Annotated in this window: 49 protein-coding genes, 1 other RNA gene and 1 pseudogene (2 of these 51 running past the window's edge); 19 read left to right on the top strand and 32 right to left on the bottom strand. The window is 63.1% G+C overall.

What is annotated here, in order from left to right; genetic code table 11:
• From OJ996_RS13600 to OJ996_RS13525, 16 genes are all read right to left on the bottom strand, one after another.
• Positions 1 to 150: the beginning of a cytochrome c3 family protein gene (locus OJ996_RS13600; protein ID WP_264514153.1), read on the bottom strand. The gene continues 564 nt to the left of window position 1, outside the view; the window shows 150 of its 714 coding nt (coding positions 1–150); its start codon is at positions 148 to 150; its stop codon lies beyond the left edge, outside the window.
• Between the two features lie 267 nt (positions 151 to 417).
• Entirely contained in the window at positions 418 to 732 is a 315-nt protein-coding gene (locus tag OJ996_RS13595) for a hypothetical protein (protein ID WP_264514152.1), read from the bottom strand.
• 5 nt (positions 733 to 737) lie between these two features.
• The gene (locus OJ996_RS13590) at positions 738 to 3,077 is read right to left on the bottom strand and encodes a S1 family serine peptidase (protein ID WP_264514151.1); all 2,340 of its coding nucleotides are present in this window, start codon (positions 3,075 to 3,077) and stop codon (positions 738 to 740) included.
• Between the two features lie 73 nt (positions 3,078 to 3,150).
• On the bottom strand, positions 3,151 to 4,488 hold the full coding sequence (locus OJ996_RS13585; protein WP_264514150.1) for a cytochrome P450: 1,338 nt from the start codon (positions 4,486 to 4,488) through the stop codon (positions 3,151 to 3,153).
• Between the two features lie 56 nt (positions 4,489 to 4,544).
• The gene (locus tag OJ996_RS13580; protein ID WP_264514149.1) at positions 4,545 to 5,762 is read right to left on the bottom strand and encodes an SGNH/GDSL hydrolase family protein; all 1,218 of its coding nucleotides are present in this window, start codon (positions 5,760 to 5,762) and stop codon (positions 4,545 to 4,547) included.
• Complete coding sequence (locus tag OJ996_RS13575; protein WP_264514148.1) at positions 5,759 to 6,460, bottom strand: TetR/AcrR family transcriptional regulator; 702 nt, start codon at positions 6,458 to 6,460, stop codon at positions 5,759 to 5,761. The genes OJ996_RS13580 and OJ996_RS13575 overlap by 4 nt, the downstream gene beginning before the upstream one ends.
• Before the next feature lie 125 nt (positions 6,461 to 6,585).
• Entirely contained in the window at positions 6,586 to 7,590 is a 1,005-nt protein-coding gene (locus OJ996_RS13570) for a metallophosphoesterase (RefSeq protein WP_264514147.1), read from the bottom strand.
• Positions 7,591 to 7,674: 84 nt separating this feature from the next.
• Positions 7,675 to 8,604, bottom strand: coding sequence for an MBL fold metallo-hydrolase (locus tag OJ996_RS13565; protein ID WP_264514146.1), 930 nt, complete (start codon positions 8,602 to 8,604; stop codon positions 7,675 to 7,677).
• 29 nt (positions 8,605 to 8,633) lie between these two features.
• On the bottom strand, positions 8,634 to 9,413 hold the full coding sequence (pyrF, locus tag OJ996_RS13560) for an orotidine-5'-phosphate decarboxylase (protein WP_264514145.1): 780 nt from the start codon (positions 9,411 to 9,413) through the stop codon (positions 8,634 to 8,636).
• Positions 9,414 to 9,450: 37 nt separating this feature from the next.
• Complete coding sequence (locus OJ996_RS13555; protein WP_264514144.1) at positions 9,451 to 9,897, bottom strand: GNAT family N-acetyltransferase; 447 nt, start codon at positions 9,895 to 9,897, stop codon at positions 9,451 to 9,453.
• An 11-nt stretch (positions 9,898 to 9,908) separates the two neighbouring features.
• A complete protein-coding gene (locus tag OJ996_RS13550; RefSeq protein WP_264514143.1) occupies positions 9,909 to 11,657 on the bottom strand; it encodes a heparinase II/III domain-containing protein in 1,749 nt (582 codons plus the stop codon).
• Positions 11,658 to 11,687: 30 nt separating this feature from the next.
• Positions 11,688 to 15,044 (bottom strand): transglutaminase family protein, encoded by a 3,357-nt coding sequence (locus OJ996_RS13545; protein WP_264514142.1) that lies wholly within the window; start codon positions 15,042 to 15,044, stop codon positions 11,688 to 11,690.
• 117 nt (positions 15,045 to 15,161) lie between these two features.
• A complete protein-coding gene (locus tag OJ996_RS13540) occupies positions 15,162 to 17,108 on the bottom strand; it encodes a sialate O-acetylesterase (RefSeq protein ID WP_264514141.1) in 1,947 nt (648 codons plus the stop codon).
• Positions 17,109 to 17,225: 117 nt separating this feature from the next.
• The gene (locus tag OJ996_RS13535; protein ID WP_264514140.1) at positions 17,226 to 20,279 is read right to left on the bottom strand and encodes a beta strand repeat-containing protein; all 3,054 of its coding nucleotides are present in this window, start codon (positions 20,277 to 20,279) and stop codon (positions 17,226 to 17,228) included.
• A gap of 135 nt (positions 20,280 to 20,414) precedes the next feature.
• A complete protein-coding gene (locus tag OJ996_RS13530; protein ID WP_264514139.1) occupies positions 20,415 to 21,641 on the bottom strand; it encodes a hypothetical protein in 1,227 nt (408 codons plus the stop codon).
• Positions 21,642 to 21,719: 78 nt separating this feature from the next.
• On the bottom strand, positions 21,720 to 22,100 hold the full coding sequence (locus tag OJ996_RS13525; RefSeq protein ID WP_264514138.1) for a hypothetical protein: 381 nt from the start codon (positions 22,098 to 22,100) through the stop codon (positions 21,720 to 21,722).
• Between the two features lie 57 nt (positions 22,101 to 22,157).
• Between OJ996_RS13525 and OJ996_RS13520 the strand changes: the two genes are divergently transcribed.
• Together OJ996_RS13520 and OJ996_RS13515 are read left to right on the top strand one after the other, a co-directional pair.
• Positions 22,158 to 23,033 (top strand): wax synthase family protein, encoded by an 876-nt coding sequence (locus tag OJ996_RS13520; protein ID WP_264514137.1) that lies wholly within the window; start codon positions 22,158 to 22,160, stop codon positions 23,031 to 23,033.
• Complete coding sequence (locus tag OJ996_RS13515) at positions 23,017 to 23,436, top strand: hypothetical protein (protein ID WP_264514136.1); 420 nt, start codon at positions 23,017 to 23,019, stop codon at positions 23,434 to 23,436. The genes OJ996_RS13520 and OJ996_RS13515 overlap by 17 nt, the downstream gene beginning before the upstream one ends.
• 13 nt (positions 23,437 to 23,449) lie before the next feature.
• Here OJ996_RS13515 and OJ996_RS13510 read toward each other — a convergent pair.
• Positions 23,450 to 24,430, bottom strand: a pseudogene (locus OJ996_RS13510) (thiamine pyrophosphate-dependent dehydrogenase E1 component subunit alpha).
• A 121-nt stretch (positions 24,431 to 24,551) separates the two neighbouring features.
• On the opposite strand from OJ996_RS13510, the gene OJ996_RS13505 reads away from it, so the two are divergent.
• From OJ996_RS13505 to modB, 5 genes are all read left to right on the top strand, one after another.
• Positions 24,552 to 24,914, top strand: a complete 363-nt coding sequence (locus OJ996_RS13505; protein ID WP_264514134.1) for a winged helix-turn-helix domain-containing protein — start codon at positions 24,552 to 24,554, stop codon at positions 24,912 to 24,914.
• A 62-nt stretch (positions 24,915 to 24,976) separates the two neighbouring features.
• Positions 24,977 to 26,917: a TonB-dependent receptor plug domain-containing protein gene (locus OJ996_RS13500; RefSeq protein ID WP_264514133.1), complete on the top strand. Its 1,941-nt coding sequence runs from the start codon at positions 24,977 to 24,979 to the stop codon at positions 26,915 to 26,917.
• A complete protein-coding gene (locus tag OJ996_RS13495; RefSeq protein ID WP_264514132.1) occupies positions 26,907 to 27,398 on the top strand; it encodes a molybdopterin-dependent oxidoreductase in 492 nt (163 codons plus the stop codon). The genes OJ996_RS13500 and OJ996_RS13495 overlap by 11 nt, the downstream gene beginning before the upstream one ends.
• A 4-nt stretch (positions 27,399 to 27,402) precedes the next feature.
• The gene (modA, locus tag OJ996_RS13490; protein WP_264514131.1) at positions 27,403 to 28,143 is read left to right on the top strand and encodes a molybdate ABC transporter substrate-binding protein; all 741 of its coding nucleotides are present in this window, start codon (positions 27,403 to 27,405) and stop codon (positions 28,141 to 28,143) included.
• A 59-nt stretch (positions 28,144 to 28,202) separates the two neighbouring features.
• Entirely contained in the window at positions 28,203 to 28,871 is a 669-nt protein-coding gene (modB, locus tag OJ996_RS13485) for a molybdate ABC transporter permease subunit (RefSeq protein WP_264514130.1), read from the top strand.
• 16 nt (positions 28,872 to 28,887) lie between these two features.
• Here modB and OJ996_RS13480 read toward each other — a convergent pair whose 3' ends face one another.
• The 9 genes from OJ996_RS13480 to OJ996_RS13440 form a co-directional block, all read right to left on the bottom strand.
• Positions 28,888 to 29,172, bottom strand: a complete 285-nt coding sequence (locus tag OJ996_RS13480; protein ID WP_264514129.1) for a ribonuclease III domain-containing protein — start codon at positions 29,170 to 29,172, stop codon at positions 28,888 to 28,890.
• A 19-nt stretch (positions 29,173 to 29,191) separates the two neighbouring features.
• A complete protein-coding gene (locus OJ996_RS13475; protein WP_264514128.1) occupies positions 29,192 to 29,770 on the bottom strand; it encodes an RbsD/FucU domain-containing protein in 579 nt (192 codons plus the stop codon).
• 78 nt (positions 29,771 to 29,848) lie between these two features.
• Positions 29,849 to 31,387, bottom strand: coding sequence for a PhoH family protein (locus OJ996_RS13470; protein ID WP_264514127.1), 1,539 nt, complete (start codon positions 31,385 to 31,387; stop codon positions 29,849 to 29,851).
• 153 nt (positions 31,388 to 31,540) lie between these two features.
• On the bottom strand, positions 31,541 to 32,650 hold the full coding sequence (locus tag OJ996_RS13465; RefSeq protein WP_264514126.1) for an AMP-binding protein: 1,110 nt from the start codon (positions 32,648 to 32,650) through the stop codon (positions 31,541 to 31,543).
• Entirely contained in the window at positions 32,632 to 33,621 is a 990-nt protein-coding gene (locus OJ996_RS13460) for an enolase-like domain-containing protein (protein WP_264514125.1), read from the bottom strand. The genes OJ996_RS13465 and OJ996_RS13460 overlap by 19 nt, the downstream gene beginning before the upstream one ends.
• A 55-nt stretch (positions 33,622 to 33,676) precedes the next feature.
• The gene (menA, locus tag OJ996_RS13455) at positions 33,677 to 34,549 is read right to left on the bottom strand and encodes a 1,4-dihydroxy-2-naphthoate octaprenyltransferase (RefSeq protein WP_264514124.1); all 873 of its coding nucleotides are present in this window, start codon (positions 34,547 to 34,549) and stop codon (positions 33,677 to 33,679) included.
• Between the two features lie 104 nt (positions 34,550 to 34,653).
• A complete protein-coding gene (locus OJ996_RS13450) occupies positions 34,654 to 35,808 on the bottom strand; it encodes an autotransporter outer membrane beta-barrel domain-containing protein (RefSeq protein ID WP_264514123.1) in 1,155 nt (384 codons plus the stop codon).
• 89 nt (positions 35,809 to 35,897) lie between these two features.
• Positions 35,898 to 36,713 carry a 1,4-dihydroxy-2-naphthoyl-CoA synthase gene (gene menB / locus OJ996_RS13445; protein ID WP_264514122.1) on the bottom strand — a complete coding sequence of 272 codons (816 nt, stop codon included), beginning with the start codon at positions 36,711 to 36,713 and terminating at the stop codon, positions 35,898 to 35,900.
• An 18-nt stretch (positions 36,714 to 36,731) separates the two neighbouring features.
• Complete coding sequence (locus OJ996_RS13440) at positions 36,732 to 37,445, bottom strand: alpha/beta fold hydrolase (protein WP_264514121.1); 714 nt, start codon at positions 37,443 to 37,445, stop codon at positions 36,732 to 36,734.
• 98 nt (positions 37,446 to 37,543) lie between these two features.
• On the opposite strand from OJ996_RS13440, the gene OJ996_RS13435 reads away from it, so the two are divergent.
• Positions 37,544 to 37,936 carry a hypothetical protein gene (locus OJ996_RS13435; protein ID WP_264514120.1) on the top strand — a complete coding sequence of 131 codons (393 nt, stop codon included), beginning with the start codon at positions 37,544 to 37,546 and terminating at the stop codon, positions 37,934 to 37,936.
• Here OJ996_RS13435 and OJ996_RS13430 read toward each other — a convergent pair.
• Positions 37,930 to 38,865 (bottom strand): MBL fold metallo-hydrolase, encoded by a 936-nt coding sequence (locus tag OJ996_RS13430; RefSeq protein WP_264514119.1) that lies wholly within the window; start codon positions 38,863 to 38,865, stop codon positions 37,930 to 37,932. The genes OJ996_RS13435 and OJ996_RS13430 overlap by 7 nt on opposite strands.
• Positions 38,862 to 40,421 (bottom strand): thiamine pyrophosphate-binding protein, encoded by a 1,560-nt coding sequence (locus OJ996_RS13425; RefSeq protein ID WP_264514118.1) that lies wholly within the window; start codon positions 40,419 to 40,421, stop codon positions 38,862 to 38,864. Before OJ996_RS13425 ends, OJ996_RS13430 begins: the two co-directional genes overlap by 4 nt.
• A 442-nt stretch (positions 40,422 to 40,863) precedes the next feature.
• Here OJ996_RS13425 and OJ996_RS13420 point away from each other — a divergent pair, with 442 nt between their 5' ends.
• The 3 genes from OJ996_RS13420 to OJ996_RS13410 all read left to right on the top strand — a co-directional run bounded on the left by OJ996_RS13420 (position 40,864) and on the right by OJ996_RS13410 (position 43,032).
• On the top strand, positions 40,864 to 41,307 hold the full coding sequence (locus tag OJ996_RS13420; RefSeq protein ID WP_264514117.1) for an NfeD family protein: 444 nt from the start codon (positions 40,864 to 40,866) through the stop codon (positions 41,305 to 41,307).
• A 31-nt stretch (positions 41,308 to 41,338) separates the two neighbouring features.
• Complete coding sequence (locus OJ996_RS13415) at positions 41,339 to 42,343, top strand: SPFH domain-containing protein (protein ID WP_264514116.1); 1,005 nt, start codon at positions 41,339 to 41,341, stop codon at positions 42,341 to 42,343.
• Positions 42,344 to 42,459: 116 nt separating this feature from the next.
• Entirely contained in the window at positions 42,460 to 43,032 is a 573-nt protein-coding gene (locus OJ996_RS13410; RefSeq protein WP_264514115.1) for a hypothetical protein, read from the top strand.
• A 246-nt stretch (positions 43,033 to 43,278) separates the two neighbouring features.
• Here the strand turns inward: OJ996_RS13410 and rnpB are convergent.
• Positions 43,279 to 43,667: RNase P RNA component class A (gene rnpB / locus OJ996_RS13405), an RNA gene on the bottom strand.
• A 73-nt stretch (positions 43,668 to 43,740) separates the two neighbouring features.
• A complete protein-coding gene (locus OJ996_RS13400) occupies positions 43,741 to 44,289 on the bottom strand; it encodes a DUF456 domain-containing protein (RefSeq protein ID WP_264514114.1) in 549 nt (182 codons plus the stop codon).
• 291 nt (positions 44,290 to 44,580) lie between these two features.
• Between OJ996_RS13400 and OJ996_RS13395 the strand changes: the two genes are divergently transcribed.
• From OJ996_RS13395 to OJ996_RS13385, 3 genes are all read left to right on the top strand, one after another.
• Positions 44,581 to 46,872, top strand: coding sequence for a DUF6797 domain-containing protein (locus OJ996_RS13395; RefSeq protein WP_264514113.1), 2,292 nt, complete (start codon positions 44,581 to 44,583; stop codon positions 46,870 to 46,872).
• A gap of 72 nt (positions 46,873 to 46,944) precedes the next feature.
• Positions 46,945 to 48,939: a c-type cytochrome gene (locus tag OJ996_RS13390; protein WP_264514112.1), complete on the top strand. Its 1,995-nt coding sequence runs from the start codon at positions 46,945 to 46,947 to the stop codon at positions 48,937 to 48,939.
• Positions 48,940 to 49,038: 99 nt separating this feature from the next.
• The gene (locus OJ996_RS13385; RefSeq protein ID WP_264514111.1) at positions 49,039 to 49,443 is read left to right on the top strand and encodes a hypothetical protein; all 405 of its coding nucleotides are present in this window, start codon (positions 49,039 to 49,041) and stop codon (positions 49,441 to 49,443) included.
• Between the two features lie 13 nt (positions 49,444 to 49,456).
• Here the strand turns inward: OJ996_RS13385 and OJ996_RS13380 are convergent, their stop codons facing one another.
• Complete coding sequence (locus OJ996_RS13380) at positions 49,457 to 50,761, bottom strand: NAD(P)/FAD-dependent oxidoreductase (protein WP_264514109.1); 1,305 nt, start codon at positions 50,759 to 50,761, stop codon at positions 49,457 to 49,459.
• Between the two features lie 97 nt (positions 50,762 to 50,858).
• On the opposite strand from OJ996_RS13380, the gene murI reads away from it, so the two are divergent.
• The 5 genes from murI to OJ996_RS13355 all read left to right on the top strand — a co-directional run bounded on the left by murI (position 50,859) and on the right by OJ996_RS13355 (position 55,594).
• Positions 50,859 to 51,653 (top strand): glutamate racemase, encoded by a 795-nt coding sequence (gene murI / locus OJ996_RS13375; RefSeq protein ID WP_264514108.1) that lies wholly within the window; start codon positions 50,859 to 50,861, stop codon positions 51,651 to 51,653.
• 66 nt (positions 51,654 to 51,719) lie between these two features.
• Positions 51,720 to 52,643, top strand: a complete 924-nt coding sequence (deoC, locus tag OJ996_RS13370) for a deoxyribose-phosphate aldolase (protein ID WP_264514107.1) — start codon at positions 51,720 to 51,722, stop codon at positions 52,641 to 52,643.
• 47 nt (positions 52,644 to 52,690) lie between these two features.
• A complete protein-coding gene (locus OJ996_RS13365) occupies positions 52,691 to 54,178 on the top strand; it encodes an aldehyde dehydrogenase family protein (protein WP_264514106.1) in 1,488 nt (495 codons plus the stop codon).
• 63 nt (positions 54,179 to 54,241) lie between these two features.
• Positions 54,242 to 54,700: a hypothetical protein gene (locus OJ996_RS13360; RefSeq protein WP_264514105.1), complete on the top strand. Its 459-nt coding sequence runs from the start codon at positions 54,242 to 54,244 to the stop codon at positions 54,698 to 54,700.
• A gap of 36 nt (positions 54,701 to 54,736) precedes the next feature.
• Positions 54,737 to 55,594 carry an aldehyde dehydrogenase family protein gene (locus OJ996_RS13355; protein ID WP_264514104.1) on the top strand — a complete coding sequence of 286 codons (858 nt, stop codon included), beginning with the start codon at positions 54,737 to 54,739 and terminating at the stop codon, positions 55,592 to 55,594.
• A 232-nt stretch (positions 55,595 to 55,826) separates the two neighbouring features.
• On the opposite strand, the gene OJ996_RS13350 is transcribed toward OJ996_RS13355, so the two are convergent.
• On the bottom strand, positions 55,827 to 57,671 hold the 3' portion of the coding sequence (locus tag OJ996_RS13350; protein ID WP_264514103.1) for a discoidin domain-containing protein. The gene runs 594 nt beyond the window's last position; 1,845 of the gene's 2,439 nt are visible here — the last part of the coding sequence; the start codon falls outside the window, past its right edge — the gene reads right to left on this strand; the stop codon is at positions 55,827 to 55,829.

Below are 57,671 nucleotides of genomic sequence, written 5' to 3'. Positions count from 1 at the left end.
GATCGGCTGAGAGGGCTGATAACCGACCGCAAGAGTCTTCGGGGTGGCGTAGTAAGTGAACGCCAGCACCGCGCCGCCTGCCACAGCACCTGCACAAATGGCGATTTTCAGGGGCAGAAAGTTGGTCCAGCGCGGAAAGAAGTTGGCCATAACGGTGCTGCGACGGAGTGCTCGGCGGAGAAATTTTGGTAGCTTGTGAAATTTTTCACAAGCTCTTTCGTGGTCGAACCGGAGTGTAAAATCCGGCGCGGGCGCGGAGTCTGCAAACCGGCCTAGCGGGTGGCAACCGGAAAAAGGGGCCACTAACCAAATTTCCCCGGGGTACCCCTTGCGTTGCAGGGATTCCGTGTGGGGAAGGGCGTTTTGCGCCAAGCGAGCCAGCAGAGGCGGACTCCGCTCGGCTTCGCCGGATCAGGCTCAGGCCTTCCAGTTCATCCCCCGCTCCTCCCGCCACTGGCGAAATGCCGCAAACTGCTCTTTCTTAGGCAATTCCCGGCGCTGCGGATCTTCGTTAAGGAAGACCTCGAACCAATTCTTCTGATCGGAAACCGCCTCCTTTCTCCCCGCCAGATCCGCATCAGCGCCGTGGACAGGGAACGATTCCCGCGAAGCAAGCTGCCGCATCAGACGTCCGACCTTTCCAGAAAGCCGGGCGACCTGAAGGAGGAGCAGGAGCTGAAAGACCAGAATCGAGCCAACGAGGGCGGGAATGAAGTAAGGATTCTCAAGCATCAGAGTCAGGGAGCAGTTTCCGCGGAAAGGACATAGGCTCCCGACTGGGTGTCAAGGTAGGTCGTAGCGCGCACCAGGTAGCGGCGGTCGGCCTTGGCGGTGAAGGTCAGGGCGGCATCATCAAGCCCGCCGGTTGAAGCCCCTTGGTCCGCTTCCGCCACGATGCTCAGGTCGGTCGCGTCCAGAACGACCAGATAGGCATCGAAGGCAAAGGAACTGAGGTTCAAGCTGACAGCCGTATCCGCCGAGACTTGATCCAATAGGAAGTCCCGTTTCGCCGTGAAGGAGCGTTCGTCCCGCTCGCCGCCCTTGGCCAGTTTGCCCTTCACGCTGGAACCGAGCGCCAGAGGCGCGACCGGGGTCTTCGGGGCGATCTTCGGGAGCAAACCGGTTACCGAATAGTTGCCCGTATCATTCTCGAGCGCCGAAGAGGCTCGCAGCACGTAGGATTTGCCGGGAACGGGCGCGAAGCGGAGGAGGGAATTGTTGTTCCGGAGCGCACGGTCATCGTTGGAGCCGATCAGACGTCCGCTTTCCGCGTCGATCAGGCCGAGGAAATCGTTGATGCCGCTGGCGCCCATGCCCTTGGAGTTCATTTGCAACTCCACGAGACCCAGCGTCGGAACGGCGGTGGGATCGAGGAGGAAATCGTCCTTCAAGTATTCACCGCCGGGCTGGAAGAAGGGATCGTAGACATCGGTGGCGGCCAGAGAACCCTTGAGGGTGGCCTTGCGAGTCTGGGGGATCACCAAGGCGGGCTGGGCGGCAAATTCGACGGGCGACCATAGATTCAGCTCAAAGTCCCCTGCCCCGCCAGAAGCCCGGACGATATAGGTGGTATCCGCCAGCGGGGTGAAGGTGAGGCGCTCATCGGTACCGGAGAGACCTTCCGCATTGTCCGAAGCGGAAGTGCCGACATTCGCGCCGGTCGCAGCCACCTCAACCGAGAGGACCGCATCGAAATCCGTCGAGCGGAGACTCACTGAAACCGGTTGATTTACGGGTAGGCCTTCAAGCCGGTAGGCGCGGGAGAAGCCCGCGTCGGTGGAATCCAAGGTTCCGCGGGTGCCACTGGTGAAGGTGAACGGCCGCGGCCCAGTGGCGTGGCCGGAAGAAATCGCCGCCCGGACCCGGAACACGCCGATGTTCTCGATGAGGGGCAATTCCACCGTCCAAAGCACCAAGCCAGCGCCGGCCACCGTGGAGGAAACGAAGCTCGGGGACTTCACCGTCCACGGACCCGCGGCGGTCGGAGCATTCTCGATGATGTAGTCCACCTCGGAGGCACTGGCTGGCCGGGTGTAGCTCAAACGCACCGAGTCCAAGGTGGTGGTGCGGTTCAGGGTATGGTCCGGCAGGGCGAAGTCCTCGAAGTTGGTGAAGCCGTTAGTGTCCGGATCGCGGGACTCGCCGGTGCGGTTGTTGGCGATTTCCCATGCCGTGTAGTTCGGCAGGACGTGGCCGAGGATGTAGCGGCGGAATTGGGAGACCCGGGCATTAATTCCGTAGACTCCCGGCTCCGCGCAGCCGGCTCCGAAGCTGACGATGCCGGCCTGCATCCATCCGGGGCCGACCGGCGACGGCACGATCATGGGACCGCCGCTGTCTCCGTAGCAGGAATCCTTCCCCCCTTCCGGATACCCGGCGGGGAGCATGTTCGCGGTGAGCGAGCCGAGGTAGGAGGGAGTGGCATTCGCAACCGCGAGATCCACCACCGGGACTTCCACCTCCTGAAGCAAGGCCGGGTAGTCGCGCTCGCCGTTGCTCATGTCGCCCCAACCAGTGATGACGGCCTCGATACCCGGTGCCGCCAAAGCAAGGTCATCGATCAGAGGAATGGTCGGAATCGAAGCCGAGGCGGGCTCGGCCAAGCGCAGGAGGGCGAAATCCGAATCAAGGGTGAAATCGTTGTACTTCGGAGCCATCACGATCTCCGCCACGGCGATCCGCTGGAACCCGGAGTTGCTATCGAGATCGTTGGTTCCGAGCACCACCTCGATGTCGGATGCCTTTGAACCGCTGACGCAATGGGAAGCGGTGAGAATCCAGCGGGGATGAATCAGGGAGCCACCGCAGAATTGGCCTTGGAAGTTGTCTGGCTCATCCGCAATCACGAGGGCAGCCATCCATGGATACTCGCCGGGCGAGGCATTGCCGCCACCGATGATCTTGGGCGCACGAGGGAGAGGGCCAAAGCCATCCTTCGCGGCGGTTTCAGCAGCCTTGTCATGCTTGCGACGGATCTCCAGCGGGGTGATGCGGCTGCTCCGGATCAGATCCTTATCGGCCCGGGCGGGCGCTACCAGCAAGAGGGCCAAAGACGAGAGGGCGATTCGGCGGATCATTGGACGGAGAATCCACAATCCGGCCAAAGCGTCGAGATAACATTCCCTGCCCGGGAAGTTGCGCAGTCCGCGGCTAGCGACCCTCCACGGCAAGCTTCATGCCGTGCTTGGGACGCAGGGTGATGAGGGCATCCGGCTCGACCGGGAAACCCGCAACCGGCTGGAATCGCATGCGCCGGAGGAAGACCACGATCATGATCACCAGTTCCTGCAGGGCGAACTGATTCCCGATGCAGGTACGCGGACCGGCACCGAAGGGGAAATAGATCTCGGGAGAAGGACGGCGATCCGGAAGGAAGCGATCGGGATCGAACTTCCGCGGCTCATCCCACCAGCGCTCGCCCCAGTGGAAATGGAAGATAGGGATCAGGAGCGTGGTGCCGGGGCGAATATGGAAGCCGCCGAGTTCGTCCTCCTTGGTGCAACGCCGGCCGACGGACCAGATTGTGGGGTAGAGGCGGAGGGATTCTTCCACCACCCGCCGGGTATAGGGGTAGGCGGCCAGGCTGCCGGTATCGAGGGCATCCCCGGCGGCAGTGATTTCGTCCAAGAGCTTTGCCTCGATCTCCGGATGGGTGGCGATGAGGTGGAGCAGCCAGCACATGGCATTCGCCGTGGTTTCGTGACCGGCGACGAACATGGTCATGACTTCGTCTCGAAGCTGCTCATTGGTCATGCCGCGACCGGTCTCCTCATCGCAGGCGGAGAGGAACATGGAGAGCAGGTCATCGTGATCTTCCCCACCCTGCCTGCGGCGGTCGATGATGCCGTGAACTATGGCATCAAGGGTGGCGCGGGCGTGGAATTCGGTCTTGGTGAAAGGCGTGGGGAAGGTGCGGGGCAGAAAGAAGCGCCAAGGCTGCCGCAGCATGCGCAGGGCGGTTTCATTCAAGGTCGCGACGTGCCGGCCCACGGAACCGGCGGAGGCATCGACATCCGTGCTGAACATCGCCCGGGAGATGATCTCCAGGGTGAGCTGTGAGAAAAGAGGCGAGATGTCCACCGGCTCGCGAGCCTCAACCAGCTCCTCCGCGAAGTGGCGGGAGCGCTCGACCATCATCGCGAAGATGGCATCGAGACGGCGGCGGTGGAACGCGGGCTGAGTGAGCTTGCGCTGGCCGCGCCAGAACTCGCCGGAACTGGTGACCAGGCCGTTCCCCATGAGGATACGGAGCACCGCGTAAGAGCGGCCCTTCTCAATGTAGTGCGAGTAGCGGTCGGCAAGAACCTGGCGGGCTAGCTCCGGGCTGGCGACCACCGTGGCACTGCCGATGGGCGAACCGATGGTGAAGACGTCCCCGTATTTCTCCGCCCAACGGGGGATCCATGTCAGCGGGTCACGCTGCGCGTAGTAGGCGGGCCCCATCAACCAGTGACGGGGTGCATCGGCGGCTGGAGCAAGCTGGATCATAAGGAGAAATCATCAAGGACTAGTCTGCCAATCACCAAGGGATGCCGCGGCGCGATTCACTTCGGAGCACGGGTGATGGTGAACTCGTAAGGACGGGGCTTCGCCGCGACCCTCTGGAGATCGACGAGCGCGTTATCCTGACGCTCGACTGAATCCGTAATCGGAGACGGCCCCGGAAAGTGGCGCTGCTGGAGGACGCCCGCCATCCAGAGCTTGTCGCGGGCATCGACGAGCTCCTTCACAATGCAGGACTGGACATCCCAGGTGCCGCCCGGCTCCCAGCCGTTCGTGGTCATCGAGCCGATGTTCACGCCGCGGGCTAGTGAAGAGGCGCTCTCCTTGCCGAGTAGCTTGCCATCGGCACGGATCTCATAGTCTCCATCAGGCAGCCCGCTGATGGTGGTCATGTAGCGATTGAGCCCATCGGCAAGAGGCACCCAGCGAAACTGGAAATGCGTGAAGGGGCCGAGATTGAGCGGCAGGGCCTGATCGAGACGGGTGAACTTGATGCCGCCATCGACCGCGCCGACATCGCTGACCTGACAGTTCTGGCTAGAGCCGCCTTGCAGAGCCTTCGCATCGATCACGGCGGAAGAAACGTCCTCCGGAGCGCCGAGCCCCTTGAGCATGGCATAGGCCATCGCGGTCTGGCCGAGGTCATCGAGGTGGATGCCATCGCTGGTGTGCATGCGGATGTCGGAATCCTCCGGCTTCTTGTTCTTGTTCGACTCCACGATCTTGCGCTGGATGGCACGCATGCCGCGCTGGAGGTCGATGGTTTCGGCACCGAGGGACTTCGCCAGAGCCATGCCTTCATCGGTCATCTTCTGGAGATAACCGGTCTCGCCTTCATCCGGGTCCTGATGGAGAATCGCGGGGGAGCAAATGATCGCGCGGACCTTCTTCTCCTTGCAGCGGGTGACAATGGTGCGGATGCCATCGAGGTAGCGCTGCTTGTGCTCGTCGTCGGCCTTGGTGCCCCAGCCGATATCATTGATGCCAAAGGCGACGGTGACGACGGTGGCCCCCTTCGAGAACACATCGCGATCAAGTCGTTCCAGACAGCCGAAGGCAGTATCGCCGCCTTGGCCCGCATTCACGAAGCGGACCTTGCGATCCGGGAAGCGCATGAGTGTATAATGCTCGACGATCTTGGTGTAACCGCGGGCAGCGGTGATGCTATCGCCGATGAAGGCGAGGGTATCGCCATCGCGGAGTTCATACTCGGCGCGAGCTCCGGTGACGAGAGCGAGGAAGAGGAGAAGTTTCTTCATGGGATGAGTGAGTGAACGAGGACTTCCAGGGTGGAGGTTTCGACCGTCGCTTCATCGAGCGTGGCGAGTCCGGGATCGAGCGGGCGCTGGAGATTCGCCCAGGTGATCGCTTGGACCATCACGGCGGCAGTGGCGCGGAGATCCGAGGGAAGGCGGAACTGGCCGGACTTCGCACGAAGCGTGATGTAGCGGACGAGGTGTTCGAGGAGCTTCTCGCGGAGGCCGAGGACGAAGATCTCCGCGAGACCGGGAAACTCCAAGGCGGAGCGCATGAGCAAGAGGAGGCCGCGGCGATGGCGACGGATCAGGTGATACTGCTCGCGTAGTACTTCCCCGAGTTCCGCGGCGGGGTCCTTGGCCTTCTTGCGGGCGAGGGCGGCGACAAGAACGGGCCATTCGGTGCGCTCGAAGACCTCGCGCAGATAGGCCATGGTGCTGCCGGGGGCCGGGGTGGCGAGCGGAATCTCGAGAGCATCCAGCCACGCGTGGTCTTCATGGGATCCGTAGCGGATGACGAGGTCGAAGAGGGCCTCCTTGCTCTCGACGTAGAGGTAGACGGTGCCAACGGCGACGCCCATGGCCTTCGCGACGTCCGCCATCTGGGAACGTTCGAAGCCTTGGCGGCAGAAGACGGCGAGACCGGCCTCGGCGAGTTCACGGAGACGTTTGCCGGAGATGTCGGCCTTGAGGACGGGCATGGAGGAAATTTGACTGAATGATTCATTCAGTCAAGATTTCCGTCGTTGATCCGCGAAGAGCTTGGAAGGCGAATCGTTTCTTTTCCAAACGGGCCGACTGAGGTCGGCGTACCCAGGAGAAGGGATCAGGCCTTGCGGACCTTCACTCTGCCGGCACGGCTACGCTCGAAGGCGTGCATGCAGTTGCCATCCATGTCGAGGAGCTGGACGGTGATGCGCTCGTCATCGACGTGGATGTGATTGAAGCCGAAAACCTCCTTCGAGAAGCCGCGTTCGGATTTCTCGGTTTCATAGGTGGAGGCACCTCCGCCGCCGGAGACGAGGAAGCAGGGCTTGTAATCCTTGATCTGGAGATGCTGGAGGTTGTGATCGTGACCAGCGAGGTAGAGGGACACGTCGTTGCCCTTGAGATGTTCCCCCCAGTCCTTGATCAGGCCTTGGTTGTCCTTGCGTTTCTTGTCGTCGGTGAAGAGCGGGAAGTGGCTGATGACCCAAGTCCAGCGGGCGCGGGTGGGCTTCTTCATCTCGGCCTTCAGCCAGCGGTTCTGATCGAGCCGTTCCTGCGGGGTGAGGGCACCGAGGGCGTAGTTCCCATCGAGGTAGATGATTTTGACGAGAGGAGCGGCGGGACTCGGGAACTCAACGGCGTACCACTTGGCCGGCATTTTCCAGCGTGAGGTCGGGTTGTTCCTGGCGTAATCGAGCTGCATGTCCGCCTTCACGCGGCCCTGCTTGGAATCGTAGTCCGGGCCGTAGTCGTGATTGCCGAGGCAGGCGTAGAAGGGGCAATCGAGATGCTCCTTGGAATACATCCGCTCGAAGTGGCGGTCGAAGCGCGCAGGCTCGAGCATGTTGTAGAAGTTATCACCCAAGGCGAGGACGGCGGTGAGCGGGGCGTCAAGCTTGCCGGCGAATTCATTCATGCGCTGGGCCACCTTCACCTGACCGCCCTTGCCGGTGCCGTAGTCGCCGACGGCGAGGAAGTGCATGCCCTTCTTGCCGAAATCCGTGCGGGGACCGGCGGCATGGAGGCGGGATTGCCAGCCGGCGGTGAGGAAGGCGCTGCTAAAGATGAGGCCGGTTTTAAGGGCGGACCGGCGGGTCACGGGATTTGAGGAGAAGGCTTCCATGGGCCGGAAGGATACGGGCAACATGGAAGAGGGCTTACACGGGCCTGCCCGTTCAAGCGAAGCGGTGGGCGCGCACCCGGGGGATCACCACTCGATGCCGACGCCTTCCTCCGGGATGAGGATGCGCTCGGAGATGCCGAGGCGGTCGGCTTCCATGAGAAGGCGCTCGACCGGTTCGCCGATCGGCTCATTCCCGAGGGGGAAGGTGCCGTAGTGCATGGGGATCATGACCTTGGCCCCGAGCTCGGCGAAGGCGCGGACGGCTTCTTCCGGATTCATGTGGACGTCGCGACCGCTGGGGGCCTCGTAGGCACCGATGGGCATGAGGGCGACATCGATATTCTGGTGGCGGCGGCCGATCTCGGCGAAGCCATCGAACCACGCGCTATCGCCGCAGTGGAAGACGCTCTTGCCACCGGACTCGATGATGTAGCCGCCGTAGTCACGATGGGTATCATGAAGGTAACGCGCTCCCCAGTGATGGCTGGGGGTGTGGACCACGTTCATGCTATTGTACTCGATGTTCTCCCAGATCCGCATCTCGTGGACGGCGGGAAAGCCGAGGCGGCGGACGAGATTCGCGCTACCGCGGGGAACGACAATGCCGCCGCGGGACTGGAGCACCTTCAGGCTCGGCTTGTGGAGGTGATCGAAGTGGGCGTGGCTCACGAGAACGAGGTCGAGCTCCGGGATCGACTTGAGCGGCAGGCCGGGCTCGCGGAGGCGCTTCACGAAGCCGTGCCAGCGGGCCCAATTCGGATCGACGATGACCGAGTGATCCGAGAACTGGAGAAGGAAGGAGGCATGGCCGATCCACGTGACGCGGACGAGACCGGAATCCGGAACGGTGAGGACCGGATCCTGCGCGAGGCCGCCACGCTTCTGGAACATGCCCGGTACGATCCGGTGGCGGAAGAATTTGTAGTTCCGCCCCGGCCAGCCCTTTTGCGGGAGAAGGCCCGAGTAGTGGGCATTCACTTGGCCGGTCTTGGGATAGTCTTCTTTCTCCAACATGAACGGGCCAAAGTAACGTGGTTACGCGGTCACGCGACCGGTTCTTGATAGGATTTCGAGATCCGCTCCGCCCAAAGCCGGGCGCGCTCGCCGAAGGAGAGGCCATCATCGGCGTAAAGCACTCCGCGTGAGACATTGATGACATCCGGCGCGGTGCGGGCGGCGGCGGCCAACTCGGCCAAATCCCCCCCTTGGGCCCCGAGACCGGGGATCAGGAGCGGGGCATCCGGGATGCGTTGCAGAACGCCTGAGGTATTGGTGAGGCCGACGACGTAGCCGACATCGGTGGGCAGGCCGGCGGCGCGTTCGCCGAGGGCGGTGACGAGCTCGAAGACCGAGCGGCCATCGGCGAGGGTCTGGCGCTGGAAATCGGCGGAGCCGGGATTCGAGGTGACGGCGAGGAGGTAGATCCCCTTCCCTTCCCAGTTCAGGAAGGGCTCGATGGAATCGTAGCCGAGGAAGGGATTGAGGGTGACGGCATCCACCTTCCAGTGGGCAAAGTAACTATGCGCGTAGTACTTCTGCGTTTCGCCGATGTCGCTGCGCTTGGCATCTAGGATCACGGGGACTTCCTTCGGCATGTCCGCGAGGAGATCCTCCATGATGTGGAGGCCGCGAAGGCCCATGGCCTCGAAGTAGGCGATGTTCGGCTTGAAGGCGGCGGCGTGTTCCCAGGTTTCGTCGACCACCTGCTTCAGAAAATCCGGGACGGCCTCGATGCCGCCATCGCCGGGCCGGGGGTCGAGCCCGACGCAGAGACGGGAACCGGTGGCTTCGATACGGGCTTGGAGGCGTTCGCGGTAGCGCATGGGCCGGTTTTAGCAGGGCGGAGCCGGGGGGCAATTCCTAGTTGGCCGTCCACTCCAAGCGGTGGAACTCGGGGGTTTCCGTGGTGGTCTGGAAGCCCAGTGATTCGTAGAATTCGAGAGCCCGGGAATTGGTGCGGAAGACGGAGAGGCGGAGGGGCATACCGCGCGAGGCTGCTGCCTGCATGAGATCGGCGACGATCCGGCGGCCGATCCCCTGCCCTTGGCTCTCCGGGAGAATGCCGAGCGACAGGATGTAGTCGTGATCCGGCTCGGACTTCACCTGAAGGTAGCCGGAAAGACCATGGGGAATGAGGATCAGGTCCGTGCGGGTGGTCTGCCATTCCTTGATGAAGTTGGCGGTCTGCCAAGCCGGGTCCCAACCCCAGATCCGCTCGACGTGGTGGCGGAAGAGATTTTCGTAGAGGGCGAAGACTGCATTGTGGTCGTCGGGGGTCGCGGCGCGGAGTTCAAAGGAGGAGCTCACGTCGTGATGGACTACTCAAGCTGCCAGCCGACTTCAAGGGCGAGGCGATCCGCAACAGGCGCGGTGAAGCCGAACAAGTGGTAGCCCTGATTCTGGTTCTCGCGCCCGGTGGGAGGCTTGAGGGAGTAGCTTTCCCACTGGCCGCCGGACTGGTCCCTGCGGGTGAGGACGAGGCGCTTGCCTGATTCCTCAATCGTCACCCGCGGCCCATCGAACTTCGGCGGAACCTTGGTGATGACGGCCCAGCGGACGGGACCGGACGGCTTACCGATGCGGTCCGAGAGAGATACGGCACCCGTGGTGGGATCGAAGGTCGCGGTGCGGATGACCGACTCCGCTTGAGAGGCGTAGGCGCTGGTGAGATCAATGCGGGCTTGGTTCCCGGCTTCGGACATTTCAACCGGGCAGCCGACGCGGGGAGCCGCCTGAAGCTTGCCGCCGATCACGAGGGTATTGTGCGAGAGATTGGTGAGACGGAAGTAGTCCCAGCGCTGTTTCCCGAAGTAGCCGGGCATGTTGTAGTCGTCCTTCCCCATGTCGTGGAACCAGCGGATGCCCGCGGCCTCGTAGACAAAGACGCCGGCATCGAGATGGCCATGGCTGGCGGCACCGGTACCGCCCTTGATCGCAAGCCATGCGGCGTCCGGACTCCATGCGGTGCGGAAGAACGCGAAGGCTTGTTCGCCCTTGAAGGCGGCGGAGGTGGCGGCCGGTGCAGCCTTGTCTTCCCCGGGCTCTTCCGGAAGCCACAGCAAGAGCAGAGGGAAGAAGCGGAGATTCCCGGTCGAGCCGGTGCCGAGGTCTTTCTGAAGGGCCTTCTCCAAGAGGCTTCTCACATGCCGGGCCTGTGCGGGATCCTTGAAGCGGGTGGCGATCCAGTTCTGGGCCGGGGTCGGGATCTCAGTGTAGGGGTCGCCATCGGCGAAGCTGAAGGAAACACGCGTGGGACCGGTGATGTGGCGCATGAAGTCGCCGCTGCGATGGAGCAACGCGGGAACCTCCACCGGCTGGCCCAGGGCTTCGCGCGCGGCAAGGAGGAGGGTATGATAATTGGTGCCGTAGTGCCAATAGGAGGGTCCCTCCGGGTAGGCACCGTCCGGAGCGTAGAAAGAGCGGCAGCTTTCGATCAACTCCCTGCCGTGGCGGATGATCGCCTCGCAGCGGGCGGGATCACGCTCGCGGATGGCTTCCGCAGCGAGGGCCATGCCGGTGCCGCAGACCTGGGACCAGTTGTTAGACGGGCCGGTCCACCAACCGGCTTTCGCGTGGCGGTTTTCCACCTCCGGAAGGGCGAGGCGCAGGAGGGTATCCTCATACCGGCGTCGCTGCTCCGGGGTGAGCGAGGGATGGAGCCAATCGTAACCGATCGCAACGGCGGTGGCCATCTCGGCGGTGTCGAGGAAGTGGGATGGATTCCAGTCCTTCAGCGCGCAGGCGGCATCCAGCTCGCGGATCGCCCGCTCGCGGAAGCGTTCTTCCCAGGTGGTCCGCCATGCCCAGCCACAGAAGAGGAGGTGGTGAAGTGCCATGCGCGATTCGGAGAGCAGGCGCTTGCCATCCGGGATGCGATGCTCGCAGGTGCGCTCGGTGAGCACCTTTTCCGCGCGCTTCAGGATGTGGGCCTGGAGCTTGGCGGCAAGCGGATCCGCGGCAATGCGCTGCTTTACTTTCTCCTCGGCGGAGGCGGGGAAAAGCAGGCGCGGATGCGGGTCGGCCTTCGCCATCGCCAAGAGGACCAACAGCAGGGAAAGGATTCTCACATGCTGCGATACGGACCGCTTGCCAGCGACCTAGCGACGGAGGTCCAAGGTAACGGGGAAATCCATCGAAGGGTCTTCCATGGGGACTTCGGTATACGCAACGAGCGGGCCGCCGGCACGATCCACCACGCGATGGTAGCCGAAGCCGCCGGTGGAGGCGGGTTCCATGACGCCGGGGGTGTGCCCATGCTGCCAGAAGCGGTTCACGCGGCGCGACTCGGCCTCGTAGGCATTCACCGGGAAGCTCTCGTAACTGCGACCGCCCGGGTGGACGACGTGATAGACGCAACCACCGAGCGAGCGGCGGTTCCAGGTATCGACAACATCGAAGGTGAGCGGGGTGTGGACGCCGATGGTCGGGTGCATGGCCGACCACGGGTCCCAAGCCTTGTAGCGGACACCGGCAACGTATTCGCCACGACGACCGGTAGGCTGGAGCGGAATGCGACGGCCATTGCAGACGAGCACGTGGCGGCCCTCGACCATGTTGCGGATCTTCACCTGCACGCGCTCGACCGAGGAATCGACATAACGGGCGGTGCCGGTGGAGCTACTTTCCTCACCGAGCACATGCCACGGCTCGAGCGCGGCGCGGATCTCCATTTCCACTCCGTCATGGCAGACGCGGCCGTAAACGGGGAAGCGAAACTCATGGAAAGGCTCTAGCCACGCGGCCTCGAAGGGGATGCCGGAGTTCTTGAGATCCAGCGCGACATCGATGAGATCCTGCCGAACGAAATGCGGCAGCATGAAGCGGTCGTGGAGCTCGGTGCCCCAGCGAACCAGTTTGCCATGGTACGGTTCATTCCAGAACTTCGCCACCAGCGAGCGCACGAGGAGCATCTGCACCAAGCTCATGCGGGCATGCGGCGGCATCTCGAAGGCGCGGAGCTCAAGGATACCCAAACGGCCGCTGGCGGCACCCGGGGCGTAGAGCTTGTCGATGCAGAACTCGGCGCGGTGGGTATTGCCGGTTAGATCGGTGAGCATGTTCCGGAGAACGCGGTCCACCATCCAAGGCGGATCGCCGGCTTCCGGAAGCTGGCTGAAGGCGATCTCCAGCTCGAAGAGACGGTCATCGCGGCCTTCATCGGCACGCGGAGCCTGGCTGGTGGGGCCGAGGAAAAGGCCGGAGAAGAGATAGGAAAGGCCGGGGTGGTGCTGCCAATAGGTGATGAGGCTGCGCAGCAGGCCGGGCTTGCGCAAGAAGGGGCTGCGGTCCGGCGTCTCGCCGCCGAGGGTGACGTGATTGCCGCCGCCGGTGCCGGTGTGGCGCCCATCGAGCATGAACTTCTCGGTGCCCAGACGCGAAAGACGGGCGGCCTCGTAAAGTGTGGTGGTGTTCTCGACGAGGTCGCGCCAGTTGGTAACAGGATGGACATTCACTTCGATCACGCCGGGATCCGGAGTCACCTTGATTCGCTCGATGCGGCGGTCCCAAGGCATCTCGTAGCCCTCGATGATGACGGGCAGCTTGAGCCTGGCAGCGACGTTTTCGACCGCCTCTAACAGGGTGAGGTAGTGCTCGAGATGGGTGACGGGCGGGAAGAAGACGTGGAGCTTGCCATGGCGCGGCTCGAAGACGATGGCGGTCTGCGGCACGGGCTTGCCAGAGTCTGCCGGTTCCGGGGGCGCCGGAGTGAAGCCGATGCCACTCTGGAGCGTGCGGCCCGCCGGGAGGATCGCGCCATGGGCAGGCAGGTCGGACTTCGGCTCGAGCGGAGAAGATTCCAACATCGCCTGCCGCGTGTCTTGGTCATCAGGAGCCTTCGGGAGGGAATCGAGCGGGAGACGGAAGCCCATTGGCGAGCCGCCGGGAACGAGCGACATGCGGCCGCGACGAAAGGTCCAGAGCGAGCTCTGCCAAATGTCACGCTCGGCATCCCACTCCAGCGGCAGCGCGAAACCGGTCGGCTTCGACAGGCCACGGTCAAGAAGCGTGGCGAGATAACGGCGCTCCAAGGGATCATCGAGATCCGCCGAGTAGGGATCGACATTCGCAGGCAGGGTGCTTTCCCGCCATGCGTAGTAGAAGGCGTCCTCGAAACCTGCGATGAGATGGGACTGATTGCAGCCGAGTTGATCGACCACCTGAGAAGCGAACCGGCGGGCATCCTCGATGCCGTGGCCCGGGTCCGAGTTGGGATCGGCGAGCAGGCGCTCATCCTTCCAGAGTGCTTGGCCGTCCTTCCGCCAGAGAACAGTGTAGGCCCAGCGGGGCAAGGGTTCGCCGGGATACCACTTCCCTTCCCCGTAGTGGAGCAGGCCGCTCGGGCCGAAGTAGTTCCTCAGGCGGCCTAACAGGCTCAAGGCCAGCTTGCGCTTGGCCGGGCTATCGGCGGAGACGTTCCACTCCGCGCCTTCCATGTCATCGATGGAGACGAAGGTCGGTTCACCACCCATGGTCAGGGCGACATCGCCCGCTTCAAGGACCTCATCCACCTTCGCACCGAGGGCGTCGATGGCTTCCCACTCGGTGTCCGAATAGGGCTTGGTGACGCGGGGGTCCTCGTGGACGCGGGTGACCTCGTTCGCCCAGATGAACTCGCTCTCGCAGGGATCCACCCCGCCGACGACAGGGGCGGCGCTGGCGGGCTCCGGGGTGCAGGAAAGCGGGATGTGCCCCTCCCCGGCGAAGAGACCGGAGGTGGCATCGAGGCCGACCCAGCCTGCACCGGGGATGTAGACCTCCGCCCAAGCGTGAAGATCGGTGACATCTTCCGCGACGCCGGAAGGACCATCGAGCGACTTCTCATCCGGCGTGAGCTGCACCGAGTAGCCCGAGACGAAGCGGGCCGCGAGGCCGAGGTGGCGGAGGGCTTGGACCAACAAGTAGGAGAAATCGCGGCAGGAACCCTTGCCGACCTCGAAGGTCTCCTCGCAGGACTGCACGCCGGCCTCCAAGCGGATAACGTAGCCGAGCGCTTGGTTCAGGCGGGAATTCACATCGACGAGGAAATCGATGGTGCGGCGCTTCTCGCGGGAAATGGTGCCGAGCCACTCCATCAGGCGCGGGCCGCTCTCGCGGATCTTCAGGTAGGGCGAGAGCTCGTGCTTGAGGGCGGCGGGGTAATCGAAGGGCCACTCCTCGGCGTATTCCTCCAGGAAGAAATCGAAGGGATTGATAACGGTCATGTCCGCCACCAGATCGACGACGATCTTCAGGTGGGTGGTCTTCTCCGGGAAGACGACGCGGGCGTTCCAATTGCCGAAGGGATCCTGCTGCCAGTTCAGGAAGTGATTGGCCGGCTCGATATTGAGCGAATAGGCGAGAATCGGGGTTCTTGAATGGACGCAGGGCCGGAGCCGGATGACATGCGGAGTCAGGCCGACCTCTCGGTCATAGCGATACTCGGTAAGATGGTGGAGGCCGACGCGGATTGCCATGGATCGGCGACCATGAAGCTCCCAGCATGCCAAAACAAGCAAGGACCGCAGCGGGGCGGGATTGCAAAGGTTTGAGCCTTGCCCCGCCGGACCACGGTCCTTGCCATTTCGAGAGCCTTAGCGGCGGGCGTCGGTCACGCCGGGCCACTCGTCGGTGCGGAAGGGACCTGCGGGGAGGCCTTCCTGATTGAAGAGATTGGCCTCCGGATTCGCGGCCCATGCATAGCGGACGGCGACGGGCGCGGGGACTTGGGCCGAGGAGACAACGACGTTGATGCCGTCGATCTTCGCATCCGCCCAGACGAACTTCTTATCGGCTCCGGCGATGGCAAAGCCTTTGAGCGGGCCGCCCTTGGCGACTAGGCCGGTGCCGGTGCTATCGAAGCTGAGCTTGATCGAGGAGCCCTCGACCTTCGAGCTTTTGAACTCGGGACCGGCGGCGACGATCTTCTGGCCGTAGGTTTTCGCGAGGGCCTGAAGGGCGAGGCGCTTGCCGACGTCCTGCTTGTTCCGAGGGTGGATATCGCCCGCTTCGCCAATGTCGATGGTGACGGCGAGGCCGGCGTTCTTGACGTTCTTGGAGGTCAGGGTCTGGGCCTCGCGGAGTTCCGCCCACTCCGCCTCACCGGGTTGCGGCTGGGTCTGGGTGAAGTTGGCGAGTTGCACGATGTAGAAGGGGAAATCGCCCTGTCCGAAGGCCTTGCGCCAATCCCCGATCATGGCCGGAAGCACGCGGCGGTACTGCATGGCGCGGGAGGCATTGCTTTCCCCTTGATACCAGATCGCGCCCTTGACGCCGTAGGGCAGGAGCGGAGCGATCATGGCATTGTAGAGCACGGTAGGAACATTCGGATTGTCGTTTGGCAGGCGCGGGTAGGCACCGGTCTTGGTGAGGTCCGCGCTCACCTTATAATGCCACTCACCGGCCAGCGGCAGCGCGGCGGAGCCGGGGACGCTGAGATTCATGCTCTCCGGTCCGCTATTGAAACCGGCATTGCCCGAGTGGTCGATGATCCGGACCGAGATGGCATTGCTGCCTGCCTTCAGGACGCCTGCCGGGATCTTGTAAGAGCGCTGCTTGGCAAAACCGGCGGTGTTGCCAACCTCGCGGCCGTTGACCCAGGCGGTGTCGTCGTCATCGATGGCGCCGAGATTGAGCTCGGCTTCCTTCCCGGCATCGGCAGCGGGGACTTCCACGGTGCGGCGGAACCACGCGACGCCATCCAGATTCGCGAGATCAGCGAAGGCGGAACCGGACCACTGGAGGGGCTGGGGAGCCTTGGACCATGAGGCATCGACTTCGCTCAGATTGGCCCAATTGCCGATGGTGCCGGCGTCGTGGCGTTTGAGCCAGGCCTGCTGCGGCGTCTCGCCGGTAGATGGCCGCGACTGGGCTTCGAGCGCTTCCATGGCGGCATTGAAATCCTGCAGGGGCAAAAGCGACTCCTTGCTGGCCCAGGCCTCCGCGATGGTGCCGCCCCATGAGGTGTGGATGAGGCCGATGGGCACGCCGAGATCCTGGTTCAGCTTGCGACCGAAGTAGTAGCCGACAGCGGTGAAGCTGCCGACCGTCTGCGGCGTGCACTGCATCCAGGCGCTGCCGGAGAAGGTCTTCTGCGGGGTGGCGGAGGTGACGTGGTCGAGATTGATCGAGCGGACCTGCGGGTGGGTCCCGGCGGCGATCTCCTCGGCGGCATTCCCGGAGTTCGCGACATTCCACTCCATGTTCGACTGACCGGAGCAGATCCAGACATCCCCGATCAGGATATCATTGAGCGTGACCGACTGCGGACCGCTGACGGTCATGGTGTGAGGACCACCAGCCGGGAGGGCGGGGAGCGTCACCTTCCACTTGCCATCGGCCCCGGCCACGGCGTCCGCAGACTTCCCGGCGAGGGTCACGGTGATCTTGGCACCCGGCTGGGTCCAGCCCCAGACCGAGTCCTGCTGATCGCGCTGCAGGACCATGTGGTCCGTGAAAAGCGGGCTGAGGAAGGGATCGGCCGCGCTGGAGAGCGAGATCGTGGCGGCGGCGACGAGGGTGGAGCGGAGAATGAGCTTCATGGGGTCCGGGGAAAAGAAACGGACCCGCGAGGGACTTTCATACGCCACGAAGCCCGGATGACGCGAAGAGGGGCCCCCACGGAAGGAGGCCCCTAGCGCAAGAGATGACACCGCGGATCAGGGAGCCGCATCGACCTTAACGCGGAGGAAGCCCTTTCCGGGTAGATTCTCGGAGTTCGTCAGCTTGAAGGTATGGTACTCCCAGTCCGTGCCGGCGAGCGAGGGCATGCCGGGCGCGGTATCCGACTTAGAGAGATGGGCCACCGGGCTATCGAAGCTTCCCAAGGCGAGCGATCCCTCCACCCGGTAGACGATACCATCCACGGTGGCGGTCTGCGCACCGCCGCTTCCAGCAGCAAAGACCGCGCCATCGCGAACCGCCACGACGAGCGTGAGCTCATTGCCCGCGGGCGCGGAGACATCCTGGATGATCGCGCGGGTCAGGCCTGGATTGCCGCCTGCGGTCGGGTCACCCTTCAGCGCGAATTCCAGAAGATTGCTCGCGCCATCCTTGTCCGGATCGGCGGAGGGCAGTGCATTCGGGCCGGCGAGACCTGCAGCGGAGGCCCAGGTATCGAACTTCGAGGCGGTGGCAAGCTGGGTAACCTCAATCAAGCCGGAGCCGGTGATAGCCCCGGTGGTAAAGTCGGCATCCAAGGAATCCAAGGCGCCCCAGGTGCCCACGGCGGCAGGCACTCCGGCAATGATCAGGCCGCGAACGGTATCGGTGGAGCCGGTCTGGAGGTCCAGGGTAGCTCCGGCCGCGATGCTGAGATCCGAGCCATCGGCAAGCGTGGGCGAATACATGAGCAAGGTCCCCTCGCCCACCGTGGTCTTGCCGGTGTAGTCGCTATCGAAGCCGCCCAATTCCAGGAGTCCGGCACCGAGCTTGGTCAGGCCACCATCGACGGCGGCATCACCCGGGATGTTAGAATGCTTGAGGTCTTGGTTCAGCACGAGGCTGTTGCCATTCGTATCAATCACCGCGCCGCCATTGCGGACATTGGCGCGGGTGAGACCCTGCATGAAGTTCAGGAAGCCGTTGTTCGCCTTCAGGGTGCCGCCGTTGAAGTTGAAGGTGGAGGTGCCCGGCGTGAAGGTCGTGCCGACACGGCTGAGAAGAAGGGTGCCGCCGTTGAGATTCAGGGTCGCATTGTCGGCCGCTGTAGCCGCCATGATGATGCCGTAGAAGAAGCCGCCGATATTGCTGCCCGCGGTGCTGTTCGTGGCATTCACGGTGCCGCCGTTGATGGTGAGGATACCGGTGCTGCCCTGCTCGGCGATCACCGCATTCCGCTGCACCCCGGCGGTGCCGCTGGCATTGAGCGTGCCGCCGCTGATGGCGTATTCCCCGGTCTGTCCGGCAGTGCGGCCGATGACCGTGTAGGCCCCGCTATTCACGCTGCCGCCTGTCTGCTGGAAGAGTCCATCATGGACGAAGAAGTTCTGGTTGGCCGCGAGGGTGAGCGCGCCATCCGCCACCGTGAAGATGCCGGTGCCGAATTTGTTGAACTGGCCGATATTCGCGGTGCCGGTGAGAGTGAGATTGCCTGCTCCCTGGATGTTCAGGGTCTGGTTACCCGTGATGGTGCCGGGATATGTTTTGCTGCCCGTTGTATCGAGCACCAAGGGTCCACCCGCCACGGAGATGCCGCCGGTGAAGGTCTGGCCCGCGAGGTCGAGGATGAGCGAGTTTCCACCCACCTTCGCCAAACCGATGGCGTTGCCCTGATTCGTGAGAGTTCCGGCGTTGGTGGTGAGAGTGGTATTGCCGCCACCGGTATCGACCGCGAAGAAGGTTCCGATCGAGAAGTCCGCCGCATCCATCAAGCTGACGACCTCGGCCTCGGTGAGGGCGGTGCCGGTGAGGCGCACTCCGTAGCCGGCGCCGGTAGAGACCTGAACCTTCTCCGGATGTGGGATCGCACTCACGGCATTCGCGATGAGTTGACCACCTTGGACGAGGACGTCGCCGCTGAAAGTGTTTGCGCCCCCCAGACCAAGGAAGCCATTGCCTTTTTTTACCAATCCGCCGTTGCCAGTGCCCGCGATGAGATTGGTCGAGATGGTGGCGTTGAAGCCGTTGGTGTCGATGTTCGCCCCGCCCGCGTTGATCACCGGATTCAGGCCGCCGGTGAAGTAGTTTCCGGTGCCCGCGGTCGAGCGCAAGGTGCCACCGTCGAAGTTGAAGGTGGCATTGCCACCACCCTTGGTGATCGCCTGGCCGTTGATGTTGAAAGTTCCGCCTGTGAGCAGGTTCACGGTGCCGGCCTGGTCGACAACATTGGTGAGCTTCACCGGGCTGCCGCTATTGTGGCTGTAGGTGCCGGTGCCGGAGATGCTCAGGATGCCGGTGGAATTGGTGGTCTGAGTACCGTTGTAGCCCGAGCCGATCTGGAGCGGCCCGGCATTCACCGTCACGCTGCCGGAAGTGATATTGAGCGTGCCGGTGGTATTGGCGTTCGTGCCGAGGAAAAGCGCGGTGGCTCCGGTGGCCAGCACAAGCGACCCACCTTGAACATTCATGGTGCCATTGATGCCATCGCCCACACCGACATAGTCGCCGGTGGTGGTGACCGTGCCGCTCGTGAGATTCAAGGTGGCAGGGGCAGAACCCACGCCCGCGCCGACGATGAACTTCTTGATGGCGAAGGCGGGCGAGGAAAGATTCAGCGTGGCTCCGGAGACGGTGAAGTTCCGTCCCGTGCCCGTGTAGTCGCCGCTGAGATTAAGCGTGCCCGGCCCTGCAATGGTGACAGCACCCGAGGTGGCGGTGATAGGTGCCGAGATGGAGGCGGTGAGGCCGCTCAGGATCGAGATCGTGTTATTGCCCGTGTTGTTCAGCGTGAGGGCACCACCCGTCACGGCGTAGCTGGTGGTCTGGAAGGCGAGGTCATTTGCAGTGACACCTGCGGCGGCGATAGCAACCGTGCCTGCGGATCCGGCGAAGACTGCGTCATTGTCCGTGCCGGCGCCGGGCCATGCGATGGCCGTGCCTGCGGTCGCGGCGCTATCCCAATTCATGGGGGTGGCTGTCTCCCAAGTTCCGGAGCCGCCGTCGGCATCGGCGGTGGCATCGGTGCCGTCCCAGTAATGGGAAATGGCGAAAGCGGGGGTGGCGTGGAACGAAGTGGCGGCGGCCAGAGCAAGCAGGGTTTGACGACGGGTCATGGATTTCAACGGGTTGGGTTCAAACCCGGCAAAAGCCGACCTTGGGGGTGCGCGCCGGGTTCGGCGGCGAAAACGTTCTGCCAGCGAAACGTATTTCAGAATCACGCAAATTTGTCCGACAGCATTTCCACCCGGTCAGGCCGAAATCGCCTTCCCGCGGCGGAGAATCTCCTTGAGCCACGCCTTCACGGCCGCGAAGCCGCGGGTGAGGGCGTGATCGCGGACGCCGTGGCATTTCATGTGACCGGCGATGGCGTCCTCGTGACCGCGATAGCGCGGGAGGAAGAGGAGCATCTCCCTCTCGGTGGTGTCGTCGTGGCGATGGACCAAGGAGGGCGACAAAATTCCCTTTGCCACCACCCGGCTGCCCTCGGGGAGCGAGACGCTGCGTTCATCCAGGATGCACCAGCGGCGGTAGCGGAAGACGGTGCTGCCATCCTCCAACACGATGAGGCGGCCACCGGTGCGGGCGGGCAGGCCACCGAGGCTGCCGAGAGTGAAGGCATGTGGCGCTTCGGGAGTCGCGCGGCGTTTGCCACGCCAAGGGAGAAGGATGTCCGCCGAGAAGCGGGCGCCGAAGATGGCGAGGCGCAGTGCCGAGGGAGCGAGCCACGCGGCAATGGCGATGATCACAAGGCAGAGCGCAGCGGCGAGCCATGGGGCAATAGCATAGACCAATCCGACCGAGGCGAGGAGCGAGGCTCGAGCCACCTTCAAGACGGCATCGACGGTAGAGAAGGGCGAAAGGATGATCAGCACGTTGATCGCGTGGCTGCAGATCCAGACGAGGAGGAAGGCGAGGATGGACAGCGGAACGAAGAGCCACAGAACATCGATACCGGCGAAGGAGGCGCCGATGAGGGCAGCCGTAGGGACGACCACCTCGGGGTGCTCCGCCTTGAAATGCTCTGCCATCTGGGTGGCGACGACGGGGACAAAGGAGGCACTGGCGACGGTGGCGCTGAGCTTGTTCTCGAACAGCTCGACCATATCGAAGGGCTTCTTGAGCACGCCGGGAACGGCGGTGCCGAGCGAGTCCTTCAGGAAACAGAGGCCGAGCAGCACGAATCCGGTGCCCCAAGCCCATGGCTGGCAAAACCATGGCAGAGCGGAACGGACCTCCGCAGGGCTATGCCAGTAGCGCCAGGCACCGACGGAGCTGACGCCGAGCAGAGGCGAAATGGCAACGCCAGTAATCTCCGTGATGCCTTGGCTGAGGGCGACGCCGGGCAGATACTGCTCCTGCTTCGCCGGAGCGGCGGACGCGGGCTTTTCCGCTTCCACCGATTCGGCATGAAGCGGTGAGAGCAGCAGAAGAGTGAAGACCAAGACCGCGCGGCAGAGGTATCGGGCGGGATTCATTGGAGGCTTTTAGCAAGGGATCGGCCTCGGGGCCATTCCAGATTGGGCGGGAAATTCAACCGCGGAAGAGCTCGGGACCTAGAGATCGACCGCTCCTCCAACGAGGTCTGCGATGCCACCCAGGACATTGCCGACCAACTCGATCGCGCCATCCGCCGGCATGGCATCGAGGATACTCCCCAATGTGCGGCGGATGCCGAAAATCGAGAAGACGAGGAGCAGGATACCGATGCAGATGAAGGCACCCTGCGTGGCATTCGAATCATTCGGCCAGCCGAGGGCAGCACAGGCACCACAGCCGAGGGAGAGGAGAAACAGAGTGATCCGCAGGGGATTCGAAAGAATCTGGACCTTGAGGCCTCGGAGTTCCTCTTCCGAGAGCAGGTGGTGCTTGCGCTTCACGGCCTTGACGCCGGCCTTCACGGCGCGCTTTCCGATCTTCTCCTCACGACGGGTCATGAATGCATCCTGATGAGCCGGTAGTCGGGAGGAAAGAAGATGCGGAGTGAAGAAGCGGTGAAAGTTTCCATTTGGCTTTTCTCGCAGTGGCCCGGGTTGTGGAATCACCGCGTGGTGGAAAGCGTGCCGCTGCTGACATGGGAGATCCCGCGCTGGGCTCTGATGTGGGCGATCGCCGTGGCGATGTTCTGCGCGCTGAAGGGGCTGAGCTTGCGATGGGCAAGAGGAGTGGAAGCAACAAGCGGGCGAAGGATCGCCTATCTGCTGCTATGGCCGGGGATGGATGCCCGGGCTTTCCTAACAGGAACACCGCGGCACCCTCCCGAACCAAGCGAGTGGTTAGCGGCGGCGGTGAAGACCCTGGTCGGGATAGGACTGCTCGGGCTGTCACGAGTGGCAGACGCTCCGCTGCTGGCGGGATGGATCGCGATGGTGGGAATCATCTTCACGCTGCACTTCGGAAGCTTTCATTTGTTGAGCTGCTTCTGGCGTTCGCGGGGGATCGATGCTCCGCCGCTGATGCACCGGCCGATGGCTGCCACCTCGGTTTCGGCTTTCTGGGGACGGCACTGGAATGTGGCCTTCCGGGATCTGACACACCGGATGGTCTTCCAACCGCTGCTGCGCAGGAGCGGTGCGAGGACCGCATTGATGGGAGGCTTTGTCTTCAGCGGCTCGATCCACGAACTGGCAATCACGGTGCCTGCGGGTGGCGGCTATGGCGGGCCCTTACTATTCTTCTTGCTGCAAGGAGGTGCAGCCCTGGTGGAACGCTCGAAGGCGGGCAAGCGGCTGGGACTCGGAAAGGGCTGGCGCGGCTGGCTGTTCACCCAGGGACTGCTGCTTGCGACAGTGGCTTTGCTTTTCCCTCCACCCTTCGTGCTGCGGATCATTCTACCCTTCCTCGATTTTCTCCATGAACTTGCCCTTTGAGATTCCCCTGCCCCTCGCGATCCAAGCGATGGGCGCCTTGCAGGTTTCGATTCTGATCGCCTCGGCACTGGTGCCGCAGCAGTTGAATTGGAAGGAGGTCTTCGCGCTGCTGCCGAAGCTTCACCGGCAGATGTACTGGACCTACGGCATCTACACGGCGGCGGCGATCCTGGCACTAGGGCTATTCAGCCTGCTGGCTGCGGATGATCTGGCGGGAGACAGCCGGCTGGCACGGATGGTGGCGGGAGCGAACGCGCTGTTCTGGGGAGTGCGGGTGTGCCTGCAGTGGGTGATGGCTGCCGAGCCTTTCCTAACGAAGTGGTGGCTGCGGGCGGGGTATCACCTGCTGACCCTGTTGTTCTTCAGCTTCACGGTGTTCTATGGGTGGCTAGCGCTGAGGTGAGCGTGGGGCGAGGTCAGTGGAAGAAGTGGCGTCCGATCTTCGAGGCCGGGGTCTGATTGTCGGTCTCCCAATAGACGTGCTTCATGATATCGACGATCTCGGGAGGACTGGCTTGGTCGGCGAACCTGACCGAAGCCGCTGCTTCGAGCTTGGCCGCGGCGTCCATGATTTCAAAGCGATCCTTATCGATCCATCCCTCTGCCAAGAGAGTTGCCTTCCATCTCGTGATCGGATCACGCGATTCTTTCATGAACTCCACCTCCTCCGGCGTGCGGTATTTCTTATGGTTCGCATCCGCCACGGTGAAGCCGTAGTAGCGGTAGGTGGGGACCTCGATTACCGTGGGGCGCGATTACACTCGCGCCCTTTGAAGCGCGACCCCAACCCGGGCTCTGAGTTCGTAGAGATCACCATCGCCGGTCCTGTCCCATTCGATATCGTAGCCTTCCGCACGGCGGGCGAGGCATTCCTTGAACCGCGAGGACCGTGAGACGGAAATCCCCATGGCATAGCCATTGTTCTCGATCAGATAGACGACGGGGAGACTGAAGAGGCCCGCGAGATTCAATGACTCGTGATAGACACCCTGATTGACCGAGCCCTCACCGAGGAAACAGACCACCGCGCCGGGGATCTCGCGTTGCTTGAGCGCGAATGCAAGCCCCGCTGCGAGCGGCGTGTGTGCCGCGGCAATGGGATAGCAGCCCCAGTGATTCTTGTCCGGGGCATAGAATGCGGCGAAGCCGCCCTTACCTTGCGAGCAGCCGCTTGCCTTGCCAAAAAATTCGGCCATGCAGGGATTCATCTCCATTCCCGCTGCGATCGCGTGCCCCAAGCCACGCGCGCCGCTCAGACCATGGTCGTGCGGCCCCATCAGGGAGCGAACCGTGGCCGCGATCGACTCCTGACCGATGCTGAGAATGAGGAAGCCGCCCATCCGTCCCGCGGTGTAGTATTTCAAAGCTTCCTGCTCGAAGCGCCGGATGCGCAGCATGGTGCGCAGCATGTCCAGCTTCATCTCCACGCTGAAGTCCTGGTTCAAGGGGTGCCGGCTCCAATCTTCCATCCACCATCTTCTTGCCGGACAGCTCCGGGATTGACCAGCATGGATCGCCATGCGCGAAAACCACTTGATCCGCCTTCACCTCCAAGGAGACCTGAGCTTCGGGCCGGGTAAGGCGGAGCTGCTGGAGACGGTCCGGGATCTCGGCAGTCTGCAGGATGCGGCCAATGCGATGGGGATGTCTTACTCGAAGGCGTGGAAGCTGGTGCGGGACATGAACCAAGGCTTCCGCGAGCCGGTGCTGATCCTACATCGCGGCGGCAAGGACAAGGGCGGCGCTGAGCTCACGAAGACGGGAGCAGCGGCGGTGCAGCTTTATCGCGATGCGGTGGCCGCGGCGGAGAAGGCGGCGCTGCCGGCGCTCAACAAGATGCGCGCGATGCTTGCGAGCGATCAGGCGAATTCATCGGTGTAGGGTCGGGACCCACCCCGATATTCTTTAAAAAAACATATCGGATGTGGCGGTCTGTCGCCACCATGAAGATTGCTTCCCTCCTCGCCCTTGCTCCGCTGACGGCCTTTGCGCAGTCCGACGAACTGGGCGAAATCATCGTGCGGGCGACGAAGCCCGGCTTGCTCGAGAACGTGAGCAGCGAAGAGGCGGAGGATCTCGAGCGCCGCGATCTGGCCGAAGCACTGACGCTGCTGCCCGGCGTAAGCCTGCAGAAGACGGGCGCACGCGCCGAGAGCATGGTGACCATCCGCGGCTTCGATCTGCGGCAGGTGCCGGTCTTCGTCGATTGCATCCCGGTGTATGTCCCCTATGACGGCTATGCGGACCTGGGGCGCTTCAGCGTGCCCGCTGCGGGGGAGATCGAGGTGGCAAAGGGGCTGAGCCCGGTGCTGGCGGGCCCGAACGCGCTTGGCGGGCTGGTGAATGTCTACACCCGGCGCCCAACCGAGAAGCTGGAAGGCAGCGTGCATGCCGGCACCTTCACCGGCGATGGCTGGGAAGGCGGCATCAGCGCGGGTGGCAAGGAGGAGAAGTGGTATTGGCAATTCGATCTCTCCTATCTGGAACAGGCGGCCTTCCGTCTTTCGGACGACTTCGTGCCGCGACCACGCGAGAATGGCGGACGGCGCGACAATTCCTACCGGCAGGACTGGCGGGCCTCCGGCCGCATCGCTTGGACCCCGGCACCGGAGGACGAACACGTGCTGGGATTCTGGATCCAACGCGGGGAGAAAGGGAACCCGACCTACGTGGGCTACGATCCCACGGTGCGTTCCCGCTTCTGGCAATGGCCGCAGTGGGACAAGGACACCTACTACTATCTCTCCCGTATTTCGCTCGGTAAAGACACCAAGCTGGAAGCGACGCTGCACTACGACCGCCATGAGAACACGCTGCAGGCCTTCGACAACGCAAGCTACTCCAGCCAGAATCTCGGCTCTTCCTTCACCTCCTTCTACGACGATTGGACGGCAGGGGGCTCGATCCTGCTGGAGAACCGCTCGATCAAGGACACGCGCTTGGCCGCGGCCTTCCACTACAAGCGGGACCACCACGAGAAGATGGACATCGGTGACCCGAAGTTCACCTTCGAGGACGAGACAGCTTCGATCGGCTTCGAAGCGGAGCATTCCTTCGCCTGGGGTAGCAGCCTGACGGCAGGCGTGAGCCACGACTGGCGCGAGGTGATCGATGCGGTGGACACAAATACCGGCACGCCGCTCTTCGGAGGGAAAACCTCATCGTGGAATCCCCAGGTGGTGTGGAAGCACGACATCACCGAAGACATCGAGGCGCATCTCGGCTGGGCACAGAAGAGCCTCTTCCCAACGATCAAGGATCGCTACTCCTACCGCTTGGGCCAAGCGATCCCGAACCCATCGCTGAAGCCGGAGACGGCAAACCACATCGATTTCGGAATCGGTGGCACGGCATGGGATGGACGCTTCGAGTGGGAGACGGGGCTCTTCTACTCACGGATCGATGATGCCATCCAGCGAGTGGACAATGTAGCCTTCACCCCGGGGGGCGCGGGACTCTTCCAGCTCCGCAATGTGGGCGAGGCGGAGCACCGCGGCTTCGAGCTGGCACTCGGCACCAAGTGGACCGATTGCATCGAGACAGGACTGCGATACGCTTGGATCAATGCGGAGAACCGCAGCAATCCGGGCATCCACATCATCGGCACGCCGGAGCATGAGGTGCTGCTCTTCTCGAAGCTTCAGGTGCATGAGGAGCTGAAGCTGATCCCCTCCTTCACTTGGGCCGACTCGCGGAATGCGAGCAGCATCGGCAAGCGGGTGGGCATCTATGCCAGCGTGGACTTCAAGGCCGAACTCAGCTTGCCCGGCGACTGCACGCTGGGCTTCGGTGCGACCAACCTTCTCGATCGCAACCAACAACTGGACGAGGGCTTCCCCGAGCCCGTCCGCAGCCTCTTCGTCGATATCCGCCATGAATTCTAAACTGCTCTTCCTCGCCGCGATCCCTTGCCTGATCGCGCCCGCGCATGCCGATGCGGTGCTGCGGATCCATGATGGCAAGGAGTGGAAGGAACTCGACCAAGCCGCGTGGGACAAGCTGCCGCGTGCGGAGTTGATCGGGAAGGCACGCGACGGCACGGAGAAGCGCTTCTCCGGCGTGCCGATGGTGGAAATCCTGAAATTTGCCGGAGCTCCGCTGGGGGATGCCCTGCGTGGCGGCGAGATGAACCGGGTGGTGCTCTTCACCGCGGCGGACAACTATCAGACGGTCTATTCGCTGGCCGAGTTGGACCCGAGCTTCGGCAAACAGAACATCATCCTGGCCGACCAGGTGGATGGAAAGCCGCTGGATGAATTCGAAGGATCGCGCATGGTAGTGGCGGGCGATGACCTGCGCCACTCCCGCTGGATCCGGCAAGTGAAGCAGATCATCCTGACCCGGGCCACTCCACCTGCACCATGAGCTCATGAAAGCCACACTTCTCCGCACCACCCTCTTCGTCGGTCTAGGTTGGATCGCCCGCGCCGATGAAATCCGTGTCGCCGCCGCCGCCAGCTTGGCCGAGGCGGTGACTGAGATCTCTGCCGCGTACGAGAAAGAGCACGGCGAGAAGGCCACGCCGGTCTTCGCCGGGTCCAATGTCCTGGCGCGCCAGCTTGAAGAAGGCGCGCCGCTGGATGTGTTCATTTCCGCGGACGAGGCGACCATGGAGAAGATGCTGAAGGCAAAGCTGGTGAAGGAGCCAACCCCCCTGCTGACCAACGCGCTGGTGGTGGTGATCCCGACGGACTCATCCGCCACGGTGAGCTCGGCGGAAGATCTACTGAAACTCAAGCGGATCTCGATCGGCGATCCGGCCGCGGTCCCCGCCGGGGTCTATGCCAAGACCTGGCTGACGAAGGCCGGGCTATGGGAGCAAGTGGAGCCGAAGTGCATGGCGAGCGAGAATGTGCGGGCAGCCTTGGCGGCGGTGGATTCCGGCAACGTGGATGCGGCGATCGTCTACAAGACCGATGCGGCGGTGGCGAAGAAGGCGAAAGTGGCCTGGACCGTGCCGGATGACGCCCTGCCGCCGATCATCTATCCGCTGGCGGTGTGTACGGGGACGAAGCACGAGGAGGAAGCGAAGCGTTTCACGGCCTTCCTGAAGTCGGAGAAGGCGAGGGCCATCTTCAAGGCGCGAGGATTCGGAATCGCGGGGAAGTGAACAAACTTGCCGTTGCCGGGAATCTAGCGGACTAAAGACCGCGCTCCCGGGAAGAAATCATGACGGCGGACGATCTGAGGCTGATCCTTTTCACGCTGGGCATGTCCGCGCTCGCGGTGCTGGTGGCGCTGCCATTCGGCCTGGCGCTGGGCTGGTGGCTGGCACGCAAGCAGTGGCCGGGCAAGGCGCTGGTGGAGACGCTGGCGATGCTGCCGCTGGTGCTGCCGCCGGTGGTGACAGGTCTGCTGCTGTTGAAGCTTTTTGGCCGTAAGGGCCCGCTGGGTCCGATGCTGGAGAGCGCCGGGATCGAGGTGATCTTCACGTGGAAGGCCGTGGTGATCGCGCTGGCGGTGATGGCTTTCCCGCTGCTGCTGCGCTGTGTGCGGACTGCATTCGAGGAGGTACCCCGACATTTGGAAGAGGCGGCGGCGACGCTGGGCAAGACGCCGTGGCAAGTCTTCACACGGGTAAGCGTGCCGCTGGCGCGGCGAGGCATCGCGGCGGGGTTGGTACTCGGCTTCGCGCGGGCGCTTGGCGAATTCGGGGCCACGATGATGGTGGCGGGTCTCATTCCCGGGGTGACGGAGACCCTGCCGCTGGCGATCTACCGCGGATTCCAAGCCGGAGATGACTCCCGGGTATGGATGCTGACCGGCGTGGCGGGAGGAATCGCCTTTGTAGCCTTGGCTCTGGCGGGGTATCTGACCCGGGGGCGGGCTTTCAAGTGAGGCCACCTGGCGTCATTCAGCGATTCGCCATCTGCTTGCGGAAAAGCGGCACGAACTCCGAGTCGATCCAAGCGAAGGCGGCTTCGAGGCCCTGATCGCGGTAGATGCGGCCGATCTTCGCCTCGACAGAGGTCGGAGCTCCGAAAGCGCTGAGGAAACCGTTCGAGGTCATGCGGGTGAACCACTCGCCATCCATGGTGCCGCGCTCGCGCAGGACCCAACTGCGGGCAAAGAGGGCCAGTACGGCATCTCCGATCCACGCGGATTCGCGCTCCAGCCGGATTTCTTCGGTCTTGTTCATCGCCGCGGGGAGAGTGCCCTCAGGGGATGGGGCGGGCGAGCTTTTCCATCCGCTGGCGCTCGAGTTGCTCACGCAGACGGGATTCCGAGTCCGAATTCCAGTAGCCCGGCTGCAGCTCCATGAAGACGCTGGTGTAGGGCAAGGCCGTATTCGTGCGGATCACGAGCACCTCGAAGCTCTTGTTCGCATCTTCCATGAGCGTCATGAGCGATTGCTGCTCCAGCTCGGTGGTTTCGCGGGCGTGGAGGGCAACGCCGAGTTGCTTGCGAAACTCGTCGATGCCCGGAGCGTAGTCGTTCTCAACCGCACCCATCTCCCGGGCGACGAAAATGTGCGGGGTGACGTGCTCGGTCTGTTCAAGCCGCTTCAGGACTTCGTCCACGACGGCCGGGATCTCGTCATTCGCCGTGATCTGGCGGACGCCGGGACGGCTGTGGGCGGGGAAGGAGGCCTCCGCGACGACGATCCAATTCCGGTAGCCGAGCTGGGAAGTATGGGTCATCAGCGCATCACGCCAACCGCCCGTCTCGGGCATCATCCCGCAGCCGGCCATCAGAACCGGGGCAAAGAGCAGGAATCCACGCGACCAAAGCGACATCGCCAGCAGTAAACGACGGGCTACCGAGCCTGTCAATCAGGGCGCGGGAAAGGTCCCGCGCCCTTCAAAAACAGAGGATCACATCATCTGGGCGCCGGCATCCGCCAGCTCCGAGCGCTCGCCGCGGCTGAGCGAGACGTGAGCGACGAAGGGCAGGCCCTTGAGACGGTTCCGGGTGTAAACGAGGCCATTGCTGCGGCTGTCCACGTAGGGGTTATCGATCTGTGCCGGATCGCCCAACATCACCAGCTTCGACCCGCGGGACATGCGGGTCACCACGGTTTTGGCCTCCTGCGGGGTGAGCTGCTGGGCTTCATCCAGCACGAAGAAGCGGTTCGGGATCGAGCGGCCGCGGATATAGCAAAGGGCCTCGATCTCGATGATCCCCTGCTCCATGAGGTGCTCCCAAGGCTTTTTGACCGGTGCTCCACCTTCGTTACCGCCCTCCTTCTTGGCCTGCTTGCGGCGCGGGCCGAGCGGGGTGGACGGACGCATGAGGAGATCCAAGGCGTCATGGATGGGTTGCAGCCATGGCCGCATCTTTTCATCCAAAGTCCCGGGCAGGAAGCCGAGCTGATCGCCCATGGCCACCACCGGGCGGCTCACCGTGAGACCATTGTAGCGGCGGTTGAACATCTCGTGGAGACCGGCGGCGACCGCCACCAGGGTCTTGCCCGTTCCGGCTTGGCCGAAGCAGGTCACCAGCGAGATATCCGGATTGAGGAGCGCATCGATGAGACAGCGCTGGCCGAGGTTCATCGGCTTGAGGGCGGTGCCGTCCTGAATCTTGAGTGCCTCCGGAATGAGGAGGCGAACCAAGCGGCCATCCGCCGTCATGCGCGCGGGCATGGTCTGGCGCTCACCGGCCTCAAGGAGAACGTATTCGTTCACGCAGACCTCGGGGCGGAGTTCGCGCTCCATCAAAAGCTCGCCGGTGCTGGCGAAACGTTGGAGCTCGTTGCCGTCCACCTCGATACGACGAACATCGTAGCTGGAGACTTCGCGGGGATCGACCTTGTCGTTGAGGTAGTCCTCACACTCGATGCCCACGGCCCGGGCCTTGAGCTGCATGTTGATATCCTTCGTCACCAGCACCACGGGGGCCTGGTTATGGCTCATCAATAGCAGGGTGCAGGCGAGGATGCGATGGTCTACACGCTCCTTATCCGGGAAGATCCGGTGGAAGCGGGTGAGCATGTCCGAGTTTTTCGGGCAGAGCTGGGGATCATAAATGACAAGGCGGATGCTGCCGCCACCTTCCGTGGGCACACCGCTGGTGACCTTGCGCGCGCAGGAGAACATCTCGGTGAGCACGCGGTGAACACGACGGGCATTCGCGCCGCGCTCGGTTTGCTCGGTCTTGAAGCGATCGAGTTCGGCCAGCACATCCACCGGCAGGCAGATATGGTTATCCGTGAAGCGGGAGAGACATGCGGGATCGTGCAGCAGCACATTCGTATCCAGCACGAAATTCTTCACGGCCTGGTTCGGGGCACGCAGGCCGAAGTCGCTCGGCTGCGCTTTCTTCCCCGTTCCGTTCGTCCTTCGACCGACTCCTCCACCGTGTTGGATTTCTTCGAAAAGTCGGGCTTGGACATCCTCGGCACGGTGGATCATAGGGCAGGTGGGGTGGTTAGTTACCTGGCGGATCACGGGGAGCGAAGAACCGGTCCGCCACCGGGCTCCGTCAAACCGCCACGCGGCGGCAAATGGTAGGGTCTTTTAATCAAGACTCCTGAATAATCACCATCCTCACTGGAATGGCAACACTCAAATACTCCCCTGCTCCGCAAATCGCGACAGCAAGGCGCGCTGCGGCTTGCCGAGCTCGCTTCTAGGGATCGATGCGATGCCCTTGATCGAGGCGATGCGACGGTAGCCTGCACAAGACTCATGATAGCGCCGGATCACTTCCTCCCAAAACGAAGAAGGCGTGAGGTTCTCGTGAATCAGCACGAGTTTGAAGCCCGCTCTCTTGTCCGGAATCGCTACAACCACGGCACTTCCGGGCGCGGCAGCTGCGATTGTTAGCAATTCGTTTTCGACCGCCACCGGATCTACCAGCTCGCCCAGAATCTTCACAAAGGTGTCGGCGCGACCTTCGATCCAGAGCTGCCGGCCCTCCACTTTTCCGAGGTCGGAACTGGTGAACCATTTGCCACGACGTTCCTCGTACTTCCATTCCCCGCCATGTGTCCGGAGTGTTCCGCTGAAGAGCGCCGGACCCGAGATCATCAGGCGGACGTCTGCGTCCGTCGCGGCATCCCAGCATGACAACAGGTTGATTGGCCGGGTGACATACGGCTGACCTAGTAATTCGAGATCCTGGGTAGCAATCTGCGAGCAGGCTTCAGTCATGCCATAGCTGGCCAGCACCGGCCAACCGAGATCGCGCGCGGCTTGTCCGACATGCTCCGGCAAGCGACCACCACCGACGACGACCGCCTTCAAGCTTTCCGGAGCCTTCGCGCCAGCAGCCACCAAGTCATGAACCTGGGTCGGCACGAGCGAGAGATGCGTCCCACCCGTATCCGCCAGCCAGCTCGCGAAGTTCTCCGCGTGCCACTTGTCAGCGAAATGCTCCATGCGACAACCGGCCTGATAGGTCCGTGCAACAACGCCGAAGCCCCCAACATGATGCAGCGGCAGGGTGAGCACCCAGCAACTCCCGCGACTGACGTGCAGATGAGCATTCACCGCGGTCGCGGAGGCGAGCAGAGCTTCACGGCTCAGGCCAATCCACTTCGGCTCGCCGGTGCTGCCGGAGGTCTTGAAATAGACAAGACCCGGGATGCCTTCGGGTACGCTGCCGGAGAAGCCCATCAATACGGGCCGATCCTCCGTCCAGAATCCCGGACCCATCAGGGCAGACGCTTCCATGGCAGCTTCGCTAACAGATCATTGAAACCCAGCCCGGTGCCCGGTGCTGCATGAAAATCCGGCGACCAAGGTCCGAGAGCCTCGGAGAAAGCATCCGGCTCGAAAAGATGATGCGTCTGCAAGCCGCATGTTCCGACCAAGCCGGGAAACGGGAGCGCCAGACGTCCGGCCTCCCAAGCGGCGAAGGATTGACCGAGAGGATGGTCCATATAGCTGGTGACGACCACGCGCTGACCCATCCCTTGGGCAGCTTCCGCTAGAAGCCACGGCTCATCAATGGCCGGTTTGATGACCATTACCTGAGCATCCGCCGCACTTGGCGCAGCTTCGCGATCGACCGCCAATGGCATGCGGGTCTTTCGATGGAGCTCGCGCCACTTGGGCTCCGAATATTCGCAGGGGTCCTCGATGAACTCGATGTGACCACGCGTCTCCGCCGGTAGCGCGGCGATCCATGCCACGAGGTCCTCCGCCGTTCCGCTTTCGTTGAAATCAAGACGCCACTTGAGGGACGGGTGAGCCTTTATCATGGCATCGAGAAAGGCCCCCGTGCCGACCAAATCGCTGGCACATTTCAGCTTGGCCACGGTGAATCCGAGTTCCACCGCGCGGGCCACTTCTAACTCGTCGCGCGAGACCAGTGTGGCGTGACTGAGCGGAACTTCCAAGTCCTCGAACAAGGGATCCTCCACCGAGCGGGCGGCGCCATCCATCTCCATGCAACGCAATGCCCGGCGAACGATCGGCCAACGGCGAGCACCCGCAAGGTCTTCGAGGCACTTCGCCAAGCTCGGATCGCCGAGCTCCGGCCACGGTTGGATGCAGGCATGGCCGCCTTCGGAGTCTTTCAGCAAGACACCCTCGAATTCGCGGCGGGTGGAGCGCGAGTTGAGATCCTTCCGGCTCTTCAGGCGATAGTGCCAGTACCAGATGATACGGCCGGAAGCGGTGGTGAGATCGGTGATGCCCATCGGGGAAAGTTCCAAGTGAGAAGTTCCAAGTGCCAATCGAAAGGAGCGGCGGCTTTCAGAGGCGGGCGAGTACGTGGAAGAGGGTAGCGAAGGCGACCAACTGGAGCGCGGAGAGCGCGAGGAGTTTGTTCATCCCCCGCCCTTCCGGCATGGTGAAGGCACCCCAGATGATCCGCAGACCGAGGGTCAACAGCGGCAGCACCGCAAGCACCAACCAAGGCAGCTTGAAGGCGAACCATGCCAGCCCGAGGAAGACGGCGAGTTTGACCTCCAGCCAGATGATGATCCGCGCCACCTTCGGACCGAGACGCACGGCCAGCGTACGCTTGCCAGTGGTAGCGTCTTCCTCACGATCGCGCAGATTGTTGATCGAGATCAGCACTGCGGAGAGGAGCCCGATCTGCCCACCTAGCAACAAGGCCTCCGGGCGCCACTGGAGGGTCTGGACGAAGACAGTGCCACCCACCGCGACCAAGCCGAAGAAGGCCACGACGAAAATCTCTCCCATGCCGCGATAGGCGAGCGGGAATGGGCCACCGGTGTAGCCGTAGGCGAGATAGAGAGAAGGGATTCCGATCGCCAGGATTGGCCAGCCTGCCGCATGGATCAGCACGGCACCGCAGGCGATGGCGAGAAGGAGAAAGACGGCGGCTCCGGTCATCACCGCCTTCCGCGAAAGCAAGCCGCTGGCCGTGACACGCTGCGGTCCGGTGCGTCGCTCGGTATCCGCACCCTTCGCCGCATCGATCGCGTCGTTGAAGAGATTGGTGGCGATCTGGATGAAGACCGCACCGCCGAGGGTGCAAAGCGCCAGCAGCAGATCGAAGCCGCCGGTGAGCTTCCACGCCAGCACGCAGCCCGCCCAGACCGGCACGATGGCGGCGGGCAGGGTCTTCGGCCGGGTCGCGAGCAGAAGCGGCTTGATCACGCCCGGAACAAGCCCCTCCGGGGAGCTCCTGCCAAGCACAGATAGCGAAAAGCCCGCCCCGGCAAACACCCGGGACGGGCCAACAACCGATCGGAGCCTTGCGTTTAGAACTCCTTGCCCACCTTCAGCGAGACGTAGTGGCCCTCGATGTTGCTACCGAGGCGGCCTTCGTAATCGAGCACGGTGTTCCAGCCACTGTTGAAGTAGTAGCCGATGCCCGCACCGAAGACGGCGGTATCTTCATCGCGCTCACCCAGCGGGAAGCCGAGGATGGTATTCCCGTCATCCTCGAACTCATGCTCCCAAGCACCCCGCACCTGCGGGACGAGAGTGCCCGCGGAAGTCTGGATCGGGAAGGACAGTTGATAGCCGAGAATGCTGGCCAGGGACTCGATGTCCTGCTCCGGGAAGAAGCCCGCACCGGGGCCGACCTCGGTGTAGGAATCCACTGAACCATCGATCCAACGCAGACCGGCATAGGGTCCATGGGTCACATTGCCGGACTGGTAGTTCAAGCCGGTCGTGAACTCCAGTTGGTCGGTATCCGCATCCGGGGATCCGGAGGCGAGACCGCCCGCAGTGAGGCGCTGGATATCAAACTCGTGGAAGCCATGCGAATACATCACGTCCGCCCAGAAATCCGAGGCACCCAAGGCATCCGCCTTGTAGAAGGAGATGTATGGCGTGACCGCGATGGTATCGAGATCGCTGCTGCCGACGAAGGTCATATCGACATCGGTATTCGAGCCGCTGATGGCCAAGCCACCGCTCCAGTTCTCATTGAAGTGACGCTCGAGCCCGACGGTGCCGCCAAACATATCGAGATCCGTGTCCGGATGGACGAGCAGGATGCCGCCATTCGGGCCGCCGACGACTCCGGGGATGTTCCGGAACTGTGCATCCTGTTGCTCCGTGTAGTAGAAGAGGGAGCCATAGACTTCCCAGCAGTTCATGCTGGAGACGGTGCGACTGGTGGTGATCCCGCCCTTCGAACCGGCGGCAGGGGCGACCTCTTCCTGGACGGTGTGCTCCATCGGGCGCAGGCCCGCGCGCATGCGGAAGAGACGGTCCCCGACATCGCGGGTGGTCGTCCGGGCAGAGGTCAAAGCGGCATTTCCGATGCCGGAAGCAACGGCGATGCCGGAATCGATGTCCGGTTCCGGTTCAGGGCCTTTGCCCGCGAAGGCGGTTGGCGTGAGGGACGCCAGTGCCATGAGGGCAGCAGCGTACGACATGTGGTAGCGACTTTGGTGTTTCATGGGTTAGTGCAAGCCTTTTACGGCTATACGCTTGATATCAAACCCATGGGGGGATGCAAGCATGCTCGCATACCCCCAACAGAACGAACTCAAGGCACGCGCGGGAACTTCTTGAAGTCCGGCTTGCGCTTCTCGACGAAGGCCTGTTTCCCCTCCTTCGCTTCCTCGCTCATGTAGTAGAGCAGGGTGGCATTGCCGGCGAGGTCGAGCAGGCCCATCTGGCCATCGCAATCGGCATTCAGCGCGGACTTCAGGCAGCGCAGGGCGAGCGGCGAGTGCTGGAGCATCTCGCGGCACCACTTCAGGGTCTCCGCTTCCAGCTCCGCAAGCGGCACCACGGTATTCACAAGGCCCATCTCGAGCGCCTGCTGCGCGTCATACTGGCGGCAGAGGTACCAAATCTCGCGGGCCTTCTTCTGGCCGACGATGCGGGCGAGGTAGCTGGAGCCGAGGCCGCCGTCGAAGGAGCCGACCTTCGGACCGGTCTGGCCGAAGCGGGCATTATCCGCGGCGATGGTGAGATCGCAGACGACATGCAGCACGTGGCCGCCACCGATGGCATAACCGGCAACCATGGCGACCACCGGCTTGGGTAGGCCGCGGATCTTCTTCTGGAGGTCGAGCACGTTCAGGCGCGGCACGCCATCGCTGCCGACATAGCCGGCGTGGCCACGCACCTTTTGATCGCCGCCGGAGCAAAAGGCGTCCGGGCCCTCGCCGGTGAGGATGATGACCCCCACCTCCGGATCCTCATGCGCCATCTCGAAGGCGATGAGCAGCTCCTTCACGGTCAAAGGCCGGAAGGCATTGCGGACCTGCGGTCGGTTGATGGTGATCTTGGCGATCTGTCCTTCATCCGTGGTTTCATAACGGATGTCCTCGAATTCGCGAACGGTGGTCCACATGGCGGCGGCAGTCTTGGCCTAGCCCGCCACCCGCTCAAGAAATTCCCCCAGCTTCTCCCGGAATGCCGCCGGGGCCTCCCAAGGAACGCGGTGTCCGGAACCCGGGGCGAGCCACAATTCACCCTGCGGAAGACGCGGAACGGCCCGTTCTGCCAGCTCGCGGAACTTCGCATCCCGCTCGCCCGCGCACCAGAGGACCGGGCAGCGGATCTCGCCCAGCCGGTCCCAGAGAGGGAGCTGCGCGCCGAGCGACCAATCGATAAAACTGCGTGCCACCTCGCGACGGCGGGCGGAGAGCAAAGCGCGATCCGCCGGGAAGGAGGAGCCGCCGAGAACCGGCTGGGACTCCCAGCGATCCAGAAAATCCCGCCAATCGCCAGAGAGGGCGTGCGAGGCCCACTCGGCATCCGCCTCCCGCCGCGCCACCCGATCCGCCTCCTGCTCCAAGCCCGGGTGTGGGCCGATCAAGACCGCTGCTTCCCAAGGACCGCCTTGGAGCAAGGCATGCAGTCCAAGCCGCGCGCCCATCGAGTAGCCGACGAGCACCTTCGGTCCCTGCTCCGCCCGCGCCTCGGTGTTCAGGGCGCGGCCGAACTCCTCCATGCTCATCGCGCAGCAATCGAGGAAGCGCCAGAGATCCACCCTCTTCACCGCCCATCCGGGCAGGGACAGCCCCTGCCAGTCCGCGGCCATGCCGACGGCCCCGTGGAGGCACCAGAGCGTTCCTTTCATTCTCCGCGAATCAAAGCTCCGGCTGGAACTCGCAGCAAGCGCATGCTGAAACCGTCAAACTGCTGGCGGAGAAACCCGGGATTGTTAGTCTTCCTCCCATGCTTGGATCGCTTGCCCCGCGGATCATCTTGATCGTGACACTTCCGCTGCTGCCCTCCTGCGGCTTGGTGAGGGCTCCATTCAAGGTGGCGGGTGCGGTCGTTGAAGGAACGGCGAAGGTGGGGAAGAAAGCTTACGACAAGTCCGCGAACGCTTTCAAAAAGAGCGACGAGGAGAAACCAGAGGAGGCAAAAGAGGAAGCCGAGAAGGAAGCGAAGGAGAAGGCCGGGCAGACGAAGGCTCGGTCCAAGATCCTGCCGCAGGATCCGGCACAGCAACCCGTGCCAGAGCCTGCACCGGAACCCTTGCCCTCCGATGACTATCTTCCGCCGCTTCCCGGGACGGACCAGCCGCTACCGGATGACGCGCCAGTGCCCTACCAGGGTCAGTGAAGCGTCCAACTCTGGCCCACGGCTCCGGTGGTGAAGGCATCCTCCGCCAAACCGGCTTCCGCTACGGCGCGACGAAGCCGCAGCGGCGGCTCGGACATCGGTTCATCGGTGAGCGGGAAGGTGCCCCAGTGCATGGCGATGGCTCGCTTGCAACGCGCGTCCAGAAAGACCTGCACGGCTTCCTCCGGGTCGATGTGGATCGGCCGCATGAACCAGCGCGGCGAGTAGGCACCGATCGGGATCATGGCGAAGTCGATGGGACCATGCTTCTCGCCGATCTCTTGGAAGGCCGGGCAGTAGCCAGTATCACCTGCATGCCAGAGCTTCACGCCGCCGCCCTCTAACAACCAACCGCACCAATGGCCGACATTCCGGTCGAAGGGTGTGCGGGCGGAGAAATGTTGGGCCGGGGTGGAACTCAGCTTGATTCCGGGGAAGAGCTCCAGCGATTCGTTCCAAGCCAGCTCACGGACATGAGTGAAGCCCTTTCCCCGAAGCCACTTCGAGTGGCCGGATGAGATCACCACCGGGATGTCCGTGCCGATGGTGCGCAACGAGGCGAGATCGAGATGATCGTAGTGAGAATGGGTCAGCAGGATCGCGTCGATCTTGGGCAAGTCCTCGATCCGGCAGGGTGGCGGAACACGGCGATAGAGCGACTTGATCGGAAACGGCGCGCAGTGATCGGCGAAGACGGGGTCGATCAGGAAGCTGTGCCCGAGGCCCTGAATCAGGAAGGAAGCATGCCCGAGCCAAGTGATCCGCCAGCCCTGCTCCGGCGGAGCGGCCGGCGTGAAGGGGACTAACGGCGCTGGGCTGTCGTCCGTGGTGAAGCGCTCGTCATTCGGCATCCGGCCGAGCCGCCAGCGCAGCAGCGACAGGACGGAATGATCTTCGTGTGGCCAGGGGTTGGAGTAGCGGCGGCTCATTTCATGGCGTCCCACGCCTTCCAGAAGAAGGCGCTTTCTTCGGCGTCGGGGACCACTTCCACAACCAAGGGGGTTTCGCCAGGGGAGAGTTCGTCGAAGCCGTCCTCGTTGGCGATGCGGAGGTAATTCATGCCCCACATGGCCGCCCAGCTATCGAGACGAACTTCATGGGGATTCAGCATCAGCTCCTTCGCCCGCTCGCTCATCGAGTCGAGCCGGGGCAGGCGGGAGAAGATTTGACCGCCACCGTTGTTGATCACCACCAGCACCCGGCCCTTTCGCTCGATCTGCCCGAGCCATGCGGGTGCGGCAAGATCGTAAAGCGCGGTGAGATCGCCCACCAAGCACCAGGCGTCTTCCAAGTCCGCCGTCCAGCCGAGCCAGGTGGAGAGCTGACCATCAATGCCGTTCACGCCGCGATTCGCACGCACATCGGTCACCGGCTTGCTGCACTGGGCGAAGAGGTTCCACTCGCGGATCGGCATGCTATTGCCGAGATACAAGGCCGAGCCGGTGGAAGCATAGGCGGAGAGGACGCGCAGCAGGCCGGGCTCGCTCTCCGGGTAGGCTTCCACCAGATCCTCGATCTCCCCGGCACGGCGTGAAGTACGACGGAAGTAGTCGAGCGCGTCGCCTGCCTTCTCCACGTCACCCAGTCCCTTGATCGCCCGGCCCACCGGCGAGACGATGGTGGTGCATTCCCGGGCGAGACCGGGGAAGCCGGTGCGGGTGATATTCCAGACCTCCGTCTCCGGAAAGTTCTCGAGATCGCGCCAGAAGCGACCGCTCGGCACCCCGCCGATCCGCAGGACCTTGCCCGGCGGCGTCTCCCGCAGCATCCGGTCGGGATCCGGCAGGCAGAGCTCGACGAGGGCTTCGCGAAGGCCGCTGGTCGCCTCGACCGCGACGGGAGCGCCGAGGTCGACGCAGAAGTGGAAAACGTGCTCCTGATCCTCCGGCTCCAGATCGCCGATCATCACGACGAGACCGCGGTAGAGATCGTCGCGCAGCCAGTGGGCTAGCTCCGCCACGGAGAAATTCGGCGGTGGGATCCGCGGCTTCTGGAGTCCTGAGGGTGCCGTCCATTCACCGGGCTGGAAGTCCTCCTCCAGCTCGACATTCCAGTGCCAGGGCGCCCGCTGGAGCCAAGCGGAGATCTCTCCGGTGCCGGCATGCTCGCCGAAGATCCCGGGCTGGGTGATCGCCTGCGGGGCACCGGTGCCGCGGAAGCGCTCCGGGCGATCGGCAGTCAGGGCCAGCAGGGGGCGGCCCTGATAATAGGCCTCGACCACGGCGGGCAGCAGCTCGGCGACGGCGGTGCCGCTGGTGGTGACCACCGCGCAGGGCTCGCCCGTGGCCATGGTCCGGCCTAGCGCGAAGAATCCGGCGCTGCGTTCCTCAAAATGACGCCAGACCCGGGCCACGCCAGCGGCTTCCGCGCGGGCCAAGACTTCAACAAGGGCCGCATTCCGCGCTCCGGCGCAGATCACGAACTCGCTCACGCCGCGCGCGAGACAGGAATCGACGGTGGAACAAGCTGCCTCCCAAGTGGTCACGGGCGGAGTTTGGCCGCTTCGCAAGGGATGAACAGGAGGAAGAAAGGAAAGGATCAATCGAGGGCTCGGGGATCATCAAGCAGCCGGCGCAAAGCCGCTGCATCAAGCCAAACCCTTTTCCCTCAGCGAGCAATACCAACAACCTTTCGAACGAAGGTTCCATCATCAGCCGGAGGTGCCCATCTGCCCCCGCGAAGCATGAGGGCATTGCGTCGAAGCATCGCGAGCCTCTCCAAAGGAGGCAATCGACTCAAGCTCCCACCCACCCTTTTTTTCAACGGCTCTCGGAAGGGATCGTGCATCGGGGTGATCCTAGCCCGCCGGACTCTCCCACGCAGCCGCAAAGTTCTGCCATTCTTGCCCTCCACGATTCCCCCCACTTTGTAATTCGCCGGGGTGGTGTAGCGTGTTAGAACGCAGGGCGAAAACCCGCTGATTTCCGATGTCTCTCGATGCAAAAACCCTCTGGCTCCTCGTAGGAGTCGTGCTCATCATGGTCGAATTTTTCGCCCCGGGGGTGATCATCGTGTTTTTCGGGATCGGCGCGATCATCACGGCGCTGACGACTTGGATGGGCCTGACCGACGGAATCGGCGAGCAGGCGGCGGTTTTCGGGATCAGCTCGGCGATCCTGCTCTTCGGTCTGCGCCGCTACGTGAAGAAGTGGTTCGTGGGCGATTCGACGAATTTCAACCACAGCGACGACGATTTCACCGGTCGCGAAGCACGCGTGATCACCTCGCTACCGGGTCACGGCGGCGATGGCCAAGTGGAGATCAAGGGTGCGAACTGGAAGGCCCGCAGCGAAGTCGCCATTCCTGCCGGCAGCACGGTGATCATCGAGCGCCGCGAAGGCCTCACTTTCCACGTCCGCCCCCGCCGCTGATCCATCGACTCCTTCATTCCCCACCCCAATCATGAACGCCACATTCCTCACGCCACTCCTCGCCCAGTCGGACGGAAGTTCCGGTTTCTTTGCCGCCTTGGTCGTCGCGCTGGTTGCTATCCTGGTCGTTGCGCTGATCAAAACCGCACGGATCGTCCCGCAGCGGCAGGCCCACATCGTCGAGCGGCTTGGCAAGTATCACCGCACGATGGAGGCAGGCTTTCACATCACGATCCCCTTCATCGAGCGCGTGGCCTACAAGCACTCGCTGAAGGAAGTGGCCATGGATGTGCCGCCGCAGTTCTGTATCACGAAGGATAACATCTCGATCGAGATCGACGGCTTGCTCTACATGCAGGTGCTCGATCCGAAGCTCGCTTCCTACGGCATCGACAATTATTACTTCGCCGCCACCCAGCTCGCGCAGACGACCCTGCGCTCGGAGATTGGCAAGCTGGAACTCGACCGCACCTTTGAGGAACGCGATACCATCAACGCGCAAGTAATCACCGCGCTCGACAAAGCCTCCGAGCCTTGGGGCCTGAAGATCACCCGCTACGAGATCGCGAACATCAAGCCGCCGCAATCGGTGCAGGACGCATTGGAGAAGCAGATGCGCGCGGAGCGTGAACGCCGTGCGACCATCGCCCTCTCCGAAGGTCAGCGCGAGGCGCAGATCAACGTGGCAGAAGGCCAGAAGCAGGAAGTCATCAAGCAATCCGAGGCCAAGAAGCTCAGCCAGATCAACGAGGCCGAAGGTAAGGCCCGCGAGATCGAACTGCTGGCAAACGCCACGGCGGAAGGAATCATCCGCATCGCCCACGCCACCCAGCAACCGGGCGGCAAGGACGCGGTGAACCTGCGGATCGCGGAGCAGTACGTCATCCAGTTCGGCAACCTCGCGAAGGAAACGAACACCCTGATCCTGCCGCAGAACCTGAGCGACATCGGCGGCGCCGTAGCCGGCCTCGCGAAGATCCTGGACAACAGCAGACAGGACGGCAACTCGTCAATCGTGCCCCCGCCGCTGCGGTGAGAGCCGAAAACCGCCCTGACGAAACGCACCTCCGCCCCAATAGTGACCCCATGATCCGGGTGATACCCCTGCTGCTGACAGCCCTTGTGTTCCCATGCGTGGGAGCCCCCGTCGCAGTGTCTGCTTCACCCGACCCGGAGGCGCGTTTCGAGGTGGCGGTCTCCACCGATAAGGATCAGGTGGATTGGAACCAACTTGAGTTTAAAGGAGATTCCTTCCCGAAGATCTTGGTGCGCGAGCGGGCGACGGGCAAGTTGCTCGCTGCAATCCAGTATTCATGTGACGCCAATAGCGACGCCAGACCGATCCGGGAGAACATGAAGGCGACTTGGACTCCAAAAGGTGACCGGGTTGCCCTCACGGTTTCCGAGCGCTTTTACTCTCACGTCATCGTTTTTGTCATTAGGGACGCTCCACGAGGAGGCATCGCTTGTAAGGAGGTGAAGCTACCCGCCTTCCCGATCGAGGCGGTAATTCCGGGATTCAAAGAGTTCAGACCGCGGAGCCATGAAAGCGTGATGGGTTGGACTAACGAAGGCCATCTGCGGATCAGCCGATCGGTCTCGGCCGACACCCTACCGGGTGAAAGCGGCCAAGTCGTCTATTCCGCTGTTTATTCATTCATCTACGATCTATCCCATCCTAGGAATCCTATCTTGATCAGCATGAATCGGGACTCGCAATCCTAGTCGAGGCCAAATGGAAACTCCTCCTCCAGAAGACCACCGGCCTTCGGCTTCAATATTACGGGATTGGCTTCAGAAATATGTTCCGAAGCCGATGCGAATGGCGGCTTTTATCCTGATGAAGCTCCTAGCTGCCAGCCATGGGAGCGGGACCAACCTTCTAGATCCCCCGCCTCCGATTCCGGTCGACGAGAAAGATGCCCGTCTAGCCCGGCGGCGAATGGCTCGCGAGCAAGGTAAGAAAAAGAAGGCGGCCGCTCTCCTGTAAGCCAGATTCTGTCTCCCCCGCCTTTGCGGAGGTCGATGATCATTTCTCTCCCCGCTTGCGCGGGAGCCCGCTTGCGCGGACTGCGACTAATACCCGGAGATACGACGGGCGGGCAGCCCTTCCCCTGTTCTGTCTTGCACCACGCGAGGTTTGCCGTGCCGCGCCGGTTACCCGGACACGCGGTGGGCTTTTACCCCACCCTTTCACCCTTACCTGATCCCTTGCGGGCCATCGGCGGTATGCTCTCTGCTGCACTGTCTGTCCGGCAGCCTTGACGCTGCCGTCCCTCCCTTTCAAGAGGCGCGTTGCCCTGCGGTGTCCGGACTTTCCTCAGCCTTGCAAGCAAGACTGCGATCACCCGGAGAGCGGCGGGGCCAGCCTAGGGCCGGAAGTCCCGGGTGAGAAGTGCCAAGTTCTGAAAACCGGACGGAGCCCGTCGGCGCTTAACCTATCCAGAAGCAGTCCACGAAGAACCAGACGATCATCACGATCCCGATCGCCAGCTTCATGCCCATGCCAGCAACGGTGCCGACCACCGAACCGACCCCGGAAACGGCGGCGGGCTTGAGCTCCTGCTTTGCGAAGAGCTTTTCGAAAGCGAAGGCACCGATGAGCGGGCCGGCGATAAGCCCGACAGGGAAGAAGAACATGCCGACAAGGCCCCCGAGTAGCGCACCCCAGGCACCCCACTTCGTGCCGCCGAACCACTTTGTGCCAGCCGCTCCCGCAGCGAATTCGAAGATCTGGGAGACCGTGAGCAGCACCGTCAGGATCACGAAGGACCACCACTCCATGCCGGACTCCTCACGACCGAGCATCAAACGGTGCGCGATGGCAGCGAACAACAGGATCAGGTGTCCGGGGAGGATCGGAATGATGCAGCCGATCAGGCCGGCAATCAGCAAGCAGGACGTGATCACCCAGGCGAAGCTCGTGCCCACCGTATGCCAACCGCCCCATTCCGTAATCGTTTGCCAGGCGGAGTCCCACATCGCGCGGGAGCTTAGCGGGGATCTCCGGGCGGTCGAGGGGGATTCCGGCGTGTCATTCCCATCGACGGCAAGTTGTCCTACAGATGAGTGCCGGTCGTTTGAAAACCGCGAGAGATCAAGCTTCCCGCAGCCGGGAACGCAAAAACCACGCAAAAGGGGAGCTTGCTAAAGCCGATCCGGATTTGGCGTATGGACGCCGTCCATTCGCGGTGGGGACAGGCCTTGTCATTACTCGTCACTTTGCCATCCTTCCGTAAACCCAATCCGACCCCAAGACGTTACCAAGCACTCATGCGCCCGTATCTTGCACCGATCGTCATCGCCGCCGCCGCACTGCCGTCCCATGCCGCCCAGTGGTATGAGGAAATGCAGATCGGCCCCGCATGGAGCAATTCCTTCGCCGGTACCTTCGACGGCCAGGAGCAGATCGCCGCGGTAAAGGGCGTGCTGCTCGATCTGGGCGACGGCACCCGCGCGCTCTTCGACACGGAGACGCTGCGCATCGTGAGCGTCTACAAGGGCGGCGTGCACTGGGGCGGCACCCCATGGACCGGTGCCCACGGCGCGCTGGTCAAGATCGCCAACGAAAAGGATCTCCTCTTCAACACGGTCCCCGGCCCCGGCTGGGCGGATGAGAGCGGCAGCTTCGGCGACAAGCGCACGGAGATGTCCTTCACCGTCTACACCGCCGACCGCAAGGCCAGCCAGGTGACCGCCGCCTGCGGCAACATCCCGCAGGCCAAATACAAGGGCTTCTACCGCTCCGGTTCCCGGATCGTCTTCGAATACCTCGTCAACGGCACCAAGGTGCTCGAAACGCTGGAGTCCGGCCCGGACGGCCTGACCCGTTACTTCGAGGTGGGTGCCCACGAGAAGCCGCTGACCCTGCTGGTTGCGGATGACAAGGCATTCAAGGTGGACGGTACCAAGGCGAAGTCCGAAGGCGGTCTCTCCGTGGCAACCGACGGCGCGGGCGTAACGCTTGGTGCCGCCGCCGAGAAGAATACACGCCTGACCGCCACACTCGCTCCTGCGAGCGGGGCCACGGTTTTCACCGTCTCCTACGCCCGTGGCGAGGCAAAGCCGGTGAAGCCCCTGTCCCCCATCGGCCTGACCAAGGGCGGCGAGGGCCTGTGGAAAGAAACGATCACCACCGCCGGCAGCACCAGCAGCGATACCAAGTCGCCTTGGGTGACTGATACCCTGACCCTGCCGGAAAACAACCCGTGGAAAGCGAACATCCGCTTCGGCGGCTTCGACTTCATCGATGAAGACAGCGCCGCGCTCTCCGCATGGAACGGCGATGTCTGGATCGTGAAGGGCATCAAGGGCGATCTCTCCAAGCTGGAGTGGAAGCGCTACGCCGCCGGCCTCTTCGAGCCGCTCGGCGTGAAAGTGGTGGATGGCGACATCTACGTGCACGGCCGCGACCAGATCACCAAACTGAAGGACCTGAATCAGGACGGCGAGGCCGACCAGTTCGAGTGCTTCTTCAACGGCGTGGCGGTTTCGCCGAACTTCCACGAGTTCGCCTTCGACCTGCAGACGGACAGCGACGGCAACTTCTACTTCTCCAAGGCTGCCCCGGTGAAGCCCGGTGGCCGCGGCTTCGACACCATCTTCCCGAACCACGGCACGGTCATGCGCCTGTCGAAGGACGGCAGCAGCTTCGAGGTCATCGCGACGGGCCTGCGCGCCCCCGGCGGCGTGGGCGTCGGCCCGAACGGTGAGATCACCACCGGCGAGAACGAGGGCACCTGGCAGCCCTGCTGCAAGATCAACTTCATCACCGCCGACCAGCGTCCGGCCTTCTTCGGCACCGAGCCGAGCCGCCAGACCCTGAAGGACGCTCCCTACACCGAGCCGCTCTGCTACCTGCCGATGGACGTGGACAACTCCGGCGGATCCCAGATCTGGGTACCGCAGGGGGTGAAGTGGGGCCTGAAGCCCGGCGAGCTGATCCACCTTTCCTACGGCCAGTCCTCGCTCTACCGCGTGCTGAATGCCTCCGCGGAAGGCACCCTGCAGGGCGGCGTGGTCCGCATCCCCGTGAACCTCGGTTCCTCCGCGATGCGCGCCCGCTTCCATAAGGACGGCTCGCTCTTCGTGGCGGGCTTCCGCGGCTGGCAAACGAATGCCGCGAGCGAGTGCGCCTTCCAGCGCGTGCGCTACACCGGTGGCACCGTCACCATCCCGGACAAGCTTGAGATCACCGAGAAGGGCGTGCGCCTCCACTTCGAAGCCAAGCTCGACGAAGAGCTGGCGACCGACACGGAAAGCTACACCGCCTCCCGCTGGAACTACGTGCGCGGCCCGCAATACGGCTCCGGCGAGTTCTCCGCGGACAAGCCGGACACCGAAGCCGAGAAGATCGCGCTCGAGAAGGAATCGAAGGAGCATCACAACCGCGACACTGTGGAAGTGAGCGCTGCACGCCTGCTCGAAGACGGCCAGACCGTCGAACTCGACCTCGCAGGTCACAAGCCCTCCATGCAGCTCAAGGTCTCATGGGACCTCGAAAGCAGCGAAGGCGAAGTGCTGAAGGGCGACCTGCACGCCACCGTCCGCAAGATGGGGAAGTAATCTCCCCTTCCCGTCTCTAACTTCCAAAAGCGCCTGACAAACGGGCCGCTCGCATCCAGACTACGTACTTGCATGAAGCCGATCCTCCTTGCCCGGTTTGCCCTGCCTCTGTCGCTGCTCACGACGGCGGCACAGGCGGAACTCGCCGCGACCTTCGAGTCCGGCGGGGCGAAAGACACCCGCACCGACCGACTCCCCGCCCTGCTGGTGAATGCCGGTGAGGCGCCGACTCCCTTCCTGCCCGCGGGTGCCTTTACCACCACGTGGACCGGCAAGATGGTCTTGGACGAGCGTCTGCGCCTGGAGTTCTCCTTCGAGGGTGAAGGCGACGCCGTGCTCACGGTCGATGGCAAGGAGGTCCACAAGGAGTCCGGCAAGTTCGGCGCCACCGCATCCAAGAGCACCCGCCTGAACAAGGGCGAGCACGACGTCACGATCACCTACAAGTCGAAGCCCGATGGCTCCGGCCAGTTTCGCTTGTTCTGGAAGGAAGCCGCCTTCCCGCGCCAGAGCGTGCCGCCGACCGCCTTCGCCAAGGCCGAGGCACCGGTGGATCTCGCACGCAAGGGCCGACTGCTCTTCGCGGAGAACCATTGCTCGAAGTGCCACTTCGACCTCGATGGCAAACTGGGAGCGACCCCGATGTTCCAGCTCCAGGAGCAGGGCCCGATCCTCGCTCAATCCGGCGGCCGCTTGAATGAAGAGTGGATCGCACGCTGGATTGCTGATCCCTCCGCGCTCCGTCCCGATACCCGCATGCCCGCGCTGGTGGATGCCTCCACCGATGAAGGCAAGCAACAGGCCGCCGACCTCGCGGCCTACCTCATGACCTTCAAGACGGAGGTCCCTGCCGCTCCGGACAAAGCCCTCGCTCAGAAAGGTGGCGAGCACTTCCACCGCCTCGGCTGCGCCTCCTGCCACACCGGCCCGCAAGCGGTGCCGAGTGCGGAAGATGCCAAGGGCCGCGTGCCCCTGCACAACGTGGCCGCGAAGTTCCAACCGGGAGCCCTCGCCGGCTTCCTGAAGAATCCGCAGTTGCTCTACTCGCACATCGGAATGCCGAACTTCTCGCTCAGCGATGAAGAGGCCAATTCGATCGCGGCCTACGTCCTCGACGCCTCCTCAAAGGTTGAGCAGAAGCCTTCCGGCTTTCCGAAGGGCAGTGCCGAAAAGGGTGCGGCTCTCGCTGCGGCACTGAATTGCGGCAGCTGCCACGCCGGCCTGCCGATGAACCCGATGGCAGCGCCTTCGCTGGCGAAGACCTTCGAAGCCGATTGGACCGCCAAGGGCTGCGTCTCCGGCAAGCACGGCGGCAAGGTGCCGAAGCTGGCCCTGAACGACGACGATCGAGCCGCCTTGGTGGCCTTCTCCAAGAAGGGCCTCGAGCCGCTCGCCCGCCACGTGCCGGCCGAATACGCCGCTGCCAAGCTGGAATCCCTCCATTGCACCAGCTGCCACGGGATGGATGGCAAGCCCTCGCTTCTCGATACCGTGCACCTCGAAACCAAGAGCTTGGTGGAGCACGTTCACGGCGAGCACGACAAGGTGGACCAGTCCCGCCCTCACCTCACCTACATCGGTGAGATGCTCTACTCCTCCTATCTCGAATCGATCATCGGCGGCACGCTGACTGCCAAGCCGCGTCCTTGGCTCGACATGCGCATGCCTGCCTTCCCGAGCTATGCTCCGGGACTTGCCAGCGGTCTCGCCGCCATCCACGGCGTGGCACCCGGCAAGCCTGATGCCGCAAATCCCGACAAGGCCCAGGCGGATATCGGCAAGAAGCTGATCAGCACGGCGGAAGGCTTCGGCTGCACCACCTGCCACGGCGTCGGCCCCGTGAAAGCCAGCGCCGCCTTCGAGGTCGAAGGCCCGAACTTCGCGATCTCGCATGAGCGCCTGCGCCACGAATGGTATGTCCGCTGGCTGGACAACCCGACCTCGGTGACGCCCTCTACCAAGATGCCGCGCTACTCGCAGGAAGGAAAGTCGCAGCGCCCGGAGCTGGGCGGGGATGCCCTGAAGCAGTTCGAGGCGATCTGGCAGTACATCCAGAAGCCGGACTGAGGGTTCTCCGTGGATTCACGCAGGCCATTTCATCACTGATTTTCCCCGAAACCGTCCTTTTGGAACATCGGCTGCTATTCCCGCGGAAACAGCAGCCGCATGATCAAAACGAGCATCGCCGCCATCGGCCTAATAGGATTATTCACAGGGAGTTACTACGGATCCACCAAGCTCGGACTGCGCACCGAGGGCTGGCAAAACGTCCGCTTTGAGGTCGCGGACAAGCCCTCATTCGCAGCCGTCGGCCAGTATCTCTACGATTCAGACGGGACCAAATTCATGGTCAGCGCGATTTGCCCGAACAAGACCGGCGATCACGTGATCGAAGCCCGTGTCCGTGTAACTAACCGTCTGGCGCTCAATCTCTTCCCCACGCGGATGGAGAAGAGCTATGCCATGAACAAGAAGGCCATCGAACGGGCCGTCCTCCAAGCCGCCGGGGTCGACACCGGACACTTCGAGCCCTCCGAGAAGGAGTGGATCGCCGTGGATCGGGAGTCCTGAAGACTCCTCAGTATCAAGCTTTGATCTCGAAATTCTCGGCGGGATCGACGTCCCAGACGAGGTGCTTCAGCGAGAAGCGCAGCAGATTCCGCCCGTAGCGGCTGCGCGTGGACACTCCGGAGAGGAGCCGCGTGATCTGTTTGGTCAGATGGCGCTCCATCAGGCGCGGCAAGGCGGACTCGCCGTAGCGCTGGGAGAGCTGTTCGCCCGCGGCGTGAAGCGCATACATCCGGCCATCGTAGAAATATTCGATCAGCTCGGACCAGGCCTCGTGCCAATCGAGCAGTTCGTCGAAGACGCGGTCGAAGGCCTTTGCCAGACGCGCCGGCTGGGAGAGCAGGGCGGTGGTGCCGCCGGAGAACACATGGTGGTCGATGAGATCCGCCGAATGCATGGCCATGAACAGGCCGGGCGAGAGCATGGGATCAACGAAGCCGAAGGCATCGCCCGCAGCCACCCACCCGGGCCCGTGGCCGCGATCGGAGATGAGCTGGTAGTTGGTGTAGGTCATCACCGGCGTGACCCGGCGGCGGCCCTTGCCGGCATTCTTCAGGAAAGCCTCGTTGTCGATGATCGACTCCAAGCGCTCCTCGGGAGTTTCGCCGTGTTCCTTTGCGGCCGATTTGTCCACCACCACACCGACCGAGAGACGACCCGGCAGCGGGATGCGCCAGCTCCAGCCCCGGCTGAGCGTGGTGATCACCACCTGGCCTTCACGCATGGCTTCCACGTCGAAGCCCTCGAAGTGGGCGAAGTAGGCCACGTCATTGCGCTTCCCGCGCTGCGATCCCACACCGATGACCTTGGCGAAGGTGCGGGCACGGCCGGTGGAATCGACCAAAAGCTTGGGGTGAACGCCTTTCAACTCCGGCACGGAGGCAAGGCAGGCGGCGGTGAGCTGGATCTCCCGCCCTTCGGTGCCCTTCTCAAGTTCGGCACGTCCCTTCACGAAGAAGACTCCCAGCTCCTCGGCACGGGTGCGCAGGAGCTTGTCGTACTCCGGACGAGGGATGTTGTAGGCGTAGTTCGGCATCCCCTTGATCGCCTTCTGCGGGAAAAAGAAGTCGAGGCGGCTGCCATCGCGCGCAATGAAGCCGACGCCCGGCTTGTATTGGGAGAAAGCACTTACCCGGTCCTCGATGCCGAGACGGCGCATAAGGTTGACCACGCGCGGCAGGAGCGACTCGCCCACCAGCAATTCGGGGCGTCGGTCGTCGTCGAAAACCACGGTCCGGATCCCCCGTTGCGCCAGCAGCGCGGCCAGGGTGCATCCTGCGGGGCCGCTGCCCACGATCGCGATCTCGATCTCTCCGTTCACGGGCCGTTTCTAGCGGCGTAGGGCCGCCGGTGCAAAGGCAAAGGCTGGGCGCGCTTTGCACTTTCCGGGACGCGCGATCCGCTCTTTGCTCGCGCCCATGCGCAACGCCCCTCTGGGCATCTTCGATTCCGGCGTCGGCGGCCTCACGGTCGTCCGCGCCGTCCAGCAACTCCTTCCCGCGGAAGACATTGTCTATCTAGGCGATACCGCGCGGGTGCCCTATGGCTCGAAGAGCCCGGAGACGATCCGCCAGTTCTCGCATGAGGATGTGCGCTTCCTGCTGGACCGTGGCGTGAAGACCGTGGTCGTGGCCTGCAATACCGCGACCGCCCACGCCCTGCCTTCCCTGCAAGAGCGCTATCAGGTGCCGATCATCGGCGTCATCGAGCCGGGCGTGGAGGCCGTGCTGGCAGACCCCGGCGCGCAGCGGATCGGGATCATCGCCACGCGGGGCACGGTGCGATCGCATGCCTATCAGCACGCGCTGGCCCTGAAGCGCACCGGGCTGATCCTGCACGCCACCCCCGCCCCGCTGCTGGTGCCGCTGGTGGAGGAGGACTGGCTGGACCATCCCTCGACCCACGCGGCCCTGCACACCTATCTCGATCCCATGCTGGAGCGCGGCATCGACACCCTACTGCTGGCCTGCACGCACTACCCGCTGCTGGTGCCGGTGTTGAAGCAGTTCCTGCCGGATGGCGTGCGCCTCGTGGACTCTGCCACCACCTGCGCGGAGCATGTGAAGAACGAGCTGACCAAGCTGGAGCTGTTAGCCGATGGGAACACGGGCAAGCTGGAGATCCATCTCACCGATCTCTCCGACCAGTTCGAGGATCTCTCACGGAGGTTCCTCGCGAAGTCCCCGGGGCGGATCATGCGGGTCACGCTGTGAGCGGATTCTCCGCGGAGGGCGCTCCATCCTTGCCCTGAGCGCCCGAACACCTCAGGATGCGCGGCGATGACTCGCCCGGCCTTGCGTCGTTTGTTGGATGAGATCGGCACCGTCGATGCAGTTGGCATCGAGGAACGGGTGGCGAAGTATACGACCCGCAGCGTGAAGAAAGCCTCGAAGGTTTTCGGGCTGAAACTGGCCGTGACGATGGTCGACCTCACCACGCTGGAGGGGAAGGACACGCCGGGCAAAGTCGCCTCGCTTTGCCAGAAGGCGCTCTCCCCGCATGGGGGTGATATCCCGCAGGTCGCGGCGGTCTGTGTTTACCCCTCGATGGTGAAACACGCAGCCAAGCATGTGAAGGGCACGGCCGTGAAGATCGCCTCGGTGGCCACAGCCTTCCCTTCCGGCCAAGCGCCGCTAAAGACGCGCTTGGCCGAGGTGCGGCAAGCGGTGGCCGATGGCGCGGACGAGATCGACATGGTGATCAATCGCGGGGCTTTTCTGGAAGGCGAGCTGTCGCTGGTGCAGGACGAGATCGCGCAAGTGATCGAGGCCTGCGGGGAAGCGACGCTGAAGGTGATCCTCGAAACGAGCGAGCTCGAGACTTACGACAACATCCGCGCAGCGTCCTTCCTGGCGATGCGCGTGATCCGCCCCGGTGATTTCATCAAGACCAGCACGGGCAAAACCTCGGCCAATGCCACGCTGGGCAATAACCAGGTGATGATCGAAGCGATCCGCGACTTCTATCTCGCGACCGGCACGGAGATCGCGATGAAGCCGGCCGGCGGCATCCGTACCGCCAAGCAGGCGCTGCAGTTCCTGATCGCGGTGAAGGAGACGCTCGGCGATTCGTGGCTGAACAACCGCCGCTACCGCTTCGGGGCGTCCTCGCTATTGAACGATTTGTTAAGACAATTGGAGACGCAACGGACCGGGGCCTATCAGGCACCGTGGACCTTCAGCGATGATAGCACCGGCTACTAAATCGCCTCGGGTAACACTTCATTCGTCATTCGTCATTCCCTAACACCATGGCAGCCAAGAAGACACCTTCAAGGAACATCAGGCCGCGTGAACTCCTGTTCGGAGATCTGTGGGAGTATGATCCGGCCCCGGAGTCGGCGGAGCCCTTCATCGAAGCGCGCTTCGGGCTATTCATCGACGGCAAGTACGTGGCACCGAAGTCGAAGAACTACTTTGATTCCATCGCGCCGCGGAACGGGGCGAAACTGAGCGAGATCCCGCTGGCGAACGCGGCGGATGTGGATGCTGCCTATGCCGCGGCCGCGAAGGCATTCCCCGCATGGAGCAAGCTGCCGGGCAAGGAGCGCGGCAAGTATCTCTTCCGCATCGCGCGGCTGCTGCAGGACCGTGCGCGCGAGTTCGCGGTGGCGGAGACGCTCGATGGTGGCAAGCCGATCAAGGAATCGCGCGACTTCGATCTGCCGATGGCGGCGGCGCATTTCTTTTATCACGCCGGTTGGGCGGACAAGCTGGCCTACGTGGCCCCTGGCCGCACGCTCGCGCCGCTCGGCGTGGTGGGCCAGGTGATCCCGTGGAATTTCCCGCTGCTGATGCTGGCATGGAAGATCGCTCCGGCGCTTGCTACTGGAAACACCGTAGTCATCAAGCCCGCGGAGACCACCTCGATCACCGCGCTCAAGTTTGCCAGCATCCTGATGGACGCGGGCCTGCCGCCCGGCGTGGTGAATATCGTGAGCGGCGCGGGAGAGACGGGTGCCGCGGTGGTGAATCACCCGACGGCAGCGAAGATCGCCTTCACCGGCTCGACCGAGGTGGGCAAGATCATCCAGCGCTCGCTGGCAGGCACCGGCAAGAAGCTCACCTTGGAACTCGGCGGTAAGGCGGCGAACATTGTCTTCGAGGACGCTCCGCTCGACCAAGCGGTGGAAGGCATCGTGAACGGCATCTTTTTCAATCAAGGCCACGTCTGCTGCGCGGGCTCCCGCTTGCTGGTGCAGGAAAGCGTGGCGGAATTGGTGACCGAGAAGTTGAAGCGTCGCCTGCAAGTGCTGCGTGTCGGCGATCCGCTGGACAAGAATACCGATGTGGGCGCGATCAACTCCGCCGAGCAACTTGCCAAGATCAAGGAACTGGTGGCCAGCGGCGTGAAGGAAGGTGCCGAGCTGCATCAACCCGCCTGCAAGCTGCCCGCGAAGGGATTCTACTTCGCTCCCTCGCTCTTCACGAATGTCTCGCAGAGCCATCGCGTCGCACGGGAGGAGATCTTCGGGCCGGTGCTTTCGATCCTCACCTTCCGCACGCCGGAGGAAGCGGTCGAGAAGGCGAATAACACGCCCTTCGGCCTGAGTGCCGGGGTCTGGACCGACAAGGGCAGCCGCATCCTGAAGATGGCGAGCGAATTGAAGGCCGGGGTGGTGTGGGCGAATACCTACAACAAGTTCGACCCCAGCTCGCCCTTCGGCGGCTATAAAGAGTCGGGCTTCGGACGTGAAGGCGGGAAGCAGGGACTGCTGGAGTATGCCGCGCTGGAGTGAGACTTGGAAAACGGAGCCCACATTGGAGTAGTCCGGACGATCACGACTTGATAGCCCTACATCATGGCAGATTCCTCCCAAAAGGCCTCGCTCGGCTGCGGCACGCTCATCCTGATCGCGCTGATCGTCATGATCTTCAGCCGGGGCGGTGAGGATAAGAAATCGAGTCAGAAGCTGGAAGTGCTGAGGAACGAGATGCAGACTCTCTCCGCTTCCGTCAGCGCCATGTCGGCTGGCACGGCCGAACTCAAAGGCGAATTACAGGAACTGCGGAAGTCGGTCGCGGCCTTGAGGGACGCTATCGGAGTCCAGCAGGGGCAGATCTCGGATCTGAAAGCTCTGATGCCGAAGCCCGGGACGGAATTCCAGCCCCTGGAGCGCAACCCGGATATCGAAGCGCCCGATCCCGATCTCGAGTCAGCGCCAGAGCCCAAGGCCGCACCGACAAGAGGTAGATCGGAGCCCGGCGCCCCGCCTCATCCCGAGCTCCGCGAGGAAACCCTGCCACTTGAAGAGGACTGAGATCTTTTCCCGCCCATCAACCCTGAATTTTACAACATGCCGCTCAAGATCACCAAGACCCCGAAATGCTACGTCGGCGGCGCATTCATCCGCTCCGAATCCGGCCGCGTGTTCGAGCTGAAGGATGCTTCAGGAGCTTTCTTCGCAAACCTTCCGCGCTGCACCAAGAAGGACCTCCGCAATGCCGTGGAGGCTGCGGCCAAGGCGGGCGCAGGCTGGGCCAAGCGCACGCCCTATAACCGCGCACAGATCCTCTATCGCCTCGCGGAAATGCTGGAGGCCCGCAGCGCCGAGATGGCAGAGGCGCTGACCCTCGGCGGCACCACGAAAGCGGGCGCGGCCAAGGAAGTCGCGGCGACCATCGAACGCATCGTTCACTTCGCCGGTTGGGCGGATAAGTACGAGCAGGTCTTGGGTAGCGTAAACCCGGTGGCCTCGGCGCACTTCAACTTCACGGTCACGGAAGCGGTTGGAGTTGTGGGCGTGCTGGCACCGGAAGAAGCCCCCTTGCTGGGACTGATGACCCTGATCCTCCCGGTGATCACCGGCGGCAATTCGGTGGTTGCCTTGGTTTCGCGCAAGTCCCCCTACCCCTCCATCCTGCTGGGCGAAATGCTGGCTACCAGCGACCTGCCGGGCGGCGTGGTGAACTTGATGACTGGCGACCGCAAGGAAATGCTGGCCACCTTTGCCAGCCACGAGCAGATCCGTGCGCTCTCTGCCGTCGCCGAAAGCGAGGAGGCCACCGCACTCCAGCGTGGCGCTGCGGATAGCGTGAAGCGCGTGAAGCTGCATGCCGTGAAGACCGACTGGTTTTCGGAGAAACATGACTCCCCCTACGCCATCCGCGACTTCACCGAAGCGAAGACGGTGTGGCATCCGATCGGAAGCTAAAGGGGCATGAAAAAATCCCGGCCGGATACTGATTTAACTCAACCTCAGCTCATCTTACCCATCGGATTCATCGCGTGCCCAATCCTCTTCATCTGCGTTCATCCTGTTCATCTGCGGTTGATTGGCTGTTCTGATGGCCGCCTGCAAATCTGACGGAGAGGCACAAAAAATCCCGGCCGGGAGCATGGCTCGCCGACCGGGATGGTTAACAGCAGTTGGTCGGTGACCTGAATCAGGGAGCCTCTTCCACGCGGAAGAACTCGCGGGCAATGGTCGCCGGATCGATGACGATGCGGGCACCGAGCTGGCCGTCCTCGCCGAAGTGTTCGCTTACAAACTCCCAAGTTCCGATCAGGTCGGTATCGCGGGTCACGTTGTAGATCTGCTCGTTCTCGGCATTCCAGACCAAGTCGATGACCGTGTTGGTCACTTCACCGGTGCGGACCGGGTGGATCACGGACTTCACGAGACCGAAGGGTGGCAGCGCGGAGAAGTCCCCGTAACTCATCTGCCAATCGACGATGTCGTTGTTCTGGAAGAAGCCGCCAGTGCGGGCGCTGAAGCCCACGAAGGCCTTGCCGGAAGCATCCACGGCACCGGCAGTCTCGAGGTCCACCTGCACGTTCTGGAGCACGGCGACGCCATCCCAGTAGACATCGATGTGGCCCGGAGAGCCCGGCACATAAACGACCCGGACCTGATAGGGATCCTCACCCGCCAAGGTGGCGAGTGTGTTCGGGATGAACTCATTGCCCTCGGTGGCCGGATTGTCCGGGATGCCCTTGAGCACCACGCCGGGCTTGTCGTAGGCCAGCACGCTGCCGAGAACGACTTCGCCCTCGCGAACTTCGATCCGGGATGAATCCCCCCCGAAGGTTTTGAAGACCACGTTCACCGCATTGCTTGGCAGGCCGCTTTCGCCATTGCTCCCGGAATCCACCCCGGCAGGACTGTTCTGGATCACGAAAGCGATGCCATCCGCCGGAGGCGTGGTGGTCGCCCGCTCGATGTTCATGCTGATCTTGAACTTCGCCTCGAAGCCGCCGGCAACCGGCTGCTTGAGACGGAACCATGCTTCCGCTTGCTGGCTGCCGATGTCTTCCGTCAGTCGCAGACGATTGTCGGCGATCTGGGCGGTTCCACGCAACGAAAGCTCGGTCGAGGAGCTACTAAAGTCAGCGTAGTTGACAGTAGTGATTGCGGGCACGGCGATGGTGTTCACGGTCACGGTATCCGTCGTGGTTCCGTTCGCGGAGGTGGCCGTGAGCGTGTAGGTGGTCGTGCCGACCGGAGGATTCACGTTCACGGATCCGCTGGCAGCAACGGTGCCCACGCCTTGGTCGATGGAGACGGTGGTAGCGGCACCCGCTTCCCAAGTCAGGGTGAATGGCTCACCCAGAACGATATTCTGCGCACTGGAAGAGAAGGAGAAGATCCCGGGCTGCACGGAAGCGCCGGGGAGCGGGATCTCGCGGCCATCTACATCGCGGGCGGTGGGCGTGGGGTAGTCGAAGTTCACGCTTTCGATCACCGTCCAATTCTCCTGGTCATTGCTGCCTTGGAGAATCCAGCGGATCGGATCACGATCGTCGGCATCGTTCGCCGTGAAGAAGGAGTAGCCATCGATGGTCTTCACTTCACCCAGATCGAAGATCACCGGGGCGTTGTTGAAATCGAGCCACTTGTTCGCGTTCGCGCTTCCGTCGATCAGGTTGCCCGGATTCTCCGCCGCCGGGAAATTACCGCCCGGGCTGTCCACCGAGACGACGCTGACCGGAGATCCATTGTTGAAGAAGGAGAACTCACGCAGCTGGATCAGGCCCGTTTCCGCACCCGTCCTCAGCTTGGTCGCCTTGAAGCGGATATACTGGTAGCTGACTTCACCGCCGGCTACCGCGCGAACCGTGGTGGTCGCGGTGCTGGGGGTGGGAACACCCGTTCGGGTGGCCGTCAGCGTATAGGCCGTGGTAGCATTTGCAGGCGGCGTGACGGTCGCGGTACCGTCCACCGCAACGGAGCCCGGTGCCGGACTGATGCTCACGGAATCCGCGAGCTCGGTGTCCCACGCGAGTCCGAC

The organism is Luteolibacter rhizosphaerae (genome assembly GCF_025950095.1).
GTDB classification, from domain to species: Bacteria; Verrucomicrobiota; Verrucomicrobiia; order Verrucomicrobiales; family Akkermansiaceae; genus Haloferula; species Haloferula rhizosphaerae.
This window is presented reverse-complemented; position numbering and strand designations above follow the sequence as displayed.

Coding starts and splice junctions, on each gene's coding strand:
- murI (WP_264514108.1), top strand. CDS start 50,859: ATGCGCAACGCCCCTCTGGGCATCTTCGATTCCGGCGTCGGCGGCCTC.
- OJ996_RS13500 (WP_264514133.1), top strand. CDS start 24,977: ATGAAGATTGCTTCCCTCCTCGCCCTTGCTCCGCTGACGGCCTTTGCG.
- OJ996_RS13440 (WP_264514121.1), bottom strand. CDS start 37,445: ATGAAAGGAACGCTCTGGTGCCTCCACGGGGCCGTCGGCATGGCCGCG.
- OJ996_RS13465 (WP_264514126.1), bottom strand. CDS start 32,650: ATGGAAGCGTCTGCCCTGATGGGTCCGGGATTCTGGACGGAGGATCGG.
- OJ996_RS13355 (WP_264514104.1), top strand. CDS start 54,737: ATGCCGCTCAAGATCACCAAGACCCCGAAATGCTACGTCGGCGGCGCA.
- OJ996_RS13435 (WP_264514120.1), top strand. CDS start 37,544: ATGCTTGGATCGCTTGCCCCGCGGATCATCTTGATCGTGACACTTCCG.
- OJ996_RS13540 (WP_264514141.1), bottom strand. CDS start 17,108: ATGAAGCTCATTCTCCGCTCCACCCTCGTCGCCGCCGCCACGATCTCG.
- modB (WP_264514130.1), top strand. CDS start 28,203: ATGACGGCGGACGATCTGAGGCTGATCCTTTTCACGCTGGGCATGTCC.
- OJ996_RS13420 (WP_264514117.1), top strand. CDS start 40,864: ATGTCTCTCGATGCAAAAACCCTCTGGCTCCTCGTAGGAGTCGTGCTC.
- OJ996_RS13390 (WP_264514112.1), top strand. CDS start 46,945: ATGAAGCCGATCCTCCTTGCCCGGTTTGCCCTGCCTCTGTCGCTGCTC.
- OJ996_RS13475 (WP_264514128.1), bottom strand. CDS start 29,770: ATGTCGCTTTGGTCGCGTGGATTCCTGCTCTTTGCCCCGGTTCTGATG.
- OJ996_RS13470 (WP_264514127.1), bottom strand. CDS start 31,387: ATGATCCACCGTGCCGAGGATGTCCAAGCCCGACTTTTCGAAGAAATC.
- OJ996_RS13460 (WP_264514125.1), bottom strand. CDS start 33,621: ATGGGCATCACCGATCTCACCACCGCTTCCGGCCGTATCATCTGGTAC.
- OJ996_RS13590 (WP_264514151.1), bottom strand. CDS start 3,077: ATGATCCGCCGAATCGCCCTCTCGTCTTTGGCCCTCTTGCTGGTAGCG.
- OJ996_RS13530 (WP_264514139.1), bottom strand. CDS start 21,641: ATGAATCCCGCCCGATACCTCTGCCGCGCGGTCTTGGTCTTCACTCTT.
- OJ996_RS13525 (WP_264514138.1), bottom strand. CDS start 22,100: ATGACCCGTCGTGAGGAGAAGATCGGAAAGCGCGCCGTGAAGGCCGGC.
- OJ996_RS13400 (WP_264514114.1), bottom strand. CDS start 44,289: ATGTGGGACTCCGCCTGGCAAACGATTACGGAATGGGGCGGTTGGCAT.
- pyrF (WP_264514145.1), bottom strand. CDS start 9,413: ATGCGCTACCGCGAACGCCTCCAAGCCCGTATCGAAGCCACCGGTTCC.
- OJ996_RS13535 (WP_264514140.1), bottom strand. CDS start 20,279: ATGACCCGTCGTCAAACCCTGCTTGCTCTGGCCGCCGCCACTTCGTTC.
- OJ996_RS13585 (WP_264514150.1), bottom strand. CDS start 4,488: ATGATCCAGCTTGCTCCAGCCGCCGATGCACCCCGTCACTGGTTGATG.
- OJ996_RS13360 (WP_264514105.1), top strand. CDS start 54,242: ATGGCAGATTCCTCCCAAAAGGCCTCGCTCGGCTGCGGCACGCTCATC.
- OJ996_RS13565 (WP_264514146.1), bottom strand. CDS start 8,604: ATGTTGGAGAAAGAAGACTATCCCAAGACCGGCCAAGTGAATGCCCAC.
- OJ996_RS13480 (WP_264514129.1), bottom strand. CDS start 29,172: ATGAACAAGACCGAAGAAATCCGGCTGGAGCGCGAATCCGCGTGGATC.
- OJ996_RS13495 (WP_264514132.1), top strand. CDS start 26,907: ATGAATTCTAAACTGCTCTTCCTCGCCGCGATCCCTTGCCTGATCGCG.
- deoC (WP_264514107.1), top strand. CDS start 51,720: ATGACTCGCCCGGCCTTGCGTCGTTTGTTGGATGAGATCGGCACCGTC.
- menB (WP_264514122.1), bottom strand. CDS start 36,713: ATGTGGACCACCGTTCGCGAATTCGAGGACATCCGTTATGAAACCACG.
- OJ996_RS13430 (WP_264514119.1), bottom strand. CDS start 38,865: ATGAGCCGCCGCTACTCCAACCCCTGGCCACACGAAGATCATTCCGTC.
- OJ996_RS13545 (WP_264514142.1), bottom strand. CDS start 15,044: ATGGCAATCCGCGTCGGCCTCCACCATCTTACCGAGTATCGCTATGAC.
- OJ996_RS13515 (WP_264514136.1), top strand. CDS start 23,017: ATGAACTTGCCCTTTGAGATTCCCCTGCCCCTCGCGATCCAAGCGATG.
- OJ996_RS13575 (WP_264514148.1), bottom strand. CDS start 6,460: ATGCCCGTCCTCAAGGCCGACATCTCCGGCAAACGTCTCCGTGAACTC.
- OJ996_RS13450 (WP_264514123.1), bottom strand. CDS start 35,808: ATGAAACACCAAAGTCGCTACCACATGTCGTACGCTGCTGCCCTCATG.
- OJ996_RS13415 (WP_264514116.1), top strand. CDS start 41,339: ATGAACGCCACATTCCTCACGCCACTCCTCGCCCAGTCGGACGGAAGT.
- OJ996_RS13385 (WP_264514111.1), top strand. CDS start 49,039: ATGATCAAAACGAGCATCGCCGCCATCGGCCTAATAGGATTATTCACA.
- modA (WP_264514131.1), top strand. CDS start 27,403: ATGAAAGCCACACTTCTCCGCACCACCCTCTTCGTCGGTCTAGGTTGG.
- OJ996_RS13395 (WP_264514113.1), top strand. CDS start 44,581: ATGCGCCCGTATCTTGCACCGATCGTCATCGCCGCCGCCGCACTGCCG.
- OJ996_RS13365 (WP_264514106.1), top strand. CDS start 52,691: ATGGCAGCCAAGAAGACACCTTCAAGGAACATCAGGCCGCGTGAACTC.
- OJ996_RS13595 (WP_264514152.1), bottom strand. CDS start 732: ATGCTTGAGAATCCTTACTTCATTCCCGCCCTCGTTGGCTCGATTCTG.
- OJ996_RS13580 (WP_264514149.1), bottom strand. CDS start 5,762: ATGAAGAAACTTCTCCTCTTCCTCGCTCTCGTCACCGGAGCTCGCGCC.
- OJ996_RS13570 (WP_264514147.1), bottom strand. CDS start 7,590: ATGGAAGCCTTCTCCTCAAATCCCGTGACCCGCCGGTCCGCCCTTAAA.
- OJ996_RS13505 (WP_264514134.1), top strand. CDS start 24,552: ATGCGCGAAAACCACTTGATCCGCCTTCACCTCCAAGGAGACCTGAGC.